This is a genomic window from Amycolatopsis sp. NPDC051128 (genome assembly GCF_040682715.1).
Lineage (GTDB): Bacteria > Actinomycetota > Actinomycetes > Mycobacteriales > Pseudonocardiaceae > Amycolatopsis.
This window is the reverse complement of record NZ_JBFBBN010000063.1, coordinates 1-54,048: the sequence shown is the minus strand read 5'-3', so window position 1 is coordinate 54,048 and position 54,048 is coordinate 1. Positions and strand designations below refer to the sequence as shown.

Genomic DNA, 54,048 nt, shown 5'->3' with positions numbered 1-54,048 from the left:
GTCCATGAGCACCGCCAGCAGTGTCCCGAGCACCACGCCGGCGACGAGCGCCTTGAGCGCGAAGGGCACCACGGTGCCCAGCGCACCGAGCCGCGCAGCGGCTTAAGAGGGGTCGAGGAGGCGGCCGATCGCGGCCAGGATCGGCTCCAGGACCTCGACTTCGGGTGGGGTCCCCACACACTCCGTGATCCCCGCGCCCACCACCTCGAACGCGCTGAGCGCGTCCAGCTCCGCGACCAGCCGCGGGATCGTCCAGCCGCCCGGCTCCGGGTAGTTGAGCCCCGCGAACTCCGCGGGATCCAGCACGTCGAGGTCCACGTGCACGTACAGCTTCTCCACACCCGCCAAGGCCTCGACCGACGTGACCGCCAGCCCCCGCGAAACCGCCGCCTGCTCCTCCGGGTCGAACACGCGCGTCCCGGCCAGCAACACCCGGCCCGGCTCCAACGCCGGAGCCGCCGCGAACTCCGGATCACCCTCGCCGAACAGCGAGCGCAGCACCATGCCGTGGAACGCGCCCGAGGGTGACGTCGAAGCGGTGTTCAGGTCCGGGTGGGCGTCGAACCACGCGACGCCCAGCCCGGGGCCGTACCGGAACCGGGCCACGCCGATCGGGACCAGCTCGACACCGCAGTCGCCGCCGATCGTCAGCACCGGCCCGCCGGGCGCCTCCAGCGCGGCCAGCTGCGCCGCGCGGTTCGGCCCGGTGAGCACGGCCCGCGACGCGATTCCGTCGTCCACTTCGGACACTTCGCGAGTCTGCCGGACGTGGTGCACCGGCCGGCCGAGCACGTGCCCGGCCAGCTCCGCGAGCGCCAGGCAGCCCTCCGGCAGCTCCGCCGCGCGCGGCCCCACCGCGCCCTGGCGCTGCGGGACCGCGTTGATCAGCGTCATTCCAGCACCAGCAGGAGGTCACCGCCCTCGACCTGCTGGACGGAGGTGATCGCCAGCCTGCCCACCTTGCCGCCGGTGGACGCGGTGATCGACGCCTCCATCTTCATGGCCTCGATGGTCGCGACCGTGGCGCCCGCCTCGACCGTGGCCCCCTCGGCGACCTGCAGCGTGACCACGCCCGCGAACGGCGCCGCGATCTGCTTCGGGTTGCCCTTCTCCGCCTTCTCGGTCGCCGGGATGTCCGACGCGATCGAGCGGTCGCGGATCTGGATCGGCCGCAGCTGGCCGTTCAGCGTCGACATCACCGTGCGCATGCCGCGCTCGTCGGCCTCGCCGATCGCCTCCAGCTCGATGAGCAGCCGCACGCCCGGCTCGAGGTCGACCTGGTACTCCTCCCCCGGCCGCAGCCCGTAGAAGAAGTCCTTGCTGGGCAGCACCGACGTGTCGCCGTAGGCCTCGCGGTGCGCCTCGAACTCCTTCGTCGGCCCTGGGAACAGCAGCCGGTTGAGCGTCCGGCGCGGTTCCGTGGCGAGCGCGGACCGGTCCTCTTCGGACAGCTCGGCGACGGGCTTCGCGGCGGCCCGGCCCTCGAGGGCCTTGGTGCGGAACGGCTCCGGCCAGCCGCCCGGCGGGTCGCCGAGCTCGCCGCGCAGGAAGCCGATCACCGAGTCGGGGATGTCGAACTTGTTCGGCTCCGCCTCGAAGTCCGCCGGGGAGACGCCCGCGCCGACCAGGTGCAGTGCGAGGTCGCCGACGACCTTGGACGACGGCGTCACCTTCACCAGGTGGCCGAGGATCTTGTCGGCCGCCGCGTACATCGCCTCGATGTCCTCGAACCGGTCGCCCAGGCCCAGTGCGATGGCCTGGGTGCGCAGGTTCGACAGCTGGCCGCCGGGGATCTCGTGGTGGTACACGCGCCCGGTCGGCGACGCGAGCCCGGCCTCGAACGGCGCGTAGATCTTGCGCACGCTCTCCCAGTACGGCTCCAGGTCGCCGATCGCGTCCAGGCTCAGCCCGGTGGTGCGGGCGGAGTGGTCGGTGGCCGCCACGATCGACGACAACGACGGCTGCGACGTCGTGCCCGCCATCGACGACACCGCGCCGTCGACGGCGTCCGCGCCCGCGTTGATCGCCGCGAGGTAGGTGGCCAGCTGGCCGCCCGCGGTGTCGTGGGTGTGGATGTGCACCGGCAGGTCGAACTCCTTGCGCAGCGCGGTGACCAGCTTCGTCGCCGCGGGCGCGCGCAGCAGCCCGGCCATGTCCTTGATCGCCAGCACGTGCGCCCCGGCGCCGACGATCTGCTCGGCCAGCTTGAGGTAGTAGTCGAGCGTGTAGAGCTTCTCGCCCGGGTCCGAGAGGTCCGAGGTGTAGCAGAGCGCCACCTCGGCGACCGCGGAACCGGTCTCGCGCACGGCCTCGATCGCCGGGCGCATCTGCTCGACGTCGTTGAGCGCGTCGAAGATCCGGAAGATGTCGATGCCGGTCTTCGTCGCTTCCTGGACGAAGGCGTTCGTCACCTCGGTCGGGTACGGCGTGTACCCGACGGTGTTGCGCCCGCGCAGGAGCATCTGGAGGCAGAGGTTCGGCACGGCCTCGCGCAGCGCGGCGAGCCGCTCCCACGGGTCCTCGGCGAGGAACCGCAGCGCGACGTCGTAGGTCGCGCCGCCCCAGCACTCCAGGGACAGCAGCTGCGGCAGGGTGTTCGCGACGACCGGCGCCGCGGCCAGGAGGTCCCTCGACCGGACGCGCGTGGCGAGCAGCGACTGGTGCGCGTCGCGGAACGTCGTGTCCGTGACGCCGATGTGCGGCGACTCGCGCAGCCAGCGCGCGAACCCGGCCGGGCCCAGTTCGACGAGCTTCTGCTTCGAGCCCGGCGCCGGCTGGGCGTCCTTCGGCAGCTTCGGCAGCTTGAGCGTGGCGTCGGGGGTCTTCGGGCGCTCGCCGTGCGGCTTGTTGACCGTCTGGTCGGCCAGGTAGGTCAGCAGCTTCGTGCCACGGTCGGCCGAGGTGCGCGCGGTGAGCAGGTGCGGGCGTTCCTCGATGAACGACGTCGTGACGCGGCCGGCGCGGAAGTCCGGGTCGTCGAGCACGGCCTGCAGGAACGGGATGTTCGTCGCGACCCCGCGGATCCGGAACTCGGCGACGGCGCGGCGCGCGCGGCCGACGGCGGTCTTGAAGTCCCGGCCGCGGCAGGTGAGCTTCACCAGCAGCGAGTCGAAGTGGGCGCTGATCTCGGTGCCGGAGAAGGCGGTGCCGCCGTCGAGCCGGATGCCCGAGCCGCCCGGCGAGCGGTAGGCGGAGATCATCCCGGTGTCCGGGCGGAAGCCGTTGGCCGGGTCCTCGGTGGTGATGCGGCACTGCAGCGCGGCGCCGCGGAGGTAGATCTTGTCCTGCGACAGGCCGAGGTCGTCGAGGGTCTCGCCGGAGGCGATCCGCAGCTGCGACTGCACGAGGTCGACGTCGGTGACCTCTTCGGTGACCGTGTGCTCGACCTGGATGCGCGGGTTCATCTCGATGAAGACGTGGTTGCCCTGCTTGTCGAGCAGGAACTCGACGGTGCCGGCGTTGCGGTAGCCGATCTGCCGGGCGAACTTCACCGCGTCGGCGCAGATCCGGTCCCGCAGCTCCGGGTCGAGGTTCGGCGCCGGGGCGAGCTCGACGACCTTCTGGTGGCGCCGCTGCACCGAGCAGTCGCGCTCGTAGAGGTGGATGACGTTGCCCGCGGCGTCGGCGAGGATCTGCACCTCGATGTGCCGCGGCTCGACGACGGCCTTCTCGAGGAAGACGGTCGGGTCGCCGAAGGCGGACTCGGCCTCGCGCGCGGCGGCCTCGATGGACTCGCGCAGCACGGCGGGGTCCTCGACGCGGCGCATCCCGCGCCCGCCACCGCCGGCGACGGCCTTGACGAACACCGGGAAGCCCAGGTCCCCGGCGGCCGCGACCAGCGCGTCGACGTCGCTGGACGGCTCGGACGACCCGAGCACCGGCACGCCGGCCTCGCGCGCGGCCTTGACCGCGCGGGCCTTGTTCCCGGTGAGTTCGAGGATGTCGGCGCTCGGCCCGACGAAGGTGATGCCCGCTTCTTCGCACGCGCGCGCGAGGTCGGGGTTCTCGGAGAGGAACCCGTAGCCGGGGTAGACGGCGTCGGCCCCGGCCTTCTTCGCCGCGGCGACGATCTCGTCGACCGAGAGGTAGGCGCGCACGGGGTGACCGGGTTCGCCGATCTCGTACGCCTCGTCGGCCTTCAGCCGGTGCAGCGAGTTGCGGTCTTCGTGCGGGAACACGGCGACCGTGCCCGCACCCAGTTCGTAGCCGGCGCGGAACGCTCGGATCGCGATCTCCCCGCGGTTGGCCACCAGCACCTTGCGGAACATGCCCGGTCCTTCCCAGTTGGATCGGTAAGTCAACGCACGTTACCCGGTTCTTCCCGCTCTGCGGGAGTTCAGTACCAGGTGATGGACATCATGCGCGGGGAAGGGGGTCGCCGTCCGCGGCCCGCACCAGGGCTTCGTCCACCTGAGCAGGGGATGCTCCGGGGTGCTGGGCCAGGTAGAGCGCCGCCACCCCGGCCGCGAGAAGCAACTTCATGATCGTCGTGGTACCCCGGCGGCGCCCGGGTGACGACTCAGGACCGACGCTCGATCGGCTGATTCCGCCGGAGCCGGACGCGCGGTCGGACAGCACCCCGGCGAGGGCGTCGGCGTCCGCCGCGGGCGAGCCCAGCCGCTGGAGTCCCGCGTTGTCGTACTCGCCATCGGCGACGATCAGCGCCCGCCTCCGCCCGGCCATACCGGTAGGAAACGCCCACCGGCCCGGCACGGCAAGCAGCCGAACGGGCAGACCTATCCGGCGACGGCCTGGAAAATCGTTTCCTGCCCTTTCAGGCAGACGACGGCGTCGAAGGCGGCCGCCACGTCGACCCGCGGCGTCATGTGCGCGTGCCGGATGCCCGACGCCCCCGGACGCGCGACCAGGCACGGCGCGTCCCCGGCCAGCACCGCCTCGACGCTGCCTTCCGCGGGTTCCTCGAGGGCCTGCTCGAACATCCGGAAGCCGAGCGGCGCGGCCGCGTCGGGCACCAGCCCGGTCGTCGTCCCCGAGACGGCGGTCAGCGCGAGCGCGAAGTACTTGTCCCCCCAGCTCCGCGGCCAGGTGGGTACCCGCCGACGGCGCCGTCATGCCGGGCATCGGCGAGAACGGCACGCGCTGGAGGTGTCCGTTGTGGAGCATCAAGACGATCTTCTCGCCCGGGTGGAGCCGCCGCAGCAGCCGCACGGTGGCCGCCATGTAGGTGTCCCGCGAAGAACTCTGCGGCTCGGGCGCGCGGCCGGCCATCACCGCGGCCAGCTCCCGCAGGTACAGGTCGACCCGCAGCGCGCCCTCCGCGTGGTGCGCGGCGACTTCGCCGTACACCGGCGCGAGCGCGTCCACGTGTCCTTTGAGAACGGTCAACGCCGCCGTCGCCGCGTCCCGCGCTTCCGGGCTCATCTCCTGGTACCGGCCGGGAGCGACCGCGCTGCTGACCGACGCGTACGGCTCGCACGCCCGCACCGCCGCGTCCACAAGAGACACATTGGCCGGGTCGACGCGCGAGACGTACTCCCGGACCGCCGCCAGCGAAGGCACCGGCGACCCCGCCGAACCCGGCACGTCGACACCGGCGAACCGGACGCCGCGGCCGCGCAGCCAGGTCAGCATCTCGTGCACCTCGGCCGAGTCGCCGAGACCGAAGGTGAAGCCGTCGCGCGCGATGTCGGCGACGTCGCCGGGTCCGCCGCGGAGCCAGGCGTCGACCAGGTGCCCCTCCGGGAAGCCCCCTTCGAACCCGAGCACCGTGAACCCGCGTTCGGCGACGAGGTGGCGCAGGAGGCGGTCGCGCAGCGCGCCGAATTCGCGGATGTGGTGGTTGTTCTCGCCGATCGCGACGACTTCGGCGTCGCCGATCAGGTCGGCGATCTCGGTGACGGAAATGGCGTCTGACATACTGGCACACTAACGCAACAGGAGTAGCAGTTGGCAACCGAGATTTCCGGGACCCGGCGACCGGGCGGGCGCACCGAGCGGACCCGCCTCGCCGCGCTGAACGCCACCCTCGAGCTGCTCGGCGAGCGCGGGTACGCGGAGCTGACCGTCGAGGCGGTCGCCGAACGCTCCGGCGTGCACAAGACGACGCTCTACCGCCGCTGGGAGTCAGCCGAAGGCCTGGTCGCGGCCGCCTTGCTGATGGGAACCGAGCGGGAGTGGGAAGCCCCGGACACCGGGTCGCTGGAAGGCGACCTCCGCGAGGTCAACCTGGAGCTGGTGCACTACTTCACCTCGCCGGGCGAGCGCGAACTGCCGACGGCGTCGATCTCGGCCGCGTTCCTCTCCGCGCGGGCCGCGGAGGCCCTGCGCGAGTTCTACGTCGACCGCCACGCCCGGTCGGCGGCGATCGTCGAGCGGGCCGTCGCACGCGGCGAGGTCCCGCCGGGCACCGACCCGGTCGAGGTCGTGCGGGTCGCGTGCGGGCCGGTCTTCTACCGCCTGTTCGTTTCCCGGGAAGGCGTGACGCCCAAGGACGCCGGTGTCGCCGCGGCGGCGGCCGCGGCAGCCGCGAAAGCGGGCGTGTTCACGGCAGGGACCGGCGGAACCGCATCTCCTCCAGCGTGACCCGGCCGTCGTCGATCGTCTCGGTCTGGGTGGCGGCGTCGTCGACCCAGCCCTGCCGGCCGTAGAACGCCTTCGCCCGCTCGTTGGTCGCGAGCACCCACAGGACGGCGCGGCGATGGCCCGCGGCGGCCAGATCGAGCACGACCTGGTCGTGGAGCAGCCGGCCGAGCCCACGCCCCCACCGGTCCGGCAGCAGGTACAGCGCGTACAGCTGACCCTCGTCCTGCCCAGGTCCATACGCCGCGAACCCGGCGATGCCGCCGGCGTCCTCGACGACCAGCACCTGGCCGGGGATGGCGGGGTCGCCGATGCGCCGGGCCCACGACGCCGCCCGCGGCTCGACCGAAAGCCCGGCGAGGAACGCGTCCGGCAGCAGGCCCCTGTAGGCCGCCTGCCACGACGCCACGTGGACCTCGCCGATCGCGGGCGCGTCGGCGACCGTGGCCGCTCGGATCGCCGTCAACTTTTCTCCAGGTACTCCGCGCGCTCGACGTCGACGACGTCGGCGACCAGCTGCGCCAGACCGCGGTACTTCGTCAGGTCCGGATCCTTCTCGACGATCTCCTGCGCGCGGGCCCGGGACTCGGCGATCACTTCCTCGTCCCGCAGCAGCGACAGCAGCTTGAGCGTGGACCGCTTGCCGGACTGGGCGGCGCCGAGGATGTCGCCCTCCCGGCGCAGTTCGAGGTCGAGGCGGGACAGCTCGAAGCCGTCGGTGGTCGACTCGACCGCTGCCAGCCGCTCGCGCGTCGCCGTGCCGTCCAGGGTTTCGGTGACCAGCAGGCACAGCCCCGGCACGCTGCCCCGGCCGACGCGGCCGCGCAGCTGGTGCAGCTGGCTGACGCCGAACCGGTCGGCGTCCATGATCACCATCGCGGTCGCGTTCGGCACGTTGACGCCGACCTCGATCACCGTGGTGGCCACGAGGACGTCGAGCTTCCCCGCGGAGAAGGCCCGCATCACCGAGTCCTTGTCGTCCGGGGGCATCCGGCCGTGCAGCACGCCGATGCGGAGCCCCTGGAGCGGGCCGTGCTCCAGCTCGGGCGCGACCTCCAGGACCGCGAGCGGCGGCCGCTTGTCGCTCTTGTCCGACGGCGGCTCGTCGCCGATCCGCGGGCACACGACGTAGGCCTGGTGCCCCTTGCCGACCTCTTCCCGGACCCGCTGCCAGATGCGCTCGAACCAGGCCGGCTTCTCCGCGACCGGCACCACGGTGGTCTTGATCGGCGACCGCCCGACCGGCATCTCGCGCAGCGCGGACACCTCGAGGTCGCCGTACACGGTCATCGCTACGGTCCGCGGGATCGGCGTCGCGGTCATCACCAGCACGTGCGGGCTGGTGTCCCCGGCCCCGCGGGTGCGCAGCGCGTCCCGCTGCTCGACGCCGAACCGGTGCTGCTCGTCGACCACCGCGAGGCCGAGGTCGGCGAACGCGACGTGGTCCTGGATCAGCGCGTGCGTGCCGACGACGATGCCCGCTTCCCCGCTGACGATCTCCAGCAGCGCCTTCTTGCGCTCCTTCGCGCCCATCGACCCGGTGAGCAGCGTGACGCGGGTGGCGTTCTCCGCGGCGCCCAGCTCGCCCGCCTGGCCGAGATCGCCGAGCATCTCCCGCAGCGACCGCGCGTGCTGCGCCGCGAGGACCTCGGTCGGCGCCAGCATCGCCGCCTGCCGCCCGTTGTCGACGACCTGCAGCATCGCCCGCAGCGCGACGACCGTCTTGCCGGAGCCGACCTCGCCCTGCAGCAGCCGGTTCATCGGGTGCTCCGAGGCCAGGTCCGCGGCGATCTCGTCGCCGATCCCCCGCTGGCCCGCGGTCAGGTCGAAGGGCAACCGCTTGTCGAAGGCGTCGAGGATGCCGCCGCTGACGTGCGGGTTCGGCTTCGCCGGGCGCGAGATCGCGGAATGCCGCCGCTGCGCGAAGATCAGCTGGACGGCCATGGCTTCGTCCCACTTGAGCCGCTTGCGCGAGGCTTCCAGGTGCGCCCAGTTCTCCGGGCGGTGGATGCCGCGCAGCGCGTTGTCGAGGTCCGGGAGCTTGTAGAGGCGCAGCAGCTCCGCCGGCATCGGGTCCTCGTCGACCTCGAGGACGTCGAGCACCTGGCGCACGCACTTGCCGATCGACCACGACGGCATGCCCTGCGCCGCCGGGTACACCGGGATGATCGCGGCGAGGAAGTCGTCCATCGCCTCGTCCGCGTTTTCGGCGTCGAGGAGCTCGTACTCGGGGTTGGTCAGCTGCAGGGTGTCGCGGAAAGCGGACACCTTGCCGGCGAACAGGCCGGTCTTGCCGGGGACGAGTTCCTTCTCCCGCCAAGCCTGATTGAAGAAGGCGCAGGTGAGCCGGCGCTTCCCGTCGGTGATCACCATGTCCAGGATGGTCCCGTTGCGGGACTTCATCCGGCGCTTGCTCACCTTCTCGATGCGCGCCATCACCGTGGCGTGCTCGCCGAGCTCGAGACCGGCGATGTCGGTGAGCTCACCGCGCTCGGCGTAGCGGCGCGGGTAGTGGCGCAGCAGGTCGCTGACCGTCTCGATGTCCAACGCCGTGGCGAGCGCCTTCGCCGTCTTGGCGCCCAGCAGCAGCGGCAGCTTGTCGCGCAACCCGGCCATTCGCTATTCGACTCCCATCAGCAGCACGGCGTCCGCCTGGCCACTGGCGTAGCCGGCCAGCTCCACCTCCGGGTGCTCGACCCGCAGCTGCTCCGCGAGCTCCTCGGCGATCCCGGGCGGGGCGGCGGCTCCGCTCAGCACCGTCACCAGCTCCCCGCCGAGCGCCAGCATCCGGTTCAGCACCTTCATCGCGGCCGCGACCAGGTTCGTCCCGGACGCGGGCGCGGGCTCGATCAGCACCACCTCGTCGTCGACCAGGCCGACCACGTCGCCGGACTGGGCCCGGCCCACCCAGGTTAGCGACTCCTCCTGCGCGATCCGCAGTTCGCCACGCCTGGTCGCGGCGGCCGCTTCGGCCATCGCGACGACGTCGTCGTTGGTGCGGCGCCCGGCGTCGTGCACCGCGAGGGCGGCCAGCACCTGCACCGGCGACACGCACGGGATGACCACGACGTCCCGGTCGGCCGCCATCGCGTGCCCGGCCGCGGTGTCGGCCGCCGCGGTGAGGTCGACGCTGCTCGGCAGCACCGTGACGTGCCGCCCGGCGGCCTCGTTGAGCAGGCCGATCATGTCCTCGACGCTCGGCGTCTCACCCTCGGGCACGGCCAGCACCGGGATGCTCTCGGCGCGCAGCAGCTCGGCGAGCGCGCCGCCGTGCACCACGGCGACGACCGTGCGGTCGAGCCCGCCGCCGATTTCGATCGGGGTCGGCGTGAGCAGCGGCTCGACGCGGATCCGGCGCGGGCGGCCCAGCGTGAGCCCGGCCTCGATGGCGGCGCCGATGTCGGCGCAGTGGACGTGCACGGCGTGGCTGCCCGAGCCGTCGCCGGCCACCGTGACGCTGTCGCCGAGGCCGCTCAGCTCCTTGCGCAGGGTCGGCAGGCTCGCCTCGTCGACGCCGTCCAGGAGGTACATGACCTCCCAGGCGTAGGCCTGCGCCACCGGGACCGCGTGGACTTCGAGGGGGTGCTCCGGCTGGAACGCGGTGCCGGTGAGCACGCCGACCAGCGCGTCGAGCACCGCGACGAGGCCGCGCGCGCCCGCGTCGACGACTCCGGCCCTGGCGAGCGCGGGGAGCTGCTCGGGCGTCTTCTCGAGGGCGTACGCGGCCTCTTTCGCGGCGGTCTCGGCGACCTCGCCGAGCGGACGGGTGTCACCGCGCACAGCCGTCGCGACGGCGTGCAGCACGGTCAGGATGGTCCCGGCGACCGGCCGGCTCACGGCGCCGGTGGCGACCTCGTCGGCGTGCCCCAGCGCCTTCGCCAGCCAGGGACCGTCGAGCTCGCCTTCGGCCCGGTCGGCCAGCCCGCGCACCACCTGGGAAAGGATCACGCCGGAGTTGCCCTTGGCCGACGCGACGGCGCCCCGCGCGAGGATCTTCAGCGCCTCGGCGGCGGTTTCCGGCTCGGTGGCGGCCAGTTCCCCGGCCGCGCCGGTCATGGTGAAGAGCATGTTGGAGCCGGTGTCGGAGTCGGCGACGGGGTAGACGTTGATCTCGTCGATCGCCGGGCGCAGGCTCGCGAGACTGTGCACGCAGCCCGCCGCCCAGGCCGACACCGCAGCCGCGTCCAGCACCCGCACTCCGTAACCTCCTACCCGGTCCCGGGCAGCGTATCGACCCGATGCCGGGGGCCGGGAACGCAGTCGTTACTATGGTCGAGTTGCCCAGTGAATCTGGGCTCATCTCTATGACCCAGATCCAAAGGAGTTCGACGTGGCTGCCGTGTGCGACGTCTGTGGCAAGGGACCCGGCTTCGGCAAGTCGGTCTCGCACTCCCACCGCCGTACCAACCGCCGGTGGAACCCGAACATCCAGACCGTCCACGCCAAGGTGGGTGTGTCCCAGCGCAAGCGCTTGAACGTGTGCACCTCGTGCATCAAGGCGGGCAAGGTCGTTCGCGGCTGAGGCGAGAAGTTTTGAGTGGCGGGTGCTCGCGAGAGCACCCGCCATTTTTTTTGCGCCCGGCAGCGTGCCGGAAGCCGGATCTCGCGTGATCAGAGCCGTAACTCGCGTGATTGGAGCCGTAACTCGCGAGTTACGGCCTCAGTCACGCGAGTTACGTCCTCAAGCACGCGAGTTACGGGCTCAGTCACGCGGGTTTCCCCCTGGTCGGAGCCGTCACGCCGGACCGGAAACGAATCTCAGGGAAGTTTCCAGTCGACCGGCTGGGCGCCCTGCTCGACGAGCAGCTGGTTGGCCCGGCTGAACGGACGTGACCCGAAGAAGCCGTTGTGCGCCGAAAGCGGGCTCGGGTGCGCGGACTCGATGCACGGGACGTCGCCCAGCATCGGCCGCAGGTTGCGGGCGTTGCGGCCCCAAAGAATCGCCACCATCGGCTCCGGCCGCGCCGCGAGCGCCTTGATCGCCTGCTCGGTGACGTCTTCCCAGCCCTTGCCCTGGTGCGAGTTCGACTTCCCCGGCTGCACGGTGAGCGCCCTGTTGAGCAGCAGCACGCCCTGCTCGGCCCACGGCGTCAGATCGCCGTTCGACGGCAGCGGGTGACCGAGGTCCTCGGTGTACTCCTTGTAGATGTTGACCAGGCTCTTCGGGATCGGCCGGACGTCCGGCGCCACCGAGAAACTCAGGCCGACCGCGTGCCCGGGCGTCGGGTACGGGTCCTGGCCGACGATCAGCACCCGCACGTCGTGGAACGGCTGCTTGAACGCCCGCAGCACGTGCTCACCCGCCGGCAGGTACGTCCGCCCCGCGGCGATCTCCGCCCGGAGGAACTCCCCCATCGCGGCGACCTGCGGCGCCACCGGTTCGAGGGCCTTCGCCCAGCCTGCCTCGACGATGTCCCGCAGCGGTCGTCCACTCACGGCGCGCAAGCCTACCGGCCGTGGCCGACGTCACCCGCGCGGGTCGAGCCGCCGCAGTTCGGTCCGGAACCGGCGCGCCCGCTCGACGTAGGACTCCACCACCATCGCGATGTTCGCCGCGCTGAAGGACGTGTTCTCCCGCGTCTTTCCCGGCACGCCCAGCGCGATCTCCCCGGACTTCACGCGCGAGCCGTACGACAGCACCGCACCCGCGCCGACCATGCCGCCGTCCTCGATCACCGAGCCGTTCAGCACCACCGAGCCCGACGCGATCAGGCAGCCGGTGCCGATCGTCGCGCCCTCGATGTGCACCGCGTGGCCGACCGCCGACGACGGCCCGAGGATCGTCGGGTGCCGCTCGGTGCAGTGCACCACGCAGCCGTCCTGGATGTTGGAGCGCTCGCCGATCTCGATGTGGCCGTGGTCACCGCGCAGCACCGTCTGCGGCCACACCGACGCGAACGCGCCGATCCGGACGTCGCCGATCACCGTCGCGTCGGGGTGGACGTAGGCGTCGGGGTGGATCGTCGGCTCGAGGGAACCGAGTGCGTAGATCGGCATGCCGCCTCCGGGTGACCGCGGTTTCACGTGCGCTGCGATTGGATCACGGCATCACCGCCAAGCCGCAGACCCGTCCGAGAAGCACCGCGCTCGTGCTCCTCCTCGTCGTGCTGACCTGGCTGCTCAGCCTGCCCGTCGCCTCGCCCGCACTGGCGAACGGCCTCGCCGAGACCCCGCCGATGGGCTGGAACAGCTGGAACCAGGTCCGCTGCCACGACCTGACCGAGCAGGTGGTCGAGCACGCCGCCGACGCGCTCGCCGACACCGGACTGCGCGACGCCGGATACCGCTACGTCGTCGTCGACGACTGCTGGCAGGCGCCGGCGCGCGCGGCGGACGGCTCGCTCCAGGCCGATCCCACCCGCTTCCCGCACGGCATCGCCGACCTCGCCGACTACGTGCACTCCCGCGGCCTGCTGTTCGGCATCTACGCCGTGCCCGGCAGCCGGACCTGCGCGATGGCGAACGACGCCTACCCGGCGTCCGGCATCGGCTCGCTCGGCCACGAACGCCAGGACGCCGAGACGTTCGACCGATGGGGCGTCGACTACCTCAAGTACGACTGGTGCGACGCCGACACCGTCGACGGCCTCGACCGGAAGGCGGCGTTCGAGAAGATGCGCGACGAGCTCGCCGCGCTGCCCCGCCCGATCGTCTACGCGATTTCCGAGTACGGCGTCTCCAGCCCGTGGACCTGGGCCCGGCCGGTGGCGAACCTCTGGCGGACCACCAACGACCTCGTCGCGACCTGGGACTCCGTGCTGGCGACGATCGACCAGCAGGCCGCGGTCGCCACCCACAGCGGCGCCCCGGGCGGCTGGAACGACCCGGACATGCTGCAGGTCGGCAACGGCACGCTCACCGCGGACGAGGCCCGCGCGCACTTCAGCGTCTGGGCCGTGCTGAACGCGCCGCTGTTCGCCGGCACCGACCCGGCGAAGCTGAGCGGCACCGACCTCGCGACGCTCTCCAACGCCGAAGCGATCGCCGTCGACCAGGACTTCGCGGGCGGCCAAGGGCGGCGGCTCGACGCCGGGCCCGGCTACCAGGTGTGGGGAAAACCCTTGTCGGACGGCGGTTTCGCGGTGGTGCTGCTCAACACCGGCAGCACCACCGCGACCGTCTCCGCGTCGATCCCCGGCGCGTGGAACGTCCGGGACCTGTGGGCCCATCAAGATGCCGGGACCGCGGTTTCGGCATCCCTGCGGCCCCATTCCGCGGCCCTGCTGAAGCTCACCCCTCGGTGAGGTCCTTGCCGAAGCAGCGGCTTTCCGGCTCGTTTCGATAGACGCCGAACTTCGGGATCTCGGTGTAGCCCGACGACGTGTAGAGCGCGATCGCCTCCGGCTGTTTCGTCCCGGTCTCCAGGACGGCGCGCTTGCGGCCGCACAACGCCGCCGTGCGCTCCAGCTCGGACAGGATCAACCGCGCGAACCCACGGCCGCGCGCGGAATCGGCGACGTACATCCGCTTGAATTCGGCGTCGCCCGGCTGGAATTCGGGCTCGGGGCCATCGTGGGCGCGCCACGCCCCGCAGGCGACGGCTTCCTCGCCCTGGTAACCGACGAGGAACACACCCTGCGGCGGATCGAAGTCCGCCGGGCTCATCGGGGTGGCGTCCTCGCCGCCGTAGCGCTCGACATATACCTGCTGCACCTCGGCGATGAGCTTGACTGCGTCGGGGTGGTCGTAGGGGACCGGAACGATTCTCACCCCCTCGACCCTAGATCAGCGCCAGTGCGTCCATCCGCCTTCTCGGGTAAAAGGCTTGCCGTCCACGGTGATCCCGGAATCGGCCATCGTGACGACGCCGATCGTGCGCCAGCCCTCGGGGGGTTCGTCGAACGGCGGGAAGGTGGCCACCAGCGCGTGGTCCTCGCCGCCGGTGAGGACCCAGTCGAGGGGGTCCGCGCCGAGCGCGGCGCCGACCTCGGTGAGCCGGGCGGGGATGTCGAGGTCGGCGGTGCGGACGTCGATGCCGACGCCGGAGGCTTCGCCGATGTGGGCGAGGTCGGCCAGCAGCCCGTCGGAGACGTCGATCATCGCCGTGGCCCCGGCCAGCGCGGCGCGCGGGCCGGCTTCGTAGGGCGGTTCCGGGCAGCGTTGCGCGTTGACGACGCCGACCGGTGACCGGAAGCCGCGGCCGAGCACGGCCAGGCCGGCGGCGGCCCAGCCGAGCCGCCCGCAGACCGCGACGACGTCGCCGGGCCGGGCGCCGGAGCGCGTCACCGGTTCGCGGTCGCCGAGGTCGCCGAGCGCGGTGACGCTGATCACCAGCTGGTCGGCGCGCACCATGTCGCCGCCGGAGACGCCGACACCGGCGCGTTCGGCCTCGGCCCACATGCCGTCGGCCAGCCCGGTGACGACGGCGCGCGGGGTGTCCGGCGGGCACGCGAGGCCGACGAGCACCGACGTCGGGCTGGCGCCCATGGCGGCGATGTCGGCCAGGTTGACCGCGACGGCCTTGCGTCCCACCTGTTCGGGCGTGGACCAGTCGAGCCGGAAGTGCACGCCCTGCACGAGCACGTCGGTGCTCGCGACGACGCGGCCGTCGGGAGCGGCGACGACGGCGGCGTCGTCGCCGGGGCCGAGCAGCGTGCCCGGCGGCTGGCGCCGTCCTTCGGTGACGGCGCGGATGAGCGCGAACTCGCCGGTCTCGGCGACCGTTCCGTCGTTCGGTGACACCGGTCACCTCATGCTTTCTCTACCGGGCCAAAGATCGATCACCGATAGTCGGATGCCCTATGTTTTTCCGTGAGCTGGCGATACGTTGCTGATGACGTTCCTACCTTGAGCCGATCGATCCCGACGAAAGGGCGCGCCGTGGTCCACGCATACATCCTCATCCAGACCGAGGTCGGCAAGGCGGCCGCGGTGGCTGCCGAGATCTCCAGCATCCCTGGTGTGACCAGCTCGGAGGATGTCACCGGACCGTACGACGTCATCGTCCGCGCGGCCGCCGACAACGTCGACCAGCTCGGCCAGCTGGTGGTCGCGAAGGTGCAGAACGTGGAGGGCATCACGCGGACGCTGACCTGCCCGGTCGTGCATCTCTGACCTCGAGGTCCGGGGGTCGTCCCCCCGGCGATGTCACTGTGGTGTAGTGGTCGGGTGCCTGAATCCGACACCGGTGCGCCGCCCAAGGTGGTGCTCGTCACCGCGGCCGCGCTCGCCGTCGCCCTGGCGGTCGCCGTCGCCGTGATCGCGTGGACGAAGGGTTCCGAAACTCCGGCGGCGGGCCCGCTCCCGCTGGTCTCGGTGCCGGCCCCGGCCGCTTCCGCCCCGGCCTGCACGACGCTGATGGGCGCGGTGCCGACCGAACTGACGTCCAACGGTGTTTCCCTGAAGGTGCGCGAGCTGGCCGCTCCGGCCCCGCCGGCGACGGTCGCGTGGGGTGCGGAAGATCCGCTGGTGCTGCGGTGCGGCCTGGACCGTCCCCCGGAGCTGACACCGACGGCGGCGCTGCGGCTGGTGAACAAGGTGCAGTGGCTGCAGGTCCCTGGCGAGGGCGCGTCGACGTGGTTCGTGGTGGACCGCGAGGTCTACGCCGCGCTGACGGTGCCGGACAGCGCCGGGACGGGACCGCTGCAGCAGATCTCGGACACGGTCGCGGCGAAGCTGCCGCCGCGACCGCTGCGGTTCTCTTAACGCAGGCCGGTGCCCCGCGCGACCGCCGTCTCGATGAGCGTGGTCAGCAGCGTCGCGTAGTCCATGCCGGTGACCTCCCACATCTTCGGGTAGGCCGACTTCGTGGTGAACCCGGGCATCGTGTTGACCTCGTTGATCGTCAGCTCCCCGTCCGCGCCCACGAAGAAGTCCACGCGGGCCAGGCCCTGGCAGTCCAGCGCCTGGAAGGCCTTCACCGCCATGGCGCGGAGCTTTTCGGTGAGCGCGTCGTCGAGCTTGGCCGGGATGTCCAGCTCGGCGTCGTCGCCGAGGTACTTGGTTTCGAAGTCGTACCAGGCGTCTTCGTCCTCGGACAGCACGCGAATCTCGGCCGGCAGCGACGCTTCGACCCGGCCGTCCGGGAATTCGAGGACACCGCACTCGACTTCGCGGCCGACGACGGCGGCCTCCACGAGGACCTTGGGATCGGTCTCGCGGGCGAGTTCGATGGCGGCGTCCAGCTCGTCCCACCCGGCGACGCGCGTGATGCCGACGGACGACCCGGCGCGCGACGGCTTGACGAACACCGGCAGGCCCAGCTTTTCGCGGTCTTCGGCATCCAAAGTGGACTGCCCACGGCGGAGCGCGGCGTAGGTGCCGACCGGAAGCCCTTCGGCGGCAAGGAGTTTCTTCGCGGTCTCCTTGTCCATGGCGGCCGCGCTGGCCAGGACGCCGGGCCCGACGTACGGGATGCCGGCGAGCTCGAGGAGCCCCTGGATGGTGCCGTCCTCACCGAAGGCGCCGTGCAGCACCGGGAAGACGACGTCGACGCGGGACAGCGTTTCGCTTTCCCGGCCGGGTTCGACGGCCACGAGCCCCTGGCTGGAGGGATCACCGGCGAGGACGAGCCCCTTGCCGTCCTCGACCGACGGGAGTTCGCGGCCGCGGATGGCGAGCTGGGCGGAGTCGCCGGAACCGAGCACCCAGCGGCCTCCGCGGGTGATCCCGACCGGGACCGCCTCGAACCGCTCCGGGTCGAGGTTGCCCAGGACGCTGCCCGCGGACAGGCACGAGATGGTGTGCTCGCTGCTACGCCCGCCGAACACGACCGCCACCCGGATCTTCTCGCTCATGGTGAGCCACCGTACCCGGTGACCTCGCCGAACAGCCGAGCCCCGTGCGGCGAACGCCAGGTCCGCGGCGACGAACGCAACCGTGACGGCCCTGGCACGTCTGGTACGTCGAGGCACCGCTGGGCCGGCGAAGGGCCGCAACGCAAGGCCCACCCTCCCTTGGGGGACCACCCCGTCTTCAGCGTATCGAGCCTGCCTGACGAAAAGCCGGGACAAGCCTGCGGCGGGGCCTCGTTGTCCACATCACGGCTGGGCTGTGGACAACCCTCCTCAGCGCGGCCGAAAAGCCAGCGCCGCCACCCAACACCTCCCGCGTATCCCCCGGCCCAAGCCTCAACGGAGCAGCGCGACCAACCTCGGCATCAGCGCCCCACCAACGCCTCCCGCATACCCCGCCCAAGCGCCCCAATGTGGCGTTGGTTGCATCCAGCGCACCCAACGCCACATTCGGTGCATCCAACGCACCCAACGCCACATTCGGTGCACCCAACGCACCCAACGCCACATTGGGGCGCTCGAAACCCACCCTCAGCGCAGCAGCGCGACCAACGTCGGCAAAGCCGCCACCAACGCCTCCCGCGAACATCCCGCGTACCCGATCGCGACGCCGTGCGCCGTCGGCGTCCCGGCGAAGTGCCGCGCCAGCCCGTCCAGCCGGATGCCCCGCCGCTCCGCCGCCGCGATCACCGAGACCTCCACCTCGGCCGACGGGAACGGCACCACCAGGTGCGCGCCCGCGTCGTCGCCGCGGACCGGGATGCCCGCCGAAGCCAGCGCTTCCGCCAGCAACGTCCGCCGTTCGGCCATCTCACGGCGGAGCTTGCGCAGGTGCCGGCCCAGATCCCCGTTGCGGGCGAACTCGTACAGCACCCGCTGCCCCGCCGGCGACGGCCGGGTGCCGGTCAGGTCGCGGTACGCCAGCACCGCCGACGTGATCGCCTCCGGCGCCACCATCCACCCCGCGCCGAGCGTCGGCGTGAGGATCTTCGAAGTCGTCCCCAGGTGCGCCACGACGTCCGGTGCCAGCGAGGCCAGCATCGGCAACGGCGCGACGTCGAAGCGCAGCTCACCGTCGTAGTCGTCCTCGATGACCAGCATGGAGGAAGCGCGCGCCAGCTCCACCAGCGAAACCCGCCGCGCCGCGCTCAGCCTGCTGCCCATCGGGTACTGGTGCGCCGGCGAGCAGTACACCGCCCGCGCGCCGGCGGGGATCGCGTCCGGCCGCAGCCCTTCGTCGTCCACCGGCACGCCCACGACGCGCATGCCCGCGTGGAGGAACGCCTGCACCGCCCGCTGGTACCCGGGCTCTTCGACGGCGACGACGTCCCCGCGGTCGAGCACCGCGGCAGCCAGTTCGACCACCGCGGCCGTCGTCCCGCCGGTGGCCAGCACCGAGCCGGCGGCGAGGCCGCGGTGGCGCAGCAGGTGCTCCGAGACCGCCGCGCGGTACTCCGGCAGCCCGGCGCGGTGGGCGCGGATCAGCGGGTCCGGGTCGGCGGCGGCACGCCAGGCGCGGCGCCAGGCCGCGCGGTCCAGCCCGGCCGCCCACGGCGTGCCGGGACCGAGGTCGAGCAGCGAGGGCGGCGAGACCTCGACCGCGGGAACTGAAGGCGCCGGGGCCTCGGAAGCCGAAAACGAAGGCGGGGTGGTCACGTAGGTGCCGGAGCCGTGCCGCCCGGCGATCCAGCCCTCGGCGTGCAGCTGCTCGTAAGCCGCCGACGTCACCGTGCGGCTGACGCCGAGACGGCCGGCCAGCGCCCGCGTCGACGGGAGCCGGTCGCCGCCGCGCAGGTGCCCGGACGCGGCGGCTTCCCGCAGCGCGTCGGCGAGCTGGACGGCCAGGGGCGTGACGGCCTCGCGGTCGAGGCTGACCGGGAGCGCGGTGTCGGCGTGGGACACGGGACCTCCTCAAGTGGACTTCCCAAGTGTACGAGAAGTGGCCGTTTTCCGAGTCCACTGCACCAGGAGACGCTGGTCGCATGCTCTCCACCACGCCTCGCACCACGCTCGGCCGCAAGAAGCACCGCGCCGTGACCGACCGTTCGGTGCTCTACGAAGTCCTGGACGAGGGTCTGATCTGCCACCTCGGCGTCGTCCGCGACGGGGTGCCCCTGGTCCTCCCGACCGGCTACGGCCGCGACGGCGACACGCTCTACCTCCACGGTTCGACCGGTGCGGCCAGCCTCCGCACGGCGGCGCGAGAGATCGACGTCTGCGTCACGGTCACCCTGCTCGACGGCATCGTCTACGCACGGTCGGTGAACAACCACTCGATGAACTACCGCAGCGCCGTCATCCTCGGCCAGGCGAAGCCGGTCCTGGACGCCGAAGCGAAGATGCACGGCCTGAAGGTGCTCACCGACCACCTCGCGCCCGGCTCGTGGGAGCACGCGCGCGAGGTCAACGACAAGGAGTTCGCCGCGGTGAGCGTGCTCTCCCTCGACCTCGGCGAAGCGTCGGTGAAGATGCGCGCCGAGGGCCCGGACGACGAGCCGGACGACGTCGGCGCGGACACCGCCTGGGCGGGCGTGCTGCCGGTCCGGACGGTCTTCGGCGCCCCCGAGCCGTCGGCCGACCTCTCCCCCGGCTGGACGACCCCGCCGCACGTCACCGGTCGTGAGTGAGAAATCACGACGAGGCGAGCGGCAGCCGAACGGTGAACACCGTCCGGCCCGGCTCTGACGAAACCGACACCGTGCCGCCGTGCGCCGTCACCAGGGACTGGACCACCGACAGCCCGAGCCCGGTGCCGCCGTTTCCGCGCGTGCGCGAATCGTCGACGCGGAAGAACCGGTCGAAGATCCGCTCCTGATCGGCCGGCGCGATCCCGGGCCCGGCGTCGGCCACCGTGACGACGGCTTCGGCGCCCTCCACCGCCACGGAAAGCCGCACCGCCGTCCCGGGCGGGGTGTGCACGGCGGCGTTGGCCAGCAGGTTGTCGAGCACCTGACGCAGCCGCACCGGATCGGCGGCCACCGCCGCCGCACCCAACGAGGTGGTCAGCGGGTGGCCGGGGCGGCCGGCGGCGAACGCGTCCGCCGCGTCCCCGGCCAGCTCGGCCAGGTCGACCCGCTCCGGCCGCAACGGCGTCTCGGCGGCCCGCGCGTCGAGGCGGGCCAGCAGCAGGAGGTCGTCGACGAGCACGGTCATCCGCGCGGTCTCCTCGCGGATCTTCGCCAGGTGCGCCTCCCGCTCCGCCGGTTCGTTCGCCGCGGCGTAGCGGAAGAGGTCGGCGTAACCGCGGATCGACGTCAGCGGCGTCCGCAGCTCGTGGGACGCGTCCGCGACGAACCGGCGCAGCCGCTCGTTCGCCTCCGTCTTCGCCGCCAGGGACGTGTCGATGTGCGCCAGCATCACGTTGAACGCCGTCCGCAGCTCTTCGACTTCGGCGCCGCCGCCGGTGCCGGCCGCGCGCACCGGCAGATCGGGGTCCGCGGTGAGGTCGTGGGACGCGATGTCGTGCGCCGTGCCGGCCATGTCGGCCAGCGGACGCAGGCCGCGGCGCAGCACCAGCCGTCCGACGACCACCAGCACGGCCAGCGCGAACGCGAACGCGCCGACCTCGACCCAGATCAGCTGCCGGACCGTGCCGTCGAGGTCCTTCTGCGGCGCGGCGCTCAGCAGCACCGAATCGGTGTCGACCGGACAGGCGCGCACCCGGTACGGCCCGTCGTCGCGCAGGTGGACGGTGCGCGTGACGTCGCCGCCGATCGCGTCGACGGCGATCTTCGCCAGCTGCTCGGCGTCCCCGGGCAACTGGCCGCCCGGCTCGGAGATCGCGACGCCGTCCTGCACCTTGTACAGCGCCGAGTACCACGAGTACACCGACTGCGGCGACCCGTGCGTCTTGCGCAGCATCGGCAGCTGCGTGTTCTGGCTCTTGGACAGCTGCTCGTCGAGCCGCCGGTCGAGGTAGCCGCGCATGATCCCGACCGTCGTGACGCCGACGACGGCGAACACCACCAGGGCGAGTACGCCGAGGCCCAGCGCGATCCGGGTGCCCAGCCGCGTACGTTGCCAGGCTTCGTACCACCGGCGGAAGGCGCGCCTCACCGGTGGACCTGGCGCACGACGTAGCCGACGCCGCGCACGGTGTGGATCAGTGACTCGGCGGCGTCCGCGTCGATCTTGCGCCGCAGGTGCGAGATGACCAGTTCGACCACATTGGACCGGCCGCCGAAGTCGTACTCCCAGACGTGGTCGAGGATCTGCGCCTTCGTCAGCACCGACGGCGACCGGCGCAGGAGGTAGCGCAGCAGCTCGTACTCGGTCGGGGTCAGCTCGGCCAGGCGGTCACCGCGGCGGACCTCACGGGTGTCCTCGTCCAGGGTCAGGTCGCCCACCCGCAGCACCGCGCCGCGCGCCGCCTGGTGCGTGACACCGGTGCTGCGCCGGAGCACCGCGCGCAGCCGCGCCATCAGCTCCTCGACCGAAAACGGCTTCACGAGGTAGTCGTCACCCCCGCGGGTGAGCCCGGCGATCCGGTCGGCCGTCGCGTCCTTGGCCGTGAGGAACACCACGGGCACCGCGTTGCCGTTCTCGCGGAGACGGTCCAGCACGGTGAAGCCGTCCAAATCGGGCAGCATCAGGTCGAGCACGACGATGTCCGGGCCGAACGCCGCCGCTTCGGTCAGCGCGGCCTTGCCGGACCCGGCCGTGACCGCCTGCCAGCCCTCGTACCGGGCGACGGTGGCGACGAGGTCGGCGATGTGCGGCTCGTCGTCGACGACGAGCAGGCGCACGGGTTCGGGGGTCTGCACCACCCCATCTTCTCCCGGCGCGCGCGCCGGGAGCGACCGGTGGCGAGGGCCGACAGGAATCCGACAGCCCGCACCCAGACTCGCCACAGGCTGCGTGGCGAGGCTGGCGGTCGTGAACCGAACCGAAGGGGAATCCGTGTGAGCACCATGACGCAGACCGCCGAGGCCACGCGCTCGGCGATCCGCCCCCGGATCGCCGCGAAATCCGGCCTCTTCCTTTTCCTGGGCGCCAACGTGGGCGCCGTCACTGTCCTGTTCGCCCAGGCCGGGGTGTCGCAGAACGTGCTGATCACCATCGGCAGGCTCGCCGGGATGTACGGCGCGCTGGCGATGGCGTTCCAGCTGTTGCTGGTGGCGCGGCTGCCCTGGCTGGACCGGCGGATCGGGATGGACCGGCTGACCACCTGGCACCGCTGGACCGGCTTCACGATCCTGTGGACGCTGCTGGGACACCTGGTGTTCATCACCTTCGGCTACGCGGAGGTTTCGGACAAGGGCGTCGTCGACGAGCTGGTGGAGATGGCGAACCAGCTCGAAGGCATCCTGCGCGCGCTGGTCGCGTTCGCGGTGATCCTCATCGTCGGGGCCGCTTCGGCGAAGTTCGCGCGCCGGCGGCTGGCCTACGAGACGTGGCACTTCATCCACCTCTACACCTATGCCGCGGTCCTGCTGGCGTTCACCCACCAGATCGCGCTGGGCCAGTCGTTCGCCGGCTCGGACACGGCGAAGGCGTACTGGTGGACGCTCTGGCTCGGCGCCGGCGCCGCCGTCCTCGCCGGCCGCGTCGTGCTGCCGCTGTGGCGGAACCTGCGCCACCAGCTGCGCGTCACGGCGGTGGTTTCCGAGGGCCCGGACGTGGTTTCGGTGTACATGACCGGCAAGCACCTCGACAAGATGCCGGCCAGGGCGGGGCAGTTCTTCCTGTGGCGGTTCCTCACGAAGGACCGCTGGTGGCAGGCCAATCCCTTCTCGCTGTCCGCCGCGCCCGACGGCCGCACCCTGCGGCTGACCGCGAAGGCCCTGGGCGGTTCGAGCGCCGGGCTGCGCGATCTCGCGGTCGGGACCCGGGTGTTCGCCGAAGGCCCGTACGGCGCCTTCACGACGATCCACCAGAAGCAGCCCAACGCGCTGCTCGTGGCGGGCGGCGTCGGCATCACGCCGATCCGCGCGCTGCTGGAGGACATCGACGGCCACGTCGTCGTGCTGTACCGGGTCCGCAACCAGGCCGACGCGGTGCTGCTGCCGGAGCTGAACGACCTCGCCAAGGCGCGCGGGGCCATGGTGAGCCTCCTCACCGGACCGGACCAGGCGGTGGGCCCGCGCGGCGTGATGCTCGGCCCGGCGAACCTGCACATGATGGTGCCGGACGTGCACGAGCGGGACGTGTTCGTCTGCGGCCCGCCGGGGATGACCGCGGCCGTGCTGCGCAGCCTGCGCGAGCTGAAGGTGCCGAGCGCCCAGGTCCACGCCGAACGCTTCAGCCTCGCGGCCTAGGGGGATCATCTCGTGAAGAAGACCATCTTCGTCGTCGCGCTGTCGATCGCGGGGTTCATCGCGGTCTGGCGGTTCGAACCGGAACCGGTGCGCGCCGCCGCCGTCGCCCAGGCGCCGCCGAGCATCACGGCACCGTCCACATCGGCCGCGCCGTCGACGGCTCCATCCAGTTCGGACAGTACAAACGCGACAGTGACGACCCAGGGCACCCCGGAATCCAGCAACTACGGCACCGTGCAGGTGCAGGTGACCTTCACCGGCGCCCGGCTCACCGCCATCACGTTGCTGCGGGCCCCGGACAGCGGGCGCTCGCTCACCGCCCTGCCGCGCCTGCAGGAAGAGGCGATGAAAGCGCAGAGCGCCGACATCGACACGGTGACCGGCGCGACCGAGACGAGCGAGTCGTACAAGACGTCGCTGCAGGCCGCGATCGACGCGAGAGGGAACCGATGACCACCCGCGTCGAACAGGTGATGGGGCTGCCGATCTCCCTCGATCTGCGTGACGAAGGAGACTTCGCCGAGGTCGTCGACGAGGTGTTCACCTGGTTCCGCGAGGTCGACGCCCGGTTCAGCCCCTTCAAGGAGGACAGCGAGGTCAGCCGGTACGACCGCGGCGAGCTGACGGCCGCCGAGCTGAGCGACGACCTCCTGGAGGTGCTGGAGCTTTGCGCGTACTACGAGCAGCTCTCCGGCGGCGCGTTCCGCGCGCGGCTCCCCGGCCGCGGCCTCGACCCGTGCGCGGTGGTCAAGGGCTGGGCGGTGCAGCGCGCCGCCGACCTGCTCAAGGCCGAGGGCGCGGCCACGTTCTGCCTCAACGCCGGCGGCGACGTCGTCACCGCGGGCGAGCCGGAGCCGGGCCGCCCGTGGCGGGTCGGCGTGCGGCACCCCGAGCAGCCCCTCGCCGTGTGCGCGGTGCTGGAGTCGCGCAACGGCGCGATCGCGACGTCGGCGGCCTACGAGCGCGGTTCGCACATCCTCGACGGCCGCTCCGGCACCCCGGCGACCGGGCTGATGAGCGTCACCGTCGTGGCCGGCGACCTGGTGACCGCGGACGCGCTGGCCACCGCGGCGTTCGCGATGGGCGCCGAGGGCATCACCTGGGCGGCCGACCGGCCGGACTGCGAGATCCTCATCGTCGACGACAGCCGGCGGATGCACCGGACGGCGGGCCTGGCGCTGGCGTCCTGAAATCCGTTCGCCGTCTCGCGGGCACTCGGCCAGACTCGGACGTCCGCTGTGCCCGATTCCCGAGGAGCCCCATGCCGTCGTCCGTGCTGAACGTTTCCGTCGACTGCGCCGACCCGTACACACTGTGCCAGTTCTGGAGCCAGGTCACCGGGAGGCCGATCCCGGACACCGACCAGCCCGGTGACGACGAAGTCGGGGTCGAACTCAACGACGGGACGACACTGCTCTTCCTGCGCGTGCCCGAACCGAAGACGGTGAAGAACCGCCTCCACCTGTGCCTGCAGCCCGATATCCCGCGCGACGAGGAGGTCGGGCGGCTGCTGGGTCTGGGCGCGAAGCTCGTCGACGACCGCCGCAACCCCGACGGCACCGGCTGGGCCGTGCTCACCGACCCGGAGGGCAACGAGTTCTGCGTGCTGCGCAGCGCCGCCGAACGCGCGGCGACGTCGTGACGGACTCGTTCGCCGTCAACAAGGCCAACTGGGACGAACGCGCGGTGCTGCACGCGGCGTCGCCGGACTACGGGTTCGCCCGGTACACGTCGGACCCGGCGCACCTGAGCACCGTCGTGCGGTTCGACCGGCCGCGGCTGGGCGACATCACCGGGCTGCGCGCGGTACACCTGCAGTGCCACCTCGGCACGGACACGGTGTCGCTCTCGCGGCTCGGCGCGTCGATGACGGGCCTGGACTTCTCGGGGGCGGCACTGGCGGAAGCGCGGCGGTTCGCTGCCGCGGCCGGCGCCGAGATCGACTTCCACGAGGCGAACGTGTACGACGCCGTTTCGGTGCTGGGCGCCGGGCGGTTCGACCTGGTCTACACCGGAATCGGCGCGTTGTGCTGGCTGCCGTCGGCCGCGCGCTGGGCCGCCGTCGTCGCGGGCCTGCTGCGGCCGGGCGGACGGCTGTTCATCCGCGAAGGACACCCGATGCTGGGGACGCTGGACGACAAGACAGACCCGGCGGTGCCGCGGTACCCGTACTTCGAGCACACCGAGCCGCTCGTGTTCGACGAGCCGGGCAGCTACGTCGAGGTGCACGGCGAGCAGAACCACACCGTGACCCACGAGTGGGCCCACTCCGTCGGGGAAATCATCACCTCGCTGCTGGAGAACGGGATGACGCTGACCGGGTTCGCCGAGCACGACAGCGTCCCGTGGAACGCGCTGCCCGGCCAGATGGCGTGCGACCCGGCCGGCGAGTGGCGGCTGAAGGACACGCCGTCCCGGCTCGCGGCGAGCTACACGCTTCAGGCGGTCAAGAACGCCTGAATAAGGTGACCGCATGCCCTTGATCGCGGTCGCCACGCTGGGCGGCACCATTTCGATGGCCCCCGTCCCCGGCGAAGCCGGCGCCGTGCCCCGGCTCGGCGCGGCCGAGCTGCTCGGCGACCTCGGCGACCTGCCGATGGACGTCCTGGCGGAGACGCTCGCCGGGATCGGCAGCGCGTCGATGGACTTCGCGACGCTGGTGCGGTGCCGCGAATGGGGATTGCGGCAGGAAGCCGACGGTTTCGTGGTCGTGCAAGGCACCGACACCCTCGAAGAGACGGCGTACTTCCTCGACCTCTGCTGGCCGTCCGAGGTCCCGGTGGTGGTCACCGGGGCGATGCGCCACGCGGGCCTGCTCAGCGCGGACGGCCCGGCGAACCTGCGGAACGCGCTGACCGTCGCCGCCGATCCGCGCAGCCGGGGCCGGGGCGCGCTGGTGACGCTGAACGACGACGTGCACGCGGCGCGCTGGGTGCGGAAGGCGCATTCGAGCCACCTGGACGCGTTTTCGTCGGCGCCCGCGGGGCCGCTCGGCATGGTCGTCGAGCACGCGGTGCACTACTTCCACCCGTCGCCGCCGCGGCCGCCGTTGCTGGCCGGTCGCGACTTCGGCGGGCTGGTCCCGGTGGTCGAAGCCGGCCTGGACGATCCGGGCACGGTGCTGGCGCACACGGCCGCTCTTCCGGAGGTGCGCGGGGTGGTGGTGGCCGCGACCGGCGCGGGACACGTTTCCGCCGGCACGGCCGAGGTGATCGAACGGCTGGTCGCGCGGATGCCGGTCGTGGTCGCGTCCCGGACGGGCGCGGGCCCGACGCTGCGGTCGACGTACGGCTTCCGCGGCTCGGAGTCGAGCCTGATCGCGATGGGCGCGACGACGGCCGGCTGGCTGGACGCGCGGAAGTCGCGCGTCCTGCTGCACACCCTGCTGGCCGGCGGCGCGGACCGGGAGACGATCGAACGCGAGTTCCGCCTGCGCGGCGACCTGGACTGACGGCTCGGCGAGTCTCTGACGGCCACCATCAGGGCATCCAGTGTCGCGCGTCCGAGGTGCGTTGACAGGGGCCCTGGGTTGCGCCCCAATGTGGCGTTGGTTGCATTGGACGCACCGAACGCCACATTGGGTGCGCTGGACGCACCGAACGCCACATTGGGGCGCTTGGCCCGAACGTCGAACAACTTGCGACGCGCGACACGAACGCTCTGAAGGTGGCCGTCAGAGGCTTTGGGGAGCCGCCTCAGCCAAGGACCGGGCCGCCGAGCGGGTCCAGGTGGTACGGGCGCATCGCGCGGCCCGCGTCCCGGTAGACGTGGACCGACACCGCCGGGTCCGGGCCGTCGTTGCGGACCTCGTGCACGTAGCCCGGTCCGAAGACCCGCGACTGTCCCGCCGACAGCGCGTGCAGCTCGGTGACCGCGCGGCCGTCCGGTGCCCGGCGCGCCACGGCCTCCGTCAGGTGGCCGTTGACCACGGTGAACGCGCCGCTGGCGAACGCGTGGTCGTGCAGGTCGGTGTGCTGGCCGGGCAGCCAGCCCATCAGCCACACCTCCTGCTGTTCGTCCTTGGAGACCAGCGTCGCGAAGCGCTCGTCGGGGTCGTAGCGCAGCAGGTGGCGCCAGCGGTCGCGGTCGGCGGCGACCTCCAGCGCGACACGCACCGGGTGGCGCAGCGCGGGGTTTTCGGGACGCAGCAGGGTGTTGTCGGGAACGGCGAACATGAGGGTCCTCACGGAAGAAAAGGGGTGTCGAGCTGGGCCGGGGCTGGGTTCACCGACAACAGCGACACGCGCGCACAACGGCGCGGCGGTCGAAGCGACCCCGCGACTCGGTCATGACGTGCGCGAACATGACGATCAGAGTCCCAGCGCGCCCGGCCCCGGTCAAGCCGCTCCCACCATCCGGGCGGTAGGTACTGTGCCGTTCGTTACCAATCCGACCACAGTCACGGCCGGACGGCTTTCGTAGTTATGGCACGTACCGCTCGAGGGCCGGCCTACTTTTGGCCGGATCGGTAACACCCTCAGGACCACTCGTGCTTCTGCGACCGCCCGAGCAGCTCGGCCCCGGCCCGCCGCGGGTCGACGCCTTCGTGGCACACGCGGTGCATCGCGTCGGTGATCGGCATGTCGACCCCGAGGCTTTGCGCCAGCGCCCGGATCGACGAGCACGACATGACGCCCTCGGCGACCTGCCCACCGGCCGCCGCCTGCGCCTGCTCCAGGGTCTCGCCGCGGCCGAGGCGCTCCCCGAACGTCCGGTTGCGCGAAAGCGGCGACGAGCACGTCGCCACCAGGTCGCCGACGCCGGCGAGCCCGGCGAACGTCAGCGGGTCGGCGCCCAGTTTCGCGCCGAGCCGGGCCATCTCGGCCAGGCCGCGGGTGATCAGCGTCGCCATCGTGTTCGTGCCGAGGCCGAGGCCCGCGGCCATCCCGCAGCTGAGCGCGATCACGTTCTTGCACGCCCCGCCGAGCTCGCAGCCGACGACGTCGGTGTTCGTGTACGGCCGGAAGTAGGAGTTGGCGCAGGCGCGCTGGATCGCGACCGCGCGGTCGTGGTCGGCGCACGCCAGCACCGACGCGGACGGCTGGCCGGCGGCGATCTCCTTGGCCAGGTTCGGCCCGGTGACGACGACGACCTCGCCGGCGTCGATCCCGACGATCTCGCCGATCACCTCGCTCATCCGCTTGAGTGTGCCGAGCTCCACGCCCTTGGCCAGGCTGACGAGGATCGCCTCGGGCGGCAACAGGCCGCGCCACGACGTCAGGTTCGCCCGCAGGCTCTGGCTTGGCACCGCGAGCACGACGGCTTCGGCGTCGTCGAGGGCCTTCGCCGGGTCGCTGGTGGCGGTGACGGTTTCCGGCAGCCCGACGCCGGGCAGGTACGCGCTGTTGACGTGGCGCTCACGGATGTCCTCGGCGACCTGTTCGCGGCGCGCCCACATCGTGACGTCACGGCCGGCGTCGCCGAGCACCTTCGCGAAGGCGGTGCCCCACGAACCGGCGCCGAGCACGGTGACCCGCTGCACGTCGGCGCGCATCAGACGGGATCCCCCGGCTTCGTCACCGGCGGTTCCTCGTGCCGGATCTCGGCGAGCAGCCGGGTCACCTCGTCCATCATGACCTTGGTGACTTCGCGCAGCTTCGACGCGCTGCGGGTGTTGCCGCCGCGGTAGACGGACAGGTCGAGCGGGTCGCCGACGGAGTGGGTGATCGTCTTGCGCGGCAACGGCGTGAACTTCTTCGTGTAGCCGTCGAAGATCTGGTTGGTGCCCCAGCGCGCGATCGGGATGACGGGGACGTCGTTCTGCAGCGCGAGCCGGGCGGCGCCGGTGAAGGACTCCTTCGGCCAGCCGGCCGGGTCCTTGGTGATGGTGCCTTCGGGATAGATGACGACGACCTTGCCGTCTTCGAGCGCCTGGTGGGCAGCCTTGAGGCTGTCCCCGGCGGCGGCCGACCCCCGCGAGACGGGGATCTGCCCGGACCCGGAGACGATCGGGCCGAGGATCGGCGCGCGCGTCAGGCTCTCCTTGAAGAGAAAACGCGGGACGCGCTTCTGCCGGTGCACGAACACGGCGTCCACGGCGGGGTCGAGGTGCGAGATGTGGTTCATGACGAGCAGCGCGGGACCCTGCCGCGGAATCTTCTCGGCCCCGACGTAGACCCGGCGGGCCATCGCCGTCAGCGGGTAGAACAGTACGGCGGCGAGCCCCACCCAGAAGCCGCCCTTCTCACGCCGGGCCACGATCTCCTCCTCCACGTCTCACGTCCGCCCCAGATCCTGCCGCGCCGGGGTCCGGGCGGTCCAGGGAGGGTGGGTTGACGCCGAGGTAGGCGGCGGCCGGCGGGCCGGGAGGGTCATCGGTGAGCCGGCGCCAGGCGCGCGCACCCCACCGTTCCGGCCGCCCGAGGACCGCGCGGCTTCCCACCACACGGCCCGCTCCCAGGTCAGGGTCCCGGCAAAGTCTCTTGGGCAGGGTCGCATGACGGTTTCTTGGTCGCGAATGACTCATTCGAGACCTCGCAGGTCCCCAATGGGTCATTCGCGACCCACGCCGAGCGCCGAGCCCGCCCCCACCACAAAGCCCGCCCCCACCACAAAGCCCACCCCCACCACAAAGCCCACCCTCCCTGGGGGCCACCCCGTCTCAAGCGTATCGGCGACCACCGACGTGAACCGCCCGCCGGAGACCCCGCACCCGGACCTGTCCACATCACTCGTCGCCTGTGGACAACCCGCCCCGGTCCCCGGCACCGGCCGATCGTTTCCGGTAAAGATGGACACGTGGACGTGGACCTGGTCGTGCCGATGAAACACCCCCGCGAGGGCAAGTCGCGGCTGCGTGGCGCCGTCGAGGCGGACCGGCACCCCGGGCTGGTCCTGGCGCTGGCCGCCGACACCCTCGCCGCCGTGGTCTCGGCCGGGTGCGTGCGGCGGGTGCTGCTCGTCGCGGCCGATCCCGCGGCCGTCGCCGAGCTGGCCGAGCTCGGCGTCGAGATCGTCACCGAAACCGCGGAGAAAAGCCTCAACGCCGCCTTCCGCCATGGCGAAGCCCTGCTCCGCGCCGACGATCCCCACGCCGTCGTCGGGGCTCTTCAAGCCGACCTGCCCGCCCTGCGCGCCGGCGATCTCTCGGCCGCTCTCGCCGAGGCGGCCGGCCGGCGGGCGTTCGTCGCCGATCGCCAGGGCACCGGCACCACCCTGCTGCTGTCCGCGCCCGGAAAACCCCTCGACCCGCGCTTCGGCCCCGGATCGTCCCGGAAGCACGCGGCGTCCGGCGCCGTGCCGCTGGCGCGACAGCTCCCGACCCTGCGCAGCGACGTCGACACCCCGGAAGACCTCGCCCACGTGCGCGGCCTGGGTGTCGGGAAACACACCGCCGCCCGGCTCGGCGAACCCTGCGCCGCACCGCGCTGAGCTGTTCATCTGACCTTCACCGCGGCCTGCGCAATCCGGCCTGGCGTAGTGAACAATGGGGGCCGTGAGCACAGACGACGGCGGCACGCCCGCACCCCGGAGGCGACGGAACCCGGCGAGTGGATCTTCGGAGACGGCGAAGAAGACCACGGCGGCCAAACCGGCCGCGGCCAAGAAGGTCCCGTCGAAGTCCACCGCGCGCGACACCGCGGCCCGTGCCACCGCCGGCAAGGCGAGAATCCGCAAGACCACCGCCGCCGCGGCCACCCCGGCGACGACCCGCCGACGCAGCGCCGCGCAGGGCAACCCGCGCGGCGCCGAGGAGTTCCGCGTCGTCCCGTCGGCGCCGCCCGCGGTCACCGCCGCGCCGACCGCCGTCGAGACGCTGCCGGACGACCGGTACTTCAACCGCGAGCTGTCGTGGCAGGACTTCAACTCCCGCGTGCTCGCGCTGGCGGAAGACGAGTCGCAGCCGCTGCTCGAACGCGCGAAGTTCCTCGCCATCTTCGCGTCCAATCTGGACGAGTTCTACATGGTCCGCGTCGCCGGCCTGAAGCGCCGCGACGAGACCGGCCTGCTGGTGCGCAGCGCGGACGGGCTCACCCCGCGCGAGCAGCTGGACTACATCTCCAAGCGCAACCAGGACCTGGTCGAGCGGCAGACCGGCGCGTTCGAGAAGCACCTGCGCCCGCAGCTCGCCGAGCACGACATCCTGATCGTCGGCTGGGCGGACCTCACCGGCGCCGACCAGCTGCGCCTGTCCAGCTACTTCTCCGAGCAGATCTTCCCGGTGCTGACGCCGCTGGCGGTCGATCCGGCGCACCCGTTCCCCTACATTTCGGGCCTTTCGCTCAACCTGGCGGTCACGGTGCGCGACCCGGAAGGCGGCACCGAGCGGTTCGCCAGGGTGAAGGTGCCGAGCAACGTGCCGCGGCTGATGCGCGTCGAGACCGAGCGGACCAGCCGGACCGCGACGTTCCTCCCGCTCGAGGAGCTCATCTCGGCGCACCTGGGCGAGCTGTTCACCGGCATGGACGTCACCGAGCACCACGTGTTCCGCGTCACCCGCAACGCCGACTTCGAGGTCGACGAAGACCGCGACGAAGACCTGCTGCAGGCGCTCGAGCGCGAACTGGCGCAGCGCCGGTTCGGCCCGCCGGTGCGCCTCGAGGTCGCGCAGGACATGAGCGAGCACATGCTCGAACTGCTGCTGCGCGAGCTGGACGTCGACCCGGCGGACGTCGTCGAGGTCCCCGGCCTGCTGGACCTGACCTGCCTGCACCAGCTGTCCGGTGTGGACCGCAAGGAGCTCAAGGACCGGCCGTTCGTCCCGGCGACGCACCCGGCGTTCGGCGAGCGCGAGACACCGAAGAGCGTCTTCGCGACCCTGCGCGAGGGTGACGTGCTGGTGCACCACCCGTACGACTCGTTCTCCACGAGCGTCCAGCGGTTCATCGAGCAGGCGGCGGCCGACTCGAAGGTCCTGGCGATCAAGCAGACGCTGTACCGGACGTCGGGCGACTCCCCGATCGTCGACGCGCTGATCGACGCCGCGGAGGCGGGCAAGCAGGTCGTCGCGCTGGTCGAGATCAAGGCGCGGTTCGACGAGCAGGCGAACATCACCTGGGCGCGGACACTGGAGCGCGCGGGCGTGCACGTGGTGTACGGCCTGGTCGGGCTGAAGACGCACTGCAAGGTGTCGATGATCGTGCGCCAGGAGGGCTCGACCATCCGCCGGTACTGCCACATCGGCACGGGCAACTACAACCCGAAGACCGCGCGGCTCTACGAGGACATCGGCCTGTTCACCGCCGACCCGAGCATCGGCGCGGACGTCACGGACCTGTTCAACGTGCTCACCGGCTACTCGCGGCAGGACACCTACCGGACGATCCTGACGTCGCCGCACGGGATCCGCCGCGGCATCGTGCGCGCGATCGGCGAGGAGATCGAACTGGCGCGGGCCGGGCAGCAGGCCGGGATCCGGATCAAGTGCAACTCACTGGTCGACGAGCAGATCATCGACGCGCTCTACCACGCGTCGCAGGCCGGGGTGCCGGTCGAGATCGTGGTGCGTGGCATCTGCACGCTGAAGCCCGGCGTGGAAGGGCTTTCCGAGAACATCCACGTCCGGTCGATCCTGGGCCGGTTCCTGGAGCACTCGCGGGTCTTCCACTTCCGTGCGGGCGGGACGCACTGGATCGGCAGCGCGGACATGATGCACCGGAACCTGGACCGGCGGATCGAGGCGCTGGTGCGGGTGAAGGACCTGAAGCTGACCCGCCAGCTCGACGACATGTTCGAATCGGCGCTGGACCCGGCGACACGGTGCTGGGTGCTGACCGCGAGCGGCGAGTGGTCGCCGTTCCCGGCGGACGGTTCGCGGGTGCGGGACCACCAGGTGGAGCTGGCGAAGCTGCACGGGGCCGCCGGATGACCCAGGAGGTACGGGCGGCCGGCGCGGTGCTGTGGCGCGTCGCCGGGCGGGCGACGGAGGTCGCCCTGGTGCACCGCCCGCGGTACGACGACTGGTCGTTGCCGAAGGGGAAGCTCGATCCGGGCGAGACGATCGCCGAGGCCGCGGTGCGGGAGGTCCGGGAGGAGACCGGCTTCGCGGCGGTCCTGGGCCGGTACCTGACGCGGACGGCGTACCCGGTGCCGGCGCGGAACGGGTCCGGGACGGTCCCGAAGACCGTCGACTACTTCGCGGCGGAGGCGGTGTCGGGCGAGTTCGCGGCGAACGACGAGGTGGACGAGCTGCGCTGGCTGGCCCCGACGGCGGCGGAGAAGCTGCTGACGCGGCCGGAGGACGTGCGGGTGCTGCGGGCGTTCTGCGAGCTGCCGGTGGGGTTGACGACGGTGTTGCTGGTGCGGCACGCGAAGGCGGGCAAGCGGGACGAGTGGACCGGTGACGACGATCTGCGGCCGTTGTCGGAGGCGGGGCTGCGGCAGGCGGCGGCGTTGCGGCGGGTGCTGGCGTTGTTCGCGCCGGAGCGGGTGTTGTCGGCGCCGCGGTTGCGGTGTGTGCAGACGGTGCACGGGATCGCGGAGGACGTCGGGTCCGAGGTGCGGCACGAGCCGTTGTTGTCGGAGCAGGGTTATTGGCCGGATCCGGTGCTGGGGGTGGCGCGCTTGCTGGCGGTGGCCGGCGACGGCGGGACACCGGTGGTGTGCAGCCAGGGCGGGGTGATCCCGGACCTGGTGAGCACCCTGGCGGACCGCGACGGCGTCGAGCTGCCGGCGGCGCGGGGCGCAATGGTCCCGAGCAAGAAGGGTTCGTTCTGGGTGCTGTCGTTCCGCCCCCCGACGGCCGAGACAGGCCCGCAACTGCTGGCGGCGGACTACCACCCGAGCGCCCTCCCGGCCCCCTCCCCCAGCCACCCCTGACCGAAGCCCCGGCCGCACGAACGCGCCAAAGGTGACGTTGGGACGCGCTCGTCCCGCCTCACCGGGCACCGCGCACCGGACGCCCCCAATGTGGCGTTGGGTGCGTCCAGCGCACCCAATGTGGCGTTCGGTGCGTCCAACGCACCCAACGCCACATTGGGGCGCACGAGCGAGCCCCGAGCACACTGACCTGCGCGGCCGGCGCCCAACGCGACGACCGACCCGCACCGAAGCGGTCGCCGGACGCAGCGCGCGAGTACGCGGCTTCACCGCGCGCGCCGGCAACACGGCAAAGACAGCACATTGACAGTCGATCTTGGTGTACTGGTTCCGGGTCCCGCTGGGCTGCGCCGGGCTAGGGGTACGGCGCATCCCCGGGCGAGGGCTTTTCTGTCGGCACTGTCGCCAGCAGAGCGCGGATTTCCGTGACGCGGGGGTCACCGAGGCGCTGGCTGACGGTCAGCGCCTCGGCCCAGTGGTCGCTGGCGTCGCGGGTCCGGCCGGTGCGGTGTTTGAGGCGGCCGAGGGTGATGTGGACGTCGATGGTGCCGTAGTCGGCGTTCAGTTCTTTCAGTTCGACGAGGGCGTCGGCTCCTGCCTTCTCGGCTTCGTCGTGCCTGCCGGCTCCTTCGAGGGCTTCGGCGACGTTTCCCAGGGCGAGCGCCGCGTGGTAGCGGTCGCCGAGTTCGGCGAAGGCTTCGTGGGCGGCTTGGGCGGCTTCGGCGGCGTGGTCGTAGTCGCGGAGGCCGATGCGGCTGGCGCTGACGTTGAGGAGGGCGTGGGGGACGAAGGTGCGCTGGCCGTGGTCGCGGGCGAGGCGGACGGCTTGGAGGGCGTGGCGCTCGGCTTTGGCGTATTCGGCTTGGACGTAGTAGGCGCCGGCGAGGTTGGAGAGGATCGCCACGGTCATGGCGGTGCCGCCGCCTGACTCCGAGGCGGCGCGGGCTTCCTCGAGGGCTTCGAGGGCCTTGTCGGGCTGCAGGGTGCGCAGGTAGGCCGAGCCGAGGTTGTTGGCGCTGTACTGGAGGCCCGTGTTGTCGCCGGCGTCGCGGGTGGCGGTGACGGCTGTGCGTGCGGTGGTGATCCAGTCGTCGCGGTCGTGGCGTTCGGCGAAGAAGCCGCGGAGGAGCCAGGCGAGTTTCCAGGCGTGGGTGGTCCAGCCGTGGTCGGCGGCGATGCCGACGAGCGCCGTGAGGGCGGGGCGTTCGGTGGTGTACCAGGCGATGGTTTGTTCGTGCTGGGTGAAGCGGACGGCGGGCAGCGGCGCGGGGTCGAGGGTGATGTCGTCGGTGAGCAGGTCGGGGCGGACGAGTTTGGTGGCTTCGGCGACGGTGGCGAGGTACCAGTCGAGGAGCCGGCGGCGGGCGGCCGCGCGTTCGTCCGCGGTCGTTTCGGTTTCGACGAGTTCGGCGGCGTAGACGCGCAGGAGGTCGTGGAACTGGTAGCGGTCGGTGCCGGGCTGGTTGAGCAGGTGGGTGGCGGCGAGCTGGTCGGCGAGCTCGCGGGCTTCGCGCAGGCCGGTGCCGGCGAGCGCGGCGGCCGACGACAGGCTGAAGCCGTGGCCGGGGTGGAGGCCGAGCAGCCGGAAGAAGCGGGCCGCCGCCGGGCGCAAGGCCTTGTACGACCAGGAGAACGCGGCGCGGAGGTCGGTGCCGGCGTCCTCGGGGTCGCGGAGGGTGTCGAGCCGGAGCCGCTGGTCGCGGAGTTCTTCGACGATTCCGGCGAGCGAGACGCCGGAAAACCGCGAGGCGCGTTCCCCGGCGAGGGCCAGTGCCAGCGGAAGGCGGCCGCAGAGCTGCACCAGTTCGGCCACGGCGTCGGGTTCGGCGGCGAGGCGCTGCGGGCCGACGCTGCCGGCGAGCAGCGCGGTGGCGTCGCGGTCGTCGAAGGAGCGCAGGGCGATGCGGCGGGCGCCGTCGCGGGCGACGAGGCCGCGCAGCTGGTTGCGGCTGGTCACGACGACGAGGTTGCCGGGGCCGGGCAGCAGGGGCCGGACCTGGTCGGCGTCGCGGGCGTTGTCGAGCAGCATGAGTGTGCGGCTGCCGGCCAGCCTGCTGCGCAGGAGGGCGGAGCGTTCCTCCACTGTGGAAGGGAGCGTCTCGGGCGGGAGGCCGAGGGCGCGGAGGAAGCCGGCCAGCGCGGCTTCCGGGGTGACGGGGGTGTCCGCGGAGTGGCCGCGTAGGTCGAGGAACAGCTGGCCGCCGGCGAAGCGGTCGCGGACGCGGTGGGACCAGTGCACGGCCAGCGACGTCTTCCCGATGCCCGCGGTGCCTTCGATGACGACGATGCCGGACGCGCCCCCGGGCGGGAGGCGGTCGAGTTCGGCGAGCTCGGGGCCGCGGCCGGTGAAGCCGGCGACGTCGAAGGGCAGCTGGCGCGGGACGGTGTGGACGGCGGGTTCCGCGTCGGCGGCGAGCAGCTCGGCGTGCAGGCGGCGCAGGCCTTCGCCCGGTTCGACGCCCAGTTCGTCGGCCAGCAAGGCGCGGAGCCCGGCGTAGCGGGACAGCGCTTCGGCGCGGCGCCCCGAGCGGGCGAGGACGCGCAGCAGCCGTTCCCACAAGGATTCCCGCAACGGGTGCTGGGCGACGAGGTCGGTCAGTTCGGCGACGAGCCGGGCGTCGGGGACGAGCCCGGCGTCGAGGTCGATGCGTTGTTCGACGGCGAAGAGGTGCCGCTCGGTCAGCAGCGGTCCCCATTCGGCGGTGAGCGCGGGCGATCCGACGCCTTCGAGGGGGGTGCCGCCCCAGGTGGCGAGCGCGGCGGTGAGCAGTTCTCTGCGACGAGCGGGTTCGGTGGTGGCGGCGGCCTGGTCGAGCGTGCGGAGGAAGCGCAGGGCGTCCACCCGGGACGGGTCCACGACCAGCCGGTACCCGTCCGGTTCGGTGACAACGGTGTCTTCGCCGCACAGCCGGCGCAGGCGCATGACGTAGGTCTGGAGGCTGCCGCGGATGTGGGCGGGCGGCGCTTCGCCCCACACCCCGCGGGCGAGGGCATCGATCGACACCAGGCGGCCGGCGGCGAGTGCCAGCGTGGCGAGCAGCGCGCGCTGCCGGGAACTGGTCAGCACGACCGGCGAACCGTCGACGAGCACCTGGAACGGGCCGAGCAGCCGGATGTCGATGGTGGTCGCCCCCAGGTTCGCCTCGCACCGCCGGGGTCCCGCCGGACGCGAACCCCGAGGAACGCAGCGTGGCATCACTCGGCCGGGCGCTCAAGCAACTTTGCGAAATTGGACGGAACCGGTCCCGGCACGGACGTTCGGCCGAGCGGGTGGTGCGCGGTGTTCCGTTCGGGAAGAGGTCTTAGCCGTGAGTGACATTCGCGGCCACCACCACACGCACCCGGACGCTCGCTTCACGTCCCCGAAGAGCCGGCTCGCGCACCCGGACAGTCGGCTCGCGCACCCCCGCAGCCGGCTCGCGTACCCCCGCAGTCGACCCTTCAGGTACACGAGCCGACCTTCTGGGTACGCGAGCCGACTGTGCAGGTACGCGGGCCGACCCTTCGGGCGGCGAACGCTTTCTCCCGGACATGCGGCAGGGCCCCGCGCACTTCCGCGCGGGGCCCTGCCGGAAAGGTTGCTCGCCTAGCGGGGGGTCACCCCCCAGGGGACCCCCCGATTTCACGTTACCGCAGGGGTCCGACAGTTTTGGGCGGTCAGTTCTTCTTCGCCGCGGCCGAAGTCCGCTTGGCCGGCGCCTTGGCGGCGGTGGTCTTCCGGGCCGTGGTCGCCTTGGCGGCAGTCGTCTTCGCGGCCGTAGTCTTGGCTGCAGTCGTCTTCGCCGCTGTCGTCTTCGCCGCCGTGCTCGGCTTCGCGGTGGCCGTCTTGGCCGCGGTGGTCGTCTTGGCCGCCGTCGCCTTCGGTGCGGCCTTCGCCCGTGTGGTCGTGGTCTTCGGGGCCGCCTTCGCCGCCGTCGTCCGGGTGGTCGCCGGCTTCGCCGCGGCCGGCTTCGCCGCCGTCGCGCGGGTCCGCGTCGTCGTCGCGCGCGCGGTGGCCGGCTTCGCCGCGGCCGTGCGGGATGTCGTGGCCGCGCGCGTACCGGCCGTGGCCCGCTTGACCGGCGTGGCCTTCGGCAGCTTCTTCGCGCCGGAGATGACGTCCTTGAAGGTGGTCCCGGCGCGGAAGGCCGGCACGTTGGTCTTCTTGACCCGCACGGCCTCGCCGGTGCGCGGGTTGCGGGCGGTGCGGGCCGCACGGGCACGCTTCTCGAACACCCCGAAGCCGGTGATGTTGACCTTTTCGCCCTTGTTGACCGTCCGGATGATGATGTCGACCAGACCGTCGACCGCCTCGGAAGCGGCCTTCTTGTCGCCCAGGCGCTCCGTCAGCGCCTCGATCAGCTGGGCCTTGTTGGCCATTCCAGTCCTCCAAGAAGGAAGTACCCGTCCACGGCCGTGTCGGCCGACCAACACCACGGTATTACCAAGGCAGCACAAATTCCAAACGGCACGCGGAATCTTTCCCTTGTCCCGGGGCGGGTTCCGCCTCGCGATGGAGGCCTCGCGAGGGCCGTCTGGTGTGGTGCCGGAGCCGGTGGCGCGGGGCGGGATCCCTTTCGGAGCAGGCGATCCCGCCCCGCCTCCGGGTCAGCTCGCGGTGACCGGCGTGGTCGTCGGCTTCCAGCTGGGGCGGGTCGCCTCGAAGCTGTCGATCTCACCGGCATGGCGCAACGTGAGAGCGATGTCGTCGAGGCCTTCGAGCAGCCGCCAGCGGACGTAGTCGTCGATCCGGAAGGGCGCGGTGAAGTCCTTGGCCCGCACGGTCTTGGTCTCGAGGTCCACCGTGACCTCGGTGCCGGGCTCGTTCTCGAGCAGCTTCCACAGCAGCTCGACGTCGTGCTGCTCGCACTGCGCGGCCACCAGGCCGCCCTTGCCGGAGTTGCCGCGGAAGATGTCGGCGAACCGGGCCGAGATGACGGCCCGGAAGCCGTAGTCCTTCAGCGCCCAGACGGCGTGCTCGCGGGAGGAACCGGTTCCGAAGTCCGGGCCCGCGACCAGCACGCTGCCGCCCTTGAACGGCTCCTGGTTCAGGATGAAGTCCTCGTCGCCGCGCCAGGCGGCGAACAGGCCGTCCTCGAAGCCGGTCCGGGTGACCCGCTTGAGGTAGACCGCCGGGATGATCTGGTCGGTGTCCACGTTGGACCGGCGAAGGGGGACGCCGATGCCGGTGTGCTGGGTGAACGGTTCCATGGTGGGAGCTCCTCTCGGGTCAGCGGGCGGCGGTGCGCAGGTCTTCCGGGGACGACAGCGTGCCCCGGACGGCCGTGGCGGCGGCCACCAGCGGCGAGACCAGGTGCGTCCGGCCGCCCTTGCCCTGCCGGCCCTCGAAGTTGCGGTTCGACGTCGACGCGCTGCGCTCCCCCGGCTTCAGCTGGTCCGGGTTCATGCCGAGGCACATCGAGCAGCCTGCCTGGCGCCACTCGGCGCCGGCCTCGGTGAAGACCTGGTCGAGGCCCTCGGCCTCGGCGGCCTTGCGGACCCGCATCGAGCCGGGAACCACCAGCATCCGGACCGAGTCCGCCACTTTCCGACCACGCAGCACCTCGGCCGCGGCCCGCAGGTCCTCGATCCGGCCGTTGGTGCAGGAGCCGAGGAAGACGGTGTCCACCGCGATCTCCCGCAGCGGCGTGCCGGGCTTCAGATCCATATAGGACAGGGCCTTCTCAGCGGCGACGCGGTCGTTCTCGTCCGCGATCTGCTCCGGGTCGGGCACCTCGGCGCTCAGCGGGAGCCCCTGGCCGGGGTTGGTGCCCCAGGTGACGAACGGCGTCAAAGCGGACGCGTCCAGGTGCACCTCGGCGTCGAACTCGGCGCCGTCGTCGGTGCGCAGTTCCTTCCACGCGGCGACGGCGGCGTCCCAGTCGGCGCCCTGCGGCGCGTGCGGCCGGCCCTTCAGGTACTCGAAGGTCGTCTCGTCGGGGGCGATCATCCCAGCGCGGGCGCCGGCCTCGATCGACATGTTGCAGACGGTCATCCTGGCCTCCATCGAGAGGGCCTCGATGGCCTTGCCGCGGTACTCCAGGACGTAGCCCTGGCCGCCGCCGGTGCCGATCTTGGCGATCACCGCGAGGATGATGTCCTTCGCGGTGACGCCGGGGCGCAGCTCACCGTCGACCGTGATCGCCATCGTCTTGAATGGACTGAGCGGCAGCGTCTGGGTGGCCATGACGTGCTCGACCTCGGACGTGCCGATGCCGAACGCGATGGCGCCGAACGCGCCGTGGGTCGAGGTGTGGCTGTCGCCGCAGACCACGGTCATGCCGGGCTGGGTCAGGCCGAGCTGCGGGCCGATGACGTGCACGATGCCCTGCTCGGCGTCACCCATCGGGTGCAGCCGGACCCCGAACTCCTTGCAGTTGCGGCGAAGGGTGTCGACCTGGGTGCGCGAGACCGGATCGGCGATGGGGAGCTCGATGTCGACGGTCGGGACGTTGTGGTCCTCGGTCGCGATGGTCAGATCGGGGCGGCGCAGCGGCCGCCCGGCCAGGCGGAGGCCGTCGAAGGCCTGGGGACTGGTCACTTCGTGCAGCAGGTGGAGGTCGATGTAGAGCAGGTCCGGTTCGACACCTTCGCCTCGGCGCACGAGGTGGCTTTCCCACACCTTCTCCGCCAGCGTGCGGGCCTTGCCGGTCGGGCTGGTCATCTCCGGCTCCTTCCACGGTTCGTCGTCGGAACTCGGGCGCGCACCTGCGGAATCGGATGCGAGCCGCGAAGGAGAGGCGCAGCTCGAGTTCGGGTTTCCCAGATACTGGACTTCCCAAAGTGCGGGAAGCTAGTATCGGGTCGTGGGACAGCATAGCGGTATCGGAGTACTGGACAAAGCGGTGGCCGTGCTGCAAGCGGTCGCGGACGACCCATGCGGCCTCGCGGAACTGTGCACGCGGACCGGGCTCCCCCGGGCGACCGCGCACCGGCTCGCGGTGGGCCTCGAGGTGCACCGGCTGCTGCGCCGCGGTCCGGACGGGCGCTGGCGCCCCGGTACGGCGCTGGCCGAGCTGGCCGGCGGTTCGACGGACCCGCTGCTCGACGCGGCGGGGGTGGTGCTGCCGAAGCTGCGCGACGTCACGGGCGAAAGCGTGCAGCTGTACCGGCGTGACGGCGTCCAGCGCGTGTGCGTCGCGACGGCGGAGCCGCCGAGCGGCCTGCGCGACACGGTCCCGGTGGGTTCCCGGCTGCCGATGACGGCGGGCTCCGGGGCGAAGGTGCTCGCGGCATGGGCGGATCCGCACACGCAGCGCACGATCCTGGCGGACGCGGTGTTCGGCGAGCGGACGCTGCTGGAGGTGCGGCGGCGGGGCTGGGCGCAGAGCGTCGCGGAGCGCGAGCCGGGAGTGGCGAGCATCTCGGCGCCGGTGCGCGACTCGGCGGGCACGGTGGTGGCGGCGGTGTCGGTGTCCGGCCCGATCGAGCGCATCGGCCGCAAGCCGGGCGCCCGCTGGGCGGCCGACCTCCTCGCGGCCGCGGACGCCCTGCAAGAACGGCTCTGACCGCCGGCTCGGCGGCCACGCGACGCGGATTCGTCCCTGGGGGCGGCGCCGCCGTGGACCGTTCGGGGGAACCTCGCGAAAGTGGCGTATTCAGTGACGCCGGGCACGTCTCCTGGAGGTCAGCACCATCGAGGGGGATGACCATGGAGAGCACGCTGAATCGCCGGGCGCTGGCGATGTTGCGGGCGGTCGGCGCCGGACGAGCCGAGCTGACCTGCAGTTGTGAACCGGACCTGCGGATCGACGGCCTGCCGTGCTGCGATCAGGCGACCGCGCACGAACTGGCGCGGGCCGGGTTGATCCGGCCGGCCGGGGGGCCGGTGGTCGCCGTCGGGCAGTGGACGCGGGCGGAGCTGACCGCCGACGGCCGGCTCGCACTGGCCGGGACGCCCGCCGCGGCCTGAGGCAACCGTTCGGCGGGCTCGCGCGTGTATCCGCGAAGGATCAGCATGAGGGGGGACCCATGAAGATCGTTCCGGTGCTGCTCGGCGCCTGCCTGTTGCTGGCCGCGTGTTCGGACGGGCGCCCGGCCGGGCCGACCGTGACCGTCACCGCGCCGGCCGGGAAGCCGACCTCGCCGGACCCGATCCCGGCGTCGCCGACCGCCGACCCGGCCACGCTGAGCTGGATGGACGGCTTCTGCGGCGCGATACACGGCTACCGGGAGCGCACCAACCGGGAGGCCGGGCCGGCCAAGCCGGACCCGGGCTCGGTCGCGGAGGCGCAACAGCAGCTCAGTGCCCAGCTGGGCGAGATCGCGGCCCGGCTCGGCGAGGTGGTCGGCAAGCTGACCGCGTTGCCGCCCGCGCCGGTCCCGCTCGCCGAGACCGTGCGGGCGGGGTTCGTCAAGAAGTTCGCGACGGCGCACGACCGCGCGACGAGCGCGAAGGAGACCCTCGACCGCGCCAAGCCGGGCGACCAGGCGTCGCAGACTCCGGCGGCGGAGGCGATCGAACAGGCGCAGAAGGACGTCGACGGCACGTACGACCCGGTCGCCCCGATGACCGAGTCCCCGGAACTCATGGCCGCCGCCGCCGTCGCCCCCGGCTGCAAGGGCTGAGGACGTCACCGCTTCAGCGACGCCCGCAGCGGCAACGACCGTGACGAGTCGCCCACCCGCACGGTGAACCCGCCCGGCACCGGCCGCCACGCGTGACTGCCCGTGTCCCACACCGAGAAGTCGCGCGCGTCCAGCCGGATCGTCACCCGGCGAGCCTGGCCGGGCGCGAGCTCCACCCGCTCGAAGCCCTTGAGCTGCCGCGGCGGCTCGCCCGCGGCGGCCGGGAAGCCCAGGTACAGCTGGGCCACCTCGGCACCCGCCCGCCGGCCGGTGTTCCGCACCGTGAACGTCGCCGTGGCGCCGTCGCCGGTGTTCTTCACCGTCAGCCCGGAGAAGGCGAACGTCGTGTACGACAGGCCGTGGCCGAACGGGAACAACGGCGTACGGCCCTGCGCGTCGAACCACCGGTAGCCGACCTGCAGGCCTTCCGAATACTCCGCGACGCCGTTCACGCCGGGGAACTGCGCCGCGGTGTTCGCCGGGGTGTCCGCCTCCGTCGCGGGGAACGTGATCGGCAGCTTCGCCGACGGGTTGACGTCGCCGAAGAGCACGCCCGCCACCGCCGCGCCGTCCTGCTGGCCGGGGTACCACGCCTGGAGGATCGCCGGCACCCGGGACGCCCACGGCATGAGCACCGGGCCGCCGCTCTTCACCACGACCACGGTGTGCGGGTTGGCCGCGGCGACCGCGTCGACGAGGGCGTCCTGATTGCCGTCGAGGGCGAGGCTCGGCCGGTCCTTGCCCTCCGTCTCGTTGTCGCCGACCATCACGACGCTGACGTCGGCGGTGGCGGCGAGCGCGGCCGCGCGGGCCGGGTCGCTGCCGTCGTCGAGGGTCACGCCGGCGCCCGGCACGCGCTGCCGGAGCCCCGGCAGCGGGTCCACTGTGGACGTCGGGATGACGGCGGAGCTTCCGCCGCCCCCGGTCTTGGCCTTGGTGGCGAACGGCCCGATCAAGGCGATCGACCGCACCGTGCGGTCGTCGAGCGGCAACTGCGCGTGTTCGTTGCGCAGCAGCACCATGCCCCGCTCGGCGAAGTCCTTCGCGGCGGCGTCATGCTGGGCGGTCGGCAGCGGGGAGAGCACCGGCGGGTGGTCGAACTGCCCGAAGGCGAACATCGTGCGGAACCGCGGCAGCAGCAGCTCGTCGACCCGCCGTTCGGTCACCTGCCCGGCGAGCACGGCCTGCTTCATCTTGTCGCCGTACCAGGTGCCGTCGATCATTTCGAGGTTCATCCCGGCGTTCGCCGACCCGACGGTGCTGTGCGCGGCGCCCCAGTCGGACTGGACGAACCCCTTGAACCCCCATTCGCCGCGCAGCTTGTCCTGCAGCAGTGCCGGGTTCTCGCACACGAACACGCCGTTGATCTTGGGGAAGGCGCACATCACCGACCCCGCGCGGCCTTCGGTGACCGACTGCTCGAAGTGCGGCAGGTAGATCTCGTTGAGGGTGCGCTCGTCGATGTGCTCGTCGACGCCGTGCCGGTTGGTCTCCTGGTTGTTCGCCGCGTAGTGCTTGACCTCGGCGATGGTGCCGTTCTCCTGGATGCCGCGGATGTCGGCGGCGGCCAGCGCCCCGACGAGGAACGGGTCCTCGCCCATCCCCTCGAACGTCCGGCCGTTGCGCGGGACGCGGGCGATGTTGATGTCGGGCGCCTCGGACACGTTGTGCGCGAGCGCGCGGGTTTCGCTGCCGATCAGCCGGCCGTACCGGCCCGCGAGGCCGGCGTCGAACGTCGACGCCAGCGCCATCGTGGCCGGCAGCGCGGTCGCCGGTTTCTGCGGTTTGTCGTCGGCGGGCCCCATGCCGGCCGGCCCGTTGGCGATCCGGAAGCCGGGCACGCCGAGCCGCGGGATCGGGGGCACGTAGCGCTGGTGCTCGGCGTCGGGTTGCAGGTGCAGCTGGGAGATCTTCTCGTCGAGGGTCATCGCCGCGACCAGCTCCGCGGCTCGGCGGTCGGGCGACTGGCGGGCGTCGCGCCAGGGTTGCGCGTCCGCCACCGCCATCGCCGGCGCCGCCAGCGACAGACCCAGTACCGCGGCGAGAACCAGCTGGCCGTTGCGCATCGATTCTCCTCGTCGTCGACGGAAACCAATGGCGGACAAGCTAACGCATATGTGACCGGTAAACATAGACTCGATTACCGTTCATGTATATGAATTTGCCGGTGGCCCAACCATTTCCCCGGCTCAAGCGTGGAAGAGGGACCGAACGAGAGGGGAACCACCATGCTGAAGAAGACCCTGATCGGCCTAATGGCGGCGAGCGCGGCAACACTGGCACTGGCGGCGCCGGCGAGCGCGGCCGGCGAAGTCAGCTGGGGCATGACGACCCAAGTGCAGCCGGGCGGACAGATTTACGCGCAGGTGTACGCCGGGATGGGCAGCGGCTGCACCCCGGCCGGACCGGTCACCTCCAAGGGGTTCGCCGCACCGCTGGCCTGGACCGAGGGTGGCAACTGGGGCAAGCACGCCGGGCACACGACGGCGATCAGGACGCCGGGCAAGTACACCGCGTCGTTCCCCTGCACGGACGGCCGGAAGGCGACGCAGGCCTTCACCATCCTCGGGACCCCGCCGCCGGCCACGACGGCCAAGCCGAAGCCGACGAAGCCACCCACGACGTCGAAGGCGCCCAAGCCGGCGAAGCCGCAGGTCGCGGTCAAGCCGGCGGGTGCGCCGCAGACCGGGGACGGGTCGGTGAGCTGACCCTCCACAGAGGACACCTCGGGGCGGTGGCATCCCCAGGCCACCGTCCCGGGCCCGGGTGGTGAATCAGCGCGCCGCGGCCCGCCGCAGCGCCCGGTAGACGAACTGCTGGTCGCCGAGCCGGTGCCGCAGGTCGCGCTCGAGCCCCGCGATCGGGTACAGGTTCTGCGGCGCCCGTGAGTCCTTGTACGGGACGGACGCGAACCGCCCCAGCACCGACTGCGTGACGTTCGCCAGGTCCGTCACCTCTTCGCGCGCGAGGTGCGGCGCCGCCTCGACGCGCACCACGCCCGACCACGGCGGGCCGCCGGCGGACGGCAGGCGCAGGTACCACGAGTGCCGGACCCAGGTCGTGCCCATCAGGAAAACCGGCGTGCGCTGGTGCGGGCCGAGGCTGCCGACCATCGAATTGAGTTCGCCCGGCAGGTACGTCGTCTGGTGGCTCTTGATGAACCCGACCGCCCGGGGCAGGTGCGTCCGGCCGCTCAGCGGGCCGTCGACGACGAGCAGATCGTGGCCGACGTGCCCGGCGATCGCCCGGCGGGCCTCCGTCGCCGTCTCCAGCTCGACGTCGGCCAGCTGCTCCTGCAGGGCGGACGACAGCACCACCGGCAACGGCTTGTCCTCCTTCGCCTTCGCGCGGAACGGCTCGTAGACCCCCGCCGACGTCGGGATGCCCTCGGCGTCCGGCGCGACCGTGAACAGCCCGCGCCGGACATTGGCGCCGATGACGTGCGCCCGCCCCTCGCAGCAGCACACCACCCCGGCCGCGTAGGACGCGCAGATGCCGATGGACGCGAAGTTCGCCCCGGCGGGGTCGTCGATCCAGACGCGGGCGTCGATGCGGCGGACGCCGTCGACGAACAGCACCGCGTCCGGCGGCGAAGGCACCGGCGAGGGATCGATCGGCGCCCACTCGGCCGCGGGCACCTCGACGTCGAGTTCGACCTCGGCCCCCGACCGCGCCAGCTCCTCGGCCTCCATCGAGCTGCCGTAGCCCGGATCCCACGCGTCGATGCTGAAGTGCATCCCGGCGACGGCGGTCATGCGCCCTCCCTGCTGATGTGCGAGCCGGTGCCGTCGCGGGTGACCAGGAACCGCACCGGGACGCGCTCGGCGAGCGCCGGCACGTGCGTGATCACCCCGACCATCCGGGTGCCGGTGGCGGCGAGGTTCTCCAATGTGGACGCCACGACGTCGAGGGTGGCTTCGTCCAGGGTCCCGAAGCCCTCGTCGAGGAAGATCGACTCCAGCCGGGTCGCGCCGGCCGCGGCCATCGCGCCGAGCTGGGACGACAGCGCGAGGGCCAGCGCGAGCGACGCCTGGAACGTCTCGCCGCCGGACAGCGTCTTCACCGGCCGCCGGGCGTCGGCTTCGTTGTGGTCCACCACCAGGAAGTCGCCCTTGTCGTGGGTCAGCTCGAACTGGCCGCCGGACAGTTCGAGCAGCGACGCCGACGCCTCGGCGACGAGCGTGTCGAGCGCCCCGGCGATCAGCCAGCGCGGGAACTTGTCCGAGCGCAGGAGATCCGCGAGCAGCCGCGCCACCTGTGCCTCCGACTCCGCGGCCGCGATGTCGCCGTGCAGGCCCTCGACGCGGGCCAGCCGCCGCCGCAGCTCGGTGTGATCGGCTTCGGCGCGGGCCCGGGCGGCGGCGACGGCCACCGGGGCCCGGTCCCGCACCGGTCCCTCGGGCAGGCCGACGCCGAGCGCGGTGATGTCGTCGGCGACGGCGCGTTCGGCCGCCCGCAACGCTTCGGCGGCTTCGCCCTCGGCGGTCGTCGCGACGGCCAGCCGCTCGCGGTGCTGGTTCGCCTGGCCGGACGCCCAGCTCGTGAGCGCGGTCCAGGCGTCGAGGAGGCTCTCGCCGTCGGAGACGACCGGAGCTTCGCCCCGGGCCCCCGAAAAGCCGTGGATCGGCGGGGCGCCGAGGCCGACCAGCGGATCGCGCGCCCGCGACAGCTTCTGCCGTTCGGCTTCGACCTGCTTCGCGATGCTCGCCTGGGCTTCGGCGGCTTGTTTCGCCGTCGCGCGAGCCGCGCGGAGGCCGGCGTCCGCCGCCTTCGCGGCCTGTTCGAGTTCGGCGACCCGCGTGAGCTGCTCGGTGACCACGTCGGCGGACGGTGCTTCGGCGAGCGCCGCGACCAGTTCGCCGTGCCGGCGCCGGGCGGTCGCCAGTTCGGTGCTCGCCGACTGCGCGGCCAGGCCCGCGTCGACCGCCTGGCTCCGCCGCTGCTCGGCGTTCCGCTCGGCGGAGGCGAGATCGTCGGCCGCGACGACGGCTTCCTTGCCCACGGCTTCGGCGGCCGCCTCGAGGGCGGCCAGCGCGGTCCGCCGTTCCTCGAGGGCGGCGGCCGCCCACGCGGTGAGCCGCTGCCAGCCCGCCGGGACGTCGTCGACGTCGATCGCCGGCGCGCCCAGCCCGACGAGCGGGTCGCGGGCCGCCCGCAACGCTTCCCTGGCCGCCGCGACCGATTTCCCCACGACGTCGGCCTCGTGCTGCGCGGCGGCGCGTTCGGCGCGGGCCGCGGCGAGTTCGGCGTCCGCGGCGCGCGCGGCCTCGGCGACGCGGGCGCGGGCGTCGATCGTCGTGGACAGCCACTCGCCCCGTTCGCGCACGGCGGCGACGAGGTCGGCGAAGTCCTGCTCGGAGAAGGAGGCCTCGACCGGGCGCCGCAGCGCCGCCGGCTCCGGCGGGCCGTCGACCTCGGCGAGCATCGCGCGCAGTTCTTCCGCCTGCGACGCGGCCGAAGCGGCGGAGTCGGCGTCGCGGTCGACGGCACGCTCCAGTTTGCGCGAAACGGACTCCGCCGCGTCGCGCTCCCGTTCGGCCGCCTCCACCCGCTCGCGCGCCTCGGCGAGGTGGGCGTGCCCGCCGGCGTCCGGCAGCGCCGGGACTTCCTGCTCGCACACCGGGCACGGGTGCCCGACGGCCAACCCGGCCCGCAGCACCAGAGCCTGCCCGATCCGTTCGGCCTCGGTCACCGCGGCCTTCGCCGCGATGAGTTCGGCATCAGCACGAGCGAAGGCGCTTCGCGCCGCTTCGAGTTCCGTCCGGCGCGCGGCGTGCTCGGGCGCGGCCTTCCGCTGAGCCTCACACAACGCGTAGAGCGTGCGGGCATCGGAGCGGGCGGCCGCGAGCGGCGCGACGTCCGGCTGCGCGGCCAGCGCCGCGCGCGCTTCGGCGTCGGCGGCTTCGGCCGCGCTCAGGCGGGCGGCGGCGTTCGTCGTGCGCTTCGCGACCCGTGCCGCGTCCGCCGACAGGTCACCGAGGTTCGCCGGCGGCCGCAGCCCGGCCAGCCGGTCGCGGTCCTGGCGGCCGCGGGCGGCTTCGGTGGCCGCGTCCTCGGCGGCCCGGGCCGTGGTGTCCCGGGTCTTCCGCGCCGCTTCGGCGACGGAGACGGCTTCGGTCACCGCGGCGGCAGCGCCCTCCTTCGCCCGCACGGCCGCCTTCGCCGCTTCTTCCAGAGCGGGGAGGGCCTTTTCGGTTTCGGCGAGCTCCGTGCGGGCGGCGCGGATCCGTTCCAGCCCGGCCCGGTCGGGCGCGGCGGCCAACGCGGCCCTGGCCGCCTCGTCCGCCGTTTCGGCCTGCTCCAGCCCGGACCGCGCGGCCGTGGCGGCGCCCGCCGCGGCCCGGCGCCGGGTTTCCAGGTCCTCGACACCGGCCGGGCGTTCCACGGCGTCGAGGACGCTGAGCTCCCGCGTCAGCGTGGCGACGCGTTGCCGCGCTTCGTCGTGCGCGCGCGTCGCGTCGTTCAACGCCGGCAGCGCCGCGTTCACCCGCGCGTCCAGCTCCGCGAAGGCCGTCGCCCGCGTGGCGAGTTCTTCGACGGCTTCCGCGGTCGCGTCGGCATAGCTGCCGAGCTGTTCGGTGAGGACCGCGGCGCGCTGCTTCTGCTGCTCCGCCGTCACCCCGGCGCGGCGGCCGATCCGCTCGTAGACCTCCAGGCCCAGCAGCTTGATGAGGATCTTCTGCCGGTCGGCGGCCTTGGCGTGCAGGAACTCGGCGAAGTCGCCCTGGGGCAGCGCCACGCAGGTGCAGAAGTGCTTGAACGTCAACCCGAGCAGTCGCTCGATCGCCGGTGTGACCTCGGAGTCGGCCGCGACCGCGTCGGCGGCGTCGTCCGGGCCGCCGGACGCGGTCGGGTCGGCGAGCCGTTCCAGGCGGACGTTCTTCACGCTGACCGTGGGTTTCTTCCCGCCGCTGCGCCGGACTTCCCGCACGACGTGGTAGCGCGCGCCGCCGGCGTCGAACACCAGCCTGACGGTGGCGCGGTTCGCCGTCGGGGCGAGCGCGGGCGCGACGAGGCCCTCGTGGTCCCATCGGGCGACGGAGCCGTACAGAGCGAAGGTGAGCGCGTCGATCACCGTGCTCTTGCCCGCCCCGGTCGGCCCGACGAGCGCGAAGTAGTCCGTGTCCTCGAAGCCGACTTCGGTCTTCTCGCGGAACGACGCGAAGCCGGTCATCTCCAGCAGCACTGGCCGCATGTCACACCCCGCTCGTCTCTTCGTCGTGCAGCCGCGCGAAGAGCGCCTGCACGCGCTTGTCCTCGACCGTGCGTTCTTCGCAGTAGGACGCGAACAGCTCCCCCGGCGAACGGTCCGCGACCGCGCGGTCGCCGGCCGACGTCGTCACCGGCGCGGCGAACTCGGGGTCGATGCGGATTTCCAGGGCGTTGGGCAGCGCTTCCTGGATCTCCTCGCGCAGCCCGGCCCTGGTCGCTTCCCGGACGTAGACGCGGAGGTAGTCCTCGCCGAACTCCGCCGCGCGGCCGGTGAGTTCCGCCACCGTGCCGTGGACGGTCCGCAGCCGCCGTCCCGAGGTCAGCGGGAGGTCGGTGATCTTCGCCGGGGTCGTCGGCGTCACCTCGACCGCGAGCACGACGCTCTTGTTGTCCTGCTCGCCGAAGTCGACGGCGAACGGCGAACCGCTGTAGTGCACCGGGCACGCGGCGGGCAGCGACTGGCGCCGGTGCAGGTGGCCGAGCGCGACGTAGTGGGGTTCGGGACCGAACGCCGTGGCGGGCACGTGGTACTCGAAGATCGACTGCGCCGCCCGCTCGCCGCCGCCCATCGCCCCGCCGGTCACCGTCAGGTGCGCCATGACGAGGTGCACCGCGCCGTCGGTGAACCCGGACTTGAGGTGGTCCAGGATGTCGCGCACGCGCTGGTCGTACTGGCCGACGTTGTCCGCCGGGGTGCCCGTGAGCAGCTCGGCGGCGCGAACCGCGTAGCGCTGCGAAAGAAACGGCAGCACCGCGACATCGACGCGCTCACCCGTCGAACGGGCGTCGAACGACACGACACCGCCGTCCGCGGCGGGCCGGGGATCGCCGGAGAGGTGGACGCCCGCTTTCCGCAGCAGCGGCCGGTACGCCTCGAACGTCGCTGCGTGGTCGTGGTTCCCGGCGATGGCCAGCACCTCGGCGCCGGTGTCGCGCAACGCCATCAGGGCCTGCACCACGAGCTCCTGCGCGGCGGCCGACGGCGCCGACGTCTCGTAGAGGTCACCCGCGACGAGGATCGCGTCGAAAGCCTCCTTCCGCGCGATCCGGACGATTTCGCCGAGCACGGCGCGCTGCTCGTCCAGGCGGTTGCGGCCCTTGAGCGTCTTGCCGATGTGCCAGTCGGAGGTGTGCAGGAACTTCACGCGACGTCCTTCCGTGCGGAATCGGGCGGGGACGATGGTCGGCTAGAACGGCGGCGGGTCGTCGGCGAAGGGGTCGGCGCCCCGCGTCGGCAGGCCGGCGAAGGGATCGGACCTCGAGGTCGCGGTCGTCGTCGGGACCTGGCCCGCCTCGGAAAGCCGCGTGGCCCAGGCCGGGAACGGGAAGCCGACCGCGATCGGCACCGGGATCTCCGGCTGGCTCACGAACATCGTGCCCGGCGTGGCGAGCGTCGCGCGGACCCGCTGGCTGGCCGGGAGGAAGCCGTACTCGGGGCGCGAAGCCTCCGCGGCGTCGAGGCGGCCGACGATCCGCACCGAGCTGTTGCTGACGATCCGGCGCTCGACCTCGCTGGCGGTCTGCTGCGCACCGATCAGGATGACGCCGAGGGAGCGGCCTCGCTCGGCGATGTCCAGCAGCACCTCCTTGATCGGGCTGCTGCCTTCCCGCGGCGCGTACTTGTTCAGCTCGTCCAGCATGGTGAACAGGAGCCCGCCCGGGCCGGCGGCTTCCTTGCGCGCGGTCTCCGCCGCGAGCGTCACGCCGACGACGAACCGCTGCGCGCGCTCGACGAGGTTGTGGATGTCCACGACGGTCACCTGCTGGTTCTCCGTGGACAGCTTGCGGGCCGCGTGGTCGGTGAGGTCGCCGCGGATGAGCCCGTTCAGCGCGCGCTGGCTGGAGCGCAGGCGGCGGATGAAGGCGTTGACCGTGCCGGCGCCGGTGACCGCGCCCGCCCAGCTCGCCCGGGTTTCCTCGTCGGTGACGCGCTCGCAGATGACGTCGATCAGTTCGGCGTAGGTGCGGCACAGCACGCCGTCGACGTTGGCGGCGCCGTCCTTCCCGGCCGGGGTGCTGTCCAGCCGCAAGCGGTTCGCGACCTGGTGGATGACCATCGTGTACTGGTTGCGCTCGTCCTCGGCGTCGGCGAAGACGTACGGCAGCAGGTCGCCGGCGCAGAACTCCGCGATGGTCCACCAGAACGCGCCGACACCGGAGGTCCGGCCGGTGACGTGGGGTTTCCCCGTGGTGTCCGACGGCGTCGGCGGCGCGTAGAACCCGACCGAGGCGAACGGTTCCGCGGGCAGCCCCAGCTTGGCGTACTCGGCTTTCAGCTTCTCGTCCAGGTGGACGTTCGGGGTGTCGAGGAACAGCAGGTCCTCGCCCTTGACCGAGAACACGAGCGCCTTGGCGTTGTGGGCGTTCGGCAGGGCGCCGCCGCGGAAGATCGAGTGCAGCAGGAACAACGCGAACGACGTCTTCGTCGCGACCCCGCTGACGCCGCTGATGCTCACGTGCGCGCCGCGGGTGCCGTCGAGGAAGTCCATGTTGAGGTAGACGGGTTCGCCGTCCCGGCCAAGGCCGACCGCCACCTGGCGGGTCATGTTGTCGAAGTACAGTGCCTGCGCGCGATCCTCCCCCACCGCGCGGGAGACCTGCGCCCCCGGCCGCGGCGGCACGTAGCACTCGGGCTCGACGCGGGTGGTGGCGATCTCGGCGATCTCCTGCACCTGCGCGGGCAGGACGCCGTCGGAGATCAGGAAGACGTCGCTGCCGAAGCTGGCGCCCTCGTGCCGCGCGCTCACCTGCGTCACGACGCCGTAGGACGTGACTTCGCCGAGGCCAGGCAGTTCCCGCCGGGTCACGACGACGTCGTCGAGCTGCAGATAGGCTTCCGGGTCGATGGCCACGTGGAACTGCAGCGGCGTCGAGTCCTCGGTGCCCGCCACCCGTCCGACCACGGTCGTGAGCGTCTCTTGGTCCACGGTTCTCCCTGTCCGCCCGGCGCTTCCTCCGGCCGCAGACTAGCTCGCCCGGCCCGCCGCCCCGCGCCCAACACGGCGTTGCGGCGGTGACATCCGGAGTCCGGAGCCCCGCGCGCGCCGGGGCGTACCCGAGACGTCACGGCAGGCCACGGCTGCGCCGAACGAGTGAGTTCACCCTACGGGGAAGATCCTTTTGCGGGCACGGGCATTCCGGCGGGGGCTTCATCGGTTGCGCCGCAACGCCGGCCTCTCCCGCCCTTCGCGGTCGCCGGGTGCCGCGGCGCCGCGCTTCCGCCTCGCTTCCGCCTGGCTCCACGGCGAAGGGGCGCCCAAGGGCCTCCGGGACGGCCTCCGGCGGCGCCGGGATCCCCGATCGCTGCGCGGGATCGGGGCCGGCGACCCGCCGGACGGCTCACCCCGGCGTGTCGGCGGAAAAGTTCTTCGAAAGGGCGTCGAGTCCTATATGGACGACCACTGTGGACGACCTGGGCACCATGTTTTGGCTGCTCAGGGCCATGGGCGACGTCCTGGCCGTATCTCGAAAGGCTACGGACGGACGTCCGGCGGGAGGCAGAACCCGCCCCGGCACAAAGAAATATTCGACCCCCGGTTGGATTTTGTGCGGTATTGGTAATACCGTGTGCAGTGTCGGCCGAGATGGGCCGTGTACGAGTAGTTCCACTATGGAGGACTGGAATGACGAACAAGGCCCAGCTGATCGAGGCGCTGTCGGAGCGTCTGGGCGACAAGAAGGTGGCTTCGCAGGCCGTTGACGGTCTGGTGGACATCATCATCCGGACGGTCAACAAGGGCGAGAAGGTCAACATCACCGGGTTCGGGGTGTTCGAGAAGCGTGCCCGTGCGGCGCGTACCGCCCGCAACCCGCGTACCGGTGAAGCGGTGCGGGTGAAGAAGACGAACGTGCCCGCGTTCCGTGCCGGGACCACGTTCAAGGACGTCATCTCCGGCAGCAAGAAGCTGCCCAAGGCGACCCCGGTCAAGCGCGCCACCGCGGCGACCAGCACCCGGGCCACCGCCACCAAGACCGCCGCGGCTCCGGCCAAGGCCACCACC

Annotated in this window: 46 protein-coding genes; 20 read left to right on the top strand and 26 right to left on the bottom strand. The window is 72.2% G+C overall.

The features are described 5' to 3' along the window. Positions 1 to 102 precede the first annotated feature (102 nt). From AB0M82_RS40430 to AB0M82_RS40420, 3 genes are all read right to left on the bottom strand, one after another. Positions 103 to 894 (bottom strand): arginase family protein, encoded by a 792-nt coding sequence (locus AB0M82_RS40430; protein ID WP_364734062.1) that lies wholly within the window; start codon positions 892 to 894, stop codon positions 103 to 105. Beyond that, on the bottom strand, positions 891 to 4,268 hold the full coding sequence (locus AB0M82_RS40425; protein WP_364734059.1) for a pyruvate carboxylase: 3,378 nt from the start codon (positions 4,266 to 4,268) through the stop codon (positions 891 to 893). Before AB0M82_RS40425 ends, AB0M82_RS40430 begins: the two co-directional genes overlap by 4 nt. An 88-nt stretch (positions 4,269 to 4,356) precedes the next feature. Continuing rightward, complete coding sequence (locus tag AB0M82_RS40420; RefSeq protein WP_364734056.1) at positions 4,357 to 5,877, bottom strand: erythromycin esterase family protein; 1,521 nt, start codon at positions 5,875 to 5,877, stop codon at positions 4,357 to 4,359. Positions 5,878 to 5,907: 30 nt separating this feature from the next. On the opposite strand from AB0M82_RS40420, the gene AB0M82_RS40415 reads away from it, so the two are divergent. Further along, positions 5,908 to 6,543 (top strand): TetR/AcrR family transcriptional regulator, encoded by a 636-nt coding sequence (locus AB0M82_RS40415; protein ID WP_364734053.1) that lies wholly within the window; start codon positions 5,908 to 5,910, stop codon positions 6,541 to 6,543. Here the strand turns inward: AB0M82_RS40415 and AB0M82_RS40410 are convergent. The 3 genes from AB0M82_RS40410 to AB0M82_RS40400 are packed head-to-tail and all read right to left on the bottom strand — an operon-like array spanning position 6,503 to position 10,737. Then, positions 6,503 to 7,006, bottom strand: coding sequence for a GNAT family N-acetyltransferase (locus AB0M82_RS40410; protein ID WP_364734050.1), 504 nt, complete (start codon positions 7,004 to 7,006; stop codon positions 6,503 to 6,505). The two genes, AB0M82_RS40415 and AB0M82_RS40410, sit on opposite strands and share 41 nt — an antisense overlap. Then, entirely contained in the window at positions 7,003 to 9,156 is a 2,154-nt protein-coding gene (recG, locus tag AB0M82_RS40405) for an ATP-dependent DNA helicase RecG (RefSeq protein ID WP_364734047.1), read from the bottom strand. Before recG ends, AB0M82_RS40410 begins: the two co-directional genes overlap by 4 nt. A 3-nt stretch (positions 9,157 to 9,159) precedes the next feature. Beyond that, positions 9,160 to 10,737 (bottom strand): DAK2 domain-containing protein, encoded by a 1,578-nt coding sequence (locus AB0M82_RS40400; RefSeq protein WP_364734044.1) that lies wholly within the window; start codon positions 10,735 to 10,737, stop codon positions 9,160 to 9,162. 133 nt (positions 10,738 to 10,870) lie between these two features. On the opposite strand from AB0M82_RS40400, the gene rpmB reads away from it, so the two are divergent. Continuing rightward, entirely contained in the window at positions 10,871 to 11,062 is a 192-nt protein-coding gene (gene rpmB, locus AB0M82_RS40395; protein ID WP_003091970.1) for a 50S ribosomal protein L28, read from the top strand. 236 nt (positions 11,063 to 11,298) lie between these two features. On the opposite strand, the gene AB0M82_RS40390 is transcribed toward rpmB, so the two are convergent. Both AB0M82_RS40390 and AB0M82_RS40385 read right to left on the bottom strand, forming a co-directional pair. Next, entirely contained in the window at positions 11,299 to 11,976 is a 678-nt protein-coding gene (locus AB0M82_RS40390; RefSeq protein ID WP_364734041.1) for a uracil-DNA glycosylase, read from the bottom strand. A gap of 30 nt (positions 11,977 to 12,006) precedes the next feature. After that, on the bottom strand, positions 12,007 to 12,537 hold the full coding sequence (locus AB0M82_RS40385; protein WP_364734038.1) for a gamma carbonic anhydrase family protein: 531 nt from the start codon (positions 12,535 to 12,537) through the stop codon (positions 12,007 to 12,009). Positions 12,538 to 12,629: 92 nt separating this feature from the next. On the opposite strand from AB0M82_RS40385, the gene AB0M82_RS40380 reads away from it, so the two are divergent. Beyond that, positions 12,630 to 13,784: a glycoside hydrolase family 27 protein gene (locus AB0M82_RS40380; RefSeq protein ID WP_364734035.1), complete on the top strand. Its 1,155-nt coding sequence runs from the start codon at positions 12,630 to 12,632 to the stop codon at positions 13,782 to 13,784. Here AB0M82_RS40380 and AB0M82_RS40375 read toward each other — a convergent pair. Continuing rightward, positions 13,771 to 14,250, bottom strand: coding sequence for a GNAT family N-acetyltransferase (locus AB0M82_RS40375; RefSeq protein ID WP_364734032.1), 480 nt, complete (start codon positions 14,248 to 14,250; stop codon positions 13,771 to 13,773). The genes AB0M82_RS40380 and AB0M82_RS40375 overlap by 14 nt on opposite strands. A gap of 15 nt (positions 14,251 to 14,265) precedes the next feature. Beyond that, entirely contained in the window at positions 14,266 to 15,222 is a 957-nt protein-coding gene (locus AB0M82_RS40370) for a thiamine-phosphate kinase (protein ID WP_364734029.1), read from the bottom strand. 138 nt (positions 15,223 to 15,360) lie between these two features. Between AB0M82_RS40370 and AB0M82_RS40365 the strand changes: the two genes are divergently transcribed. Both AB0M82_RS40365 and AB0M82_RS40360 read left to right on the top strand, forming a co-directional pair. Beyond that, positions 15,361 to 15,594, top strand: a complete 234-nt coding sequence (locus AB0M82_RS40365; protein WP_003091994.1) for an Lrp/AsnC ligand binding domain-containing protein — start codon at positions 15,361 to 15,363, stop codon at positions 15,592 to 15,594. Positions 15,595 to 15,648: 54 nt separating this feature from the next. Next, positions 15,649 to 16,185: a DUF3515 domain-containing protein gene (locus AB0M82_RS40360; protein WP_364734026.1), complete on the top strand. Its 537-nt coding sequence runs from the start codon at positions 15,649 to 15,651 to the stop codon at positions 16,183 to 16,185. Here the strand turns inward: AB0M82_RS40360 and AB0M82_RS40355 are convergent. Both AB0M82_RS40355 and AB0M82_RS40350 read right to left on the bottom strand, forming a co-directional pair. Beyond that, positions 16,182 to 17,276, bottom strand: a complete 1,095-nt coding sequence (locus AB0M82_RS40355) for a D-alanine--D-alanine ligase family protein (RefSeq protein ID WP_364734023.1) — start codon at positions 17,274 to 17,276, stop codon at positions 16,182 to 16,184. The two genes, AB0M82_RS40360 and AB0M82_RS40355, sit on opposite strands and share 4 nt — an antisense overlap. A 528-nt stretch (positions 17,277 to 17,804) precedes the next feature. Continuing rightward, positions 17,805 to 19,175, bottom strand: a complete 1,371-nt coding sequence (locus AB0M82_RS40350; RefSeq protein WP_364734020.1) for a PLP-dependent aminotransferase family protein — start codon at positions 19,173 to 19,175, stop codon at positions 17,805 to 17,807. A gap of 80 nt (positions 19,176 to 19,255) precedes the next feature. On the opposite strand from AB0M82_RS40350, the gene AB0M82_RS40345 reads away from it, so the two are divergent. Beyond that, positions 19,256 to 19,900 carry a pyridoxamine 5'-phosphate oxidase family protein gene (locus AB0M82_RS40345; RefSeq protein WP_364734017.1) on the top strand — a complete coding sequence of 215 codons (645 nt, stop codon included), beginning with the start codon at positions 19,256 to 19,258 and terminating at the stop codon, positions 19,898 to 19,900. A gap of 4 nt (positions 19,901 to 19,904) precedes the next feature. Here AB0M82_RS40345 and AB0M82_RS40340 read toward each other — a convergent pair whose 3' ends face one another. Together AB0M82_RS40340 and AB0M82_RS40335 are read right to left on the bottom strand one after the other, a co-directional pair. Beyond that, the gene (locus AB0M82_RS40340) at positions 19,905 to 21,329 is read right to left on the bottom strand and encodes a HAMP domain-containing sensor histidine kinase (RefSeq protein ID WP_364734014.1); all 1,425 of its coding nucleotides are present in this window, start codon (positions 21,327 to 21,329) and stop codon (positions 19,905 to 19,907) included. Beyond that, the gene (locus AB0M82_RS40335) at positions 21,326 to 22,036 is read right to left on the bottom strand and encodes a response regulator transcription factor (protein ID WP_364734011.1); all 711 of its coding nucleotides are present in this window, start codon (positions 22,034 to 22,036) and stop codon (positions 21,326 to 21,328) included. Before AB0M82_RS40335 ends, AB0M82_RS40340 begins: the two co-directional genes overlap by 4 nt. Before the next feature lie 147 nt (positions 22,037 to 22,183). On the opposite strand from AB0M82_RS40335, the gene AB0M82_RS40330 reads away from it, so the two are divergent. From AB0M82_RS40330 to AB0M82_RS40305, 6 genes are all read left to right on the top strand, one after another. Next, complete coding sequence (locus AB0M82_RS40330; RefSeq protein WP_364734065.1) at positions 22,184 to 23,530, top strand: ferredoxin reductase family protein; 1,347 nt, start codon at positions 22,184 to 22,186, stop codon at positions 23,528 to 23,530. A 12-nt stretch (positions 23,531 to 23,542) separates the two neighbouring features. Beyond that, the gene (locus tag AB0M82_RS40325; RefSeq protein WP_364734008.1) at positions 23,543 to 23,983 is read left to right on the top strand and encodes an FMN-binding protein; all 441 of its coding nucleotides are present in this window, start codon (positions 23,543 to 23,545) and stop codon (positions 23,981 to 23,983) included. Beyond that, positions 23,980 to 24,720 carry an FAD:protein FMN transferase gene (locus tag AB0M82_RS40320; protein ID WP_364734005.1) on the top strand — a complete coding sequence of 247 codons (741 nt, stop codon included), beginning with the start codon at positions 23,980 to 23,982 and terminating at the stop codon, positions 24,718 to 24,720. Before AB0M82_RS40325 ends, AB0M82_RS40320 begins: the two co-directional genes overlap by 4 nt. A 71-nt stretch (positions 24,721 to 24,791) precedes the next feature. Continuing rightward, entirely contained in the window at positions 24,792 to 25,172 is a 381-nt protein-coding gene (locus AB0M82_RS40315; protein ID WP_364734002.1) for a VOC family protein, read from the top strand. Further along, the gene (locus tag AB0M82_RS40310) at positions 25,169 to 25,990 is read left to right on the top strand and encodes a class I SAM-dependent methyltransferase (protein WP_364733999.1); all 822 of its coding nucleotides are present in this window, start codon (positions 25,169 to 25,171) and stop codon (positions 25,988 to 25,990) included. Before AB0M82_RS40315 ends, AB0M82_RS40310 begins: the two co-directional genes overlap by 4 nt. Positions 25,991 to 26,003: 13 nt before the next feature. Continuing rightward, positions 26,004 to 26,981, top strand: coding sequence for an asparaginase (locus tag AB0M82_RS40305; RefSeq protein WP_364733997.1), 978 nt, complete (start codon positions 26,004 to 26,006; stop codon positions 26,979 to 26,981). Between the two features lie 244 nt (positions 26,982 to 27,225). Here AB0M82_RS40305 and AB0M82_RS40300 read toward each other — a convergent pair whose 3' ends face one another. The 3 genes from AB0M82_RS40300 to AB0M82_RS40290 form a co-directional block, all read right to left on the bottom strand. Beyond that, positions 27,226 to 27,705 (bottom strand): cysteine dioxygenase family protein, encoded by a 480-nt coding sequence (locus AB0M82_RS40300; RefSeq protein ID WP_364733994.1) that lies wholly within the window; start codon positions 27,703 to 27,705, stop codon positions 27,226 to 27,228. 302 nt (positions 27,706 to 28,007) lie between these two features. After that, entirely contained in the window at positions 28,008 to 29,024 is a 1,017-nt protein-coding gene (locus tag AB0M82_RS40295; protein ID WP_364733991.1) for an NAD(P)H-dependent glycerol-3-phosphate dehydrogenase, read from the bottom strand. Next, on the bottom strand, positions 29,024 to 29,743 hold the full coding sequence (locus AB0M82_RS40290) for a lysophospholipid acyltransferase family protein (protein ID WP_364733988.1): 720 nt from the start codon (positions 29,741 to 29,743) through the stop codon (positions 29,024 to 29,026). Before AB0M82_RS40290 ends, AB0M82_RS40295 begins: the two co-directional genes overlap by 1 nt. Positions 29,744 to 30,268: 525 nt before the next feature. Between AB0M82_RS40290 and cofC the strand changes: the two genes are divergently transcribed. Genes cofC through AB0M82_RS40275 form a run of 3 tightly spaced genes read left to right on the top strand, consistent with a single transcriptional unit; the run spans position 30,269 to position 34,288 of the window. After that, positions 30,269 to 30,901: a 2-phospho-L-lactate guanylyltransferase gene (gene cofC, locus AB0M82_RS40285; RefSeq protein WP_364733985.1), complete on the top strand. Its 633-nt coding sequence runs from the start codon at positions 30,269 to 30,271 to the stop codon at positions 30,899 to 30,901. A gap of 55 nt (positions 30,902 to 30,956) precedes the next feature. Beyond that, the gene (locus AB0M82_RS40280) at positions 30,957 to 33,338 is read left to right on the top strand and encodes an RNA degradosome polyphosphate kinase (RefSeq protein ID WP_364733982.1); all 2,382 of its coding nucleotides are present in this window, start codon (positions 30,957 to 30,959) and stop codon (positions 33,336 to 33,338) included. After that, positions 33,335 to 34,288: an NUDIX hydrolase gene (locus tag AB0M82_RS40275; protein WP_364733979.1), complete on the top strand. Its 954-nt coding sequence runs from the start codon at positions 33,335 to 33,337 to the stop codon at positions 34,286 to 34,288. The genes AB0M82_RS40280 and AB0M82_RS40275 overlap by 4 nt, the downstream gene beginning before the upstream one ends. A 355-nt stretch (positions 34,289 to 34,643) precedes the next feature. On the opposite strand, the gene AB0M82_RS40270 is transcribed toward AB0M82_RS40275, so the two are convergent. The 4 genes from AB0M82_RS40270 to leuC form a co-directional block, all read right to left on the bottom strand. After that, positions 34,644 to 37,484, bottom strand: a complete 2,841-nt coding sequence (locus AB0M82_RS40270) for a BTAD domain-containing putative transcriptional regulator (RefSeq protein WP_364733976.1) — start codon at positions 37,482 to 37,484, stop codon at positions 34,644 to 34,646. A 461-nt stretch (positions 37,485 to 37,945) separates the two neighbouring features. Continuing rightward, positions 37,946 to 38,647 carry an HU family DNA-binding protein gene (locus AB0M82_RS40265; protein WP_364733973.1) on the bottom strand — a complete coding sequence of 234 codons (702 nt, stop codon included), beginning with the start codon at positions 38,645 to 38,647 and terminating at the stop codon, positions 37,946 to 37,948. Between the two features lie 228 nt (positions 38,648 to 38,875). Beyond that, the gene (gene leuD / locus AB0M82_RS40260; RefSeq protein WP_364733970.1) at positions 38,876 to 39,478 is read right to left on the bottom strand and encodes a 3-isopropylmalate dehydratase small subunit; all 603 of its coding nucleotides are present in this window, start codon (positions 39,476 to 39,478) and stop codon (positions 38,876 to 38,878) included. A 19-nt stretch (positions 39,479 to 39,497) separates the two neighbouring features. Then, the gene (leuC, locus tag AB0M82_RS40255; RefSeq protein ID WP_364733967.1) at positions 39,498 to 40,931 is read right to left on the bottom strand and encodes a 3-isopropylmalate dehydratase large subunit; all 1,434 of its coding nucleotides are present in this window, start codon (positions 40,929 to 40,931) and stop codon (positions 39,498 to 39,500) included. A 142-nt stretch (positions 40,932 to 41,073) separates the two neighbouring features. Between leuC and AB0M82_RS40250 the strand changes: the two genes are divergently transcribed. The 3 genes from AB0M82_RS40250 (at position 41,074) to AB0M82_RS40240 (ending at position 42,835) form a co-directional block, all read left to right on the top strand. Further along, the gene (locus AB0M82_RS40250; protein ID WP_051183801.1) at positions 41,074 to 41,775 is read left to right on the top strand and encodes an IclR family transcriptional regulator; all 702 of its coding nucleotides are present in this window, start codon (positions 41,074 to 41,076) and stop codon (positions 41,773 to 41,775) included. A 143-nt stretch (positions 41,776 to 41,918) separates the two neighbouring features. Then, positions 41,919 to 42,179 (top strand): hypothetical protein, encoded by a 261-nt coding sequence (locus AB0M82_RS40245; protein ID WP_364733964.1) that lies wholly within the window; start codon positions 41,919 to 41,921, stop codon positions 42,177 to 42,179. A gap of 59 nt (positions 42,180 to 42,238) precedes the next feature. Then, positions 42,239 to 42,835 carry a hypothetical protein gene (locus AB0M82_RS40240; RefSeq protein WP_364733961.1) on the top strand — a complete coding sequence of 199 codons (597 nt, stop codon included), beginning with the start codon at positions 42,239 to 42,241 and terminating at the stop codon, positions 42,833 to 42,835. Between the two features lie 5 nt (positions 42,836 to 42,840). Here the strand turns inward: AB0M82_RS40240 and AB0M82_RS40235 are convergent, their stop codons facing one another. Next, positions 42,841 to 44,901: a glycoside hydrolase family 3 C-terminal domain-containing protein gene (locus tag AB0M82_RS40235; RefSeq protein WP_364733958.1), complete on the bottom strand. Its 2,061-nt coding sequence runs from the start codon at positions 44,899 to 44,901 to the stop codon at positions 42,841 to 42,843. A 162-nt stretch (positions 44,902 to 45,063) separates the two neighbouring features. Between AB0M82_RS40235 and AB0M82_RS40230 the strand changes: the two genes are divergently transcribed. Next, on the top strand, positions 45,064 to 45,543 hold the full coding sequence (locus AB0M82_RS40230) for a hypothetical protein (protein ID WP_364733955.1): 480 nt from the start codon (positions 45,064 to 45,066) through the stop codon (positions 45,541 to 45,543). A 66-nt stretch (positions 45,544 to 45,609) separates the two neighbouring features. Here the strand turns inward: AB0M82_RS40230 and AB0M82_RS40225 are convergent, their stop codons facing one another. Genes AB0M82_RS40225 through AB0M82_RS40210 form a run of 4 tightly spaced genes read right to left on the bottom strand, consistent with a single transcriptional unit; the run spans position 45,610 to position 52,974 of the window. Then, entirely contained in the window at positions 45,610 to 46,590 is a 981-nt protein-coding gene (locus AB0M82_RS40225; RefSeq protein WP_364733952.1) for a hypothetical protein, read from the bottom strand. Next, positions 46,587 to 50,030, bottom strand: a complete 3,444-nt coding sequence (locus AB0M82_RS40220) for an SMC family ATPase (protein WP_364733949.1) — start codon at positions 50,028 to 50,030, stop codon at positions 46,587 to 46,589. The genes AB0M82_RS40225 and AB0M82_RS40220 overlap by 4 nt, the downstream gene beginning before the upstream one ends. Position 50,031: 1 nt before the next feature. Next, complete coding sequence (locus tag AB0M82_RS40215) at positions 50,032 to 51,192, bottom strand: exonuclease SbcCD subunit D (protein WP_364733946.1); 1,161 nt, start codon at positions 51,190 to 51,192, stop codon at positions 50,032 to 50,034. A gap of 42 nt (positions 51,193 to 51,234) precedes the next feature. Then, complete coding sequence (locus AB0M82_RS40210; protein WP_364733943.1) at positions 51,235 to 52,974, bottom strand: ATP-binding protein; 1,740 nt, start codon at positions 52,972 to 52,974, stop codon at positions 51,235 to 51,237. A gap of 696 nt (positions 52,975 to 53,670) precedes the next feature. On the opposite strand from AB0M82_RS40210, the gene AB0M82_RS40205 reads away from it, so the two are divergent. Further along, positions 53,671 to 54,048, top strand: a 378-nt coding sequence (locus AB0M82_RS40205; protein WP_364733940.1) for an HU family DNA-binding protein, incomplete at its 3' end; no start/stop codon positions are given.

Bases quoted from the DNA above. Each gene is read 5' to 3' on its own strand.
- AB0M82_RS40220 (WP_364733949.1), bottom strand. From the start codon at position 50,030: ATGCGGCCAGTGCTGCTGGAGATGACCGGCTTCGCGTCGTTCCGCGAG.
- AB0M82_RS40275 (WP_364733979.1), top strand. From the start codon at position 33,335: ATGACCCAGGAGGTACGGGCGGCCGGCGCGGTGCTGTGGCGCGTCGCC.
- AB0M82_RS40295 (WP_364733991.1), bottom strand. From the start codon at position 29,024: ATGCGCGCCGACGTGCAGCGGGTCACCGTGCTCGGCGCCGGTTCGTGG.
- AB0M82_RS40320 (WP_364734005.1), top strand. From the start codon at position 23,980: ATGACCACCCGCGTCGAACAGGTGATGGGGCTGCCGATCTCCCTCGAT.
- recG (WP_364734047.1), bottom strand. From the start codon at position 9,156: ATGGCCGGGTTGCGCGACAAGCTGCCGCTGCTGCTGGGCGCCAAGACG.
- AB0M82_RS40265 (WP_364733973.1), bottom strand. From the start codon at position 38,647: ATGGCCAACAAGGCCCAGCTGATCGAGGCGCTGACGGAGCGCCTGGGC.
- AB0M82_RS40345 (WP_364734017.1), top strand. From the start codon at position 19,256: ATGCTCTCCACCACGCCTCGCACCACGCTCGGCCGCAAGAAGCACCGC.
- AB0M82_RS40300 (WP_364733994.1), bottom strand. From the start codon at position 27,705: ATGTTCGCCGTTCCCGACAACACCCTGCTGCGTCCCGAAAACCCCGCG.
- AB0M82_RS40425 (WP_364734059.1), bottom strand. From the start codon at position 4,268: ATGTTCCGCAAGGTGCTGGTGGCCAACCGCGGGGAGATCGCGATCCGA.
- AB0M82_RS40280 (WP_364733982.1), top strand. From the start codon at position 30,957: ATGGGGGCCGTGAGCACAGACGACGGCGGCACGCCCGCACCCCGGAGG.
- AB0M82_RS40430 (WP_364734062.1), bottom strand. From the start codon at position 894: ATGACGCTGATCAACGCGGTCCCGCAGCGCCAGGGCGCGGTGGGGCCG.
- AB0M82_RS40305 (WP_364733997.1), top strand. From the start codon at position 26,004: ATGCCCTTGATCGCGGTCGCCACGCTGGGCGGCACCATTTCGATGGCC.
- AB0M82_RS40235 (WP_364733958.1), bottom strand. From the start codon at position 44,901: ATGCGCAACGGCCAGCTGGTTCTCGCCGCGGTACTGGGTCTGTCGCTG.
- AB0M82_RS40315 (WP_364734002.1), top strand. From the start codon at position 24,792: ATGCCGTCGTCCGTGCTGAACGTTTCCGTCGACTGCGCCGACCCGTAC.
- leuD (WP_364733970.1), bottom strand. From the start codon at position 39,478: ATGGAACCGTTCACCCAGCACACCGGCATCGGCGTCCCCCTTCGCCGG.
- AB0M82_RS40330 (WP_364734065.1), top strand. From the start codon at position 22,184: ATGACGCAGACCGCCGAGGCCACGCGCTCGGCGATCCGCCCCCGGATC.
- AB0M82_RS40420 (WP_364734056.1), bottom strand. From the start codon at position 5,877: ATGTCAGACGCCATTTCCGTCACCGAGATCGCCGACCTGATCGGCGAC.
- AB0M82_RS40385 (WP_364734038.1), bottom strand. From the start codon at position 12,537: ATGCCGATCTACGCACTCGGTTCCCTCGAGCCGACGATCCACCCCGAC.
- AB0M82_RS40240 (WP_364733961.1), top strand. From the start codon at position 42,239: ATGAAGATCGTTCCGGTGCTGCTCGGCGCCTGCCTGTTGCTGGCCGCG.
- leuC (WP_364733967.1), bottom strand. From the start codon at position 40,931: ATGACCAGCCCGACCGGCAAGGCCCGCACGCTGGCGGAGAAGGTGTGG.
- AB0M82_RS40270 (WP_364733976.1), bottom strand. From the start codon at position 37,484: ATGCCACGCTGCGTTCCTCGGGGTTCGCGTCCGGCGGGACCCCGGCGG.
- AB0M82_RS40230 (WP_364733955.1), top strand. From the start codon at position 45,064: ATGCTGAAGAAGACCCTGATCGGCCTAATGGCGGCGAGCGCGGCAACA.
- AB0M82_RS40225 (WP_364733952.1), bottom strand. From the start codon at position 46,590: ATGACCGCCGTCGCCGGGATGCACTTCAGCATCGACGCGTGGGATCCG.
- AB0M82_RS40245 (WP_364733964.1), top strand. From the start codon at position 41,919: ATGGAGAGCACGCTGAATCGCCGGGCGCTGGCGATGTTGCGGGCGGTC.
- AB0M82_RS40355 (WP_364734023.1), bottom strand. From the start codon at position 17,276: ATGAGCGAGAAGATCCGGGTGGCGGTCGTGTTCGGCGGGCGTAGCAGC.